The following is a 56026-nucleotide window of genomic DNA, read 5'->3' on the forward strand; positions in this document are numbered from 1 at the left end:
GCCACCACCGGCACCACCCCCGACATCAACGAACTCAACGTCCTCGCCGACCAGGACGACACCAACATGCCCCTCGCCGCCACCCACAACTTCCCGCTCACCAGCGACACCCGCGTCCTCAACCCCCACCTGGGCAACTACCGCGCCACCGTCACCGACGCCGTCACCTCCATGACGGCCGCAGGCAAGTAACCCCGACCACACCACCGGCACCCACCCACGGCCGGACCCGGGCGAGGCGACGAGGTCACGGGCCCGGTCGGTGTTCCGGTGCGACGGTGATCAGCGGGTGGAAGTGGGCGAGTTCGGCGGGCTCGTCGACGGGTTCGCCGTCGGCCTCGATCCACGCGTGGGCGCGGAACGGGGCGGTTCGCACGCCCGTGCGCCAGGTCGGCCAGGTGCCGCGCGTGCGGCACAACAGCGCTGCGGCGATCGAGCGTTGGAGACACCCCTGGCCGGCGCAGCGCATGCTGAGGGCGACCACGGCCTGCCGGGCGGCCAGCGCCTCGGCCCGGCCGGCGGGGCGGGCGCCGCGCCGCAGTGCGCTCATCAGCCGACGGATCCGGGCCGGGGGGAGCCGTTCGACCAGCCGCGCCGCGCCGATCGCCGCGAGCACGGCCGGCCGCAGGTGCCAGGGCGGCCGGCCCACGTGGTCGGCGTGCGCGTGCAGGCTCATCCGGTGACCAGCCCGGCGGTGCGCAGGCTCTCGTGCAGCCGGTCGACGTCGGAACGTGCCCGGGCCGCCGTGACCGGGAACCGGCCGCCGAGGTCGGCGGCGATCTCGTCGGCGGTCCGGTCCTCCAGCAGGGACCGCAGGATGAGCAGCCCGGTGCGGTTCAACTGGAAGTAGCGGCCGGAGCGTTCGTCCAGGACGACGGCGCCGTCGTCGGTCGGGGTGAGCGTCACGTCGGGGCGCAACCGGGTGGCCATTCAAGCTCCTTGGGCGGTGGTCGGGGAAGCGGGGTGCCGGCTCGTCCCGTGGGCGCGCAGCCAGTGCTCGCAGGCGAGCGTCGCGTCCAGGGCCGCGTAGGAGGTGCCGGGCGGGTACAGCCCGAGGCAGGCCTGCCGGAGGACGGCGGGGTCGACCAGTCCGGCGCGGGCCAGGGTGCTGTCGTCGATGAGCGCGGCGAGTTCGGCGCGGTGGCGGGCGAGCCCCTGGTAGGTGTCCGGACTGAAGTCGCCCTTGCCGGTGCGCCGGAGGAGGTCGGCCGGCACGTCGGGAGCGACGGCCGCGGTGAGCAGCGGCTTGTACGCGAAGGGCGTTCCGCGGGTGGCGGGGTCGGCGGCCAGGCAGGCGTCCAGGACCTGGTCGTCCAGGAAGGGCACGCTGTACGGCGTTCCCGCGCGGGCGGTGGCGTCGATCAGCTGCCGCATGGCCGCCGCGCTGTGCCGGACCATGCGCAGCGCCTGGTGCTGGGCGTGCTCCGGCGCCAGCGGTTCCGAGCCCTGGCCGGCCCGCAGCTGTTCGCGTACCAGTTCGGCGGTCCGGGCGGTGGCCCAGGGCGGCAGCCGGGGTGCCATCCCCCAGCCGAGCAGTTGGGTGGTGCGCGGCGGGTCGGGGTGGGTGAGGCGGTCGGCGGCGCGGGCGAGCCAGGCCGAATACGGCCGGGGGTCGCTGAGGGCGCTCAGGGCGTCCGGCAGCGTCCAGCGCAGGCGGGCCCGGTGTCCGCGCAGGTGGCGGGCGGCGGTGGCCGGGTGCCGTGGCAGGACGGTGCGCAGGTAGGCGGGCAGGGCCTGCAGCACCTCGTCGCCGCCTTCGCCGCTGATCCGCAGCCGGGCGCCGTGCGTCGCGAGCAGCCGGGCGACGGCTTCGTCGCGGGCTCTGGTCCGGGTCCAGGCGAACGGTTCGTCGCCCTGCGGTCCGGGTGTGTCGATGTCGGCGAACATCGCGGGAATGTCCTCGGCCGCCAGCACGAGTCGTCGGCCGGGCAGGTGGTGCGCGGCTCGCTGCGCCCAGGCGGCGTCCTCGTGGTGGGGGTCGACGGAGCCGATGGTGACGGTGAGCAGTTCGGCCGGGCCCGTGGCGGCCAGGAAGCACAGGGGTGTGGAGTCCAGCCCGCCGGAGAGGTCGGCGGCGATGAGCCCGCCGTCCCTGGTCCGGGTGTCGACGGCCCGGCGCAGGGCCTGGCCGAGCGCCGTCGCGGCTTCGGGCCGGGCTCGCTGCGGGGCCGGCGGGTGCCAGTGGGCGAGGGTGCGGGCGGGGCGTCCGGGGGCGAGCACGGCCGCGTGGTTCGGCGGCACGGCGGCGAGTTCCGGCCACAGGGGCAGCGCGTCGACGGGGTGCGGCAGCGGCTCGGCGAGCCTGAGGGCGAGCCGGTCGAGGGACGGGCTGAGGCCGGCGGCGGCGGCCAGGACGTCGGCCCGGTCGGACAGCACGGGGACGCCGTCGACCTCGGCCAGGTGGAGTCGGCGCAGTCCGGACAGCGAGCCGCGCGCGGCCACGGTGCCGTGCACGGTGGCGAGGAGGTGGAAGCTGCCTGCGAGGTCGCCGCCGAGGGCGAGCACGTCCCGCGGGTCGCGAACGCGTTCGGCGTGGCGGCGCAGGCGGTGCGGGTCGGCGTCGGAGGTGCCGAACACGGCCAGCGCGACCGGTCCGGCCTGGGCGGTGACCGGCTCGTCGGCCGGCCAGTGGCCGAGGATCCAGGGACGCCCGCTGGGGTGGTGCAGGGCACGGCACTCGGCCGTGCCCCACACCGCGGCCGTCGCGGCCCCGGCTTCGGTGTCCGGAAGGACCACGAACCAGGTCCGCGGGTGACCGCTCATCGGCCGGTTCCTCAGGGGGCGAGGTAGTAGCCGTGGACATCGGACTGGTTGCCGATGTCGAAGCCCCGGGTGAGGTCCGCGAAGTCACCGAGTTCGATCAGCATCGGGGGCTCGTACACGTCCAGCGTCGGGGGCTCGTACACGTCGGTCATGACGATGTCCTCTCGTTCACAAGGAGTGGGACGCGATCACCGGCCGGTCGAGTACAACTGTTCTCTGCCGACTCCCCGATGGACAAGCGGTGCCGGAGGCTTCGGCCGGAACCTGACGGTCTCCCACCTGGGCGGCCGGTGCCGCTCCCGGGGCTGCCGGGCACGTGAGTGCCGGTCCGCGCGCACGGAGGGCGGAGGGGCTGGATCCGGCCAGAGGGAAACGCGGGAGAACGCGGGCCCGCCGCTGCCGTGGCCGCCGGCGGGCGCCGCGAGCCCTCGAAGCCCCGGACGTCACCAGAGGACCGGCATGCTCCGCAGGCCGAAGACGATGTCGTTGTGCTTGAACGCGGACTGCGCCAACGGCTCGGCCAGCCGTAGCCCCGGCACGCGGCGCAGCAGTGTGGTCAGCGCGACCTGCAACTCGATCCGGGCCAGCTGCTGGCCGATGCACTGGTGCGGACCGAACCCGAACGCCAGGTGTGTGCGGGGCGGTCGGCGCAGGTCGGCGGTGTCCGGGGCCGGGAACACGTCCTCGTCCCGGTTTCCGGACGGGATCGCGGCGACCAGCCAGCTTCCCGCCGCCACCGCGGTACCGCCGACGGTGACGCCCTCCGTGGCGTACCGCAGCAGCCCGAACTGGATCACGGACAGGTAGCGCAGCAGTTCCTCCACGGCCGTGCCGATGGTGTCCGGGGCGGCCCGCAGCGCGGCCACCCGCTCCCGGTCCGCCATCAGCACCAGGGCGCTGAGCGCGATCATGTTGGCCGTCGACTCGTGCCCGGCGACCAGCAGCAGTACGCCGAGCGTGGCCAACTCCCCTATGGTCGGGGGGTGTTCGGTCGCCTCGCCGCGGACGATCAGCCGGCTCAGCAGGTCGTCCCGCGGCTCGGCCCGGCGCCGAACGATCAGCTCGCCGAGGTAGCCCTCCAGCCGCCGGGTGGCCGCGTCGCGGGTGGCCGCGTCGGCCCCGAAGCCGATCAGCACCTCGCTGTCGTGTTGGAAGGACTCGTGGTCGTCGTAGGGCACGCCGAGCAGCTCGCAGATCACCAGCGACGGGATCGGCAGCGCGAAGTCCCGTACCAGGTCGGCGCTCGACCCGGCGAGCATCGCATCGACGTGCCGGTCGGTGATCCGCTGGACGGACGGACGCAGCGCCTCCATCCGTCGCACGGTGAACTCGCCGATCAGCAGCCGTCGCAGCCGTGCGTGCTCTTCCCCGTCCAGCTGGATCATCGAGCCCGGGGCCGGGTCGCGCCGGTCGTAGGAGGGCAGCATGTGCATCGATCCCGCGCCGCGGGAGCTCAGCCGGGGATCCGTGAGCACGCTCCGGATGTCCTCGTAGCGGCTGACCAGCCATGCGTCCATCCCGGCCGGGCAGCGCACCGGTGACACCGGCGCGTGGGCGCGCAGCCGGGCGTAGGTCTCGTCGGGGTCGAGGGGGCAGGAGTCCGGCCGGGTGACCGGGAATTCGGGGAGTCCGAGGAGTCCGGGAAGTTCTGATGCCGGGTCAGGGCTGGGTTTCGTCATGGGTGACGGCTCCAGGATGACGGAGGGAGAGCTCATCGCGCCGACGCGTACGGGGCCGGCCGTCCTCACGGACCGGGGTGGGTCCGGCGCGGCGGCCGCGCGGCCGGCTGAAGCGTCGGACCGCCGGGCGTTCGACCAGTGTGTAGAGGGCCGCCGCGAGGACGAGGCTGATCGCGACGGTGAGCAGGATGTGCACCAGCCGCGTCGACGCGGCGCCGCCCGCCGTCCCGCCCGTGGCGTGCACGCCGTCGATCGGGCCGTACTGGATCACGAGGTAGTGCACGAGGTAGAGGGCGAACGAGATCTCGCCGAGCCACACCATGGTCCGGCCGCTGAAGGGGGTGCGTGCGGTGCGTACGTCGGCGGAGGCGGCGGCCGCGATCAGCAGGGCGAGTGCGGCCGCGGTCGGTCCGGCGCAGAGGCGGAACACGCCGGGCAGGTGGGACTGGACCACCACGCAGGCGATGGTCAGCAGGAACGCCGGCGTCATGCCCAGACGGATCCACTTCCCCGAGATCACGATGCGCGCCATCAGGATGCCGAAGACGAATTCGAGCATCCGGTCAGCCCGCCGAGGGCGTCGAAGTCGGGAATCCAGGGCTCGATCAGCAGCAGCGGCGGGATCGTGTTGATCACCATGATCGGAACGCCCGCAGCGGCCATCAACGCCACGGTGGCCGTGAAGGTCGTCAGGTGATTCGGAAGGATCTTCACCAGGCGTCGGCGCCAGAACAGTCCGGCGGTGTCGTTCGGGTCGGCGACCCAGGTGAGGATGAAGCCGCTGAGCACGAAGAAGAACGCCACCCCGACCGGTCCGAGGGTCGTGATCAGGTACGGCAGACCGGGGTGTATCGATCCGACGATCTGACCGGCCAGGTGGGATACCAGCACGGCGAACGCCGCGATGAACCGCATACCGGTCAGCGACGGCAGGCGGCTCGGACGAGCGGACGGTTCCGGCGTCTGCATCACCGCTTCCCTGTCGATGACGACATCCACGCCACCAGGGCTTCCCGTGTGGAATCCGAGCATGTGCGCAGACTGTTTGGGCCACTATCAAATGGCCCCGCCGGAACGGTCAAGCGGATTTCCTCGATGCACCGCATCGCACCGTGCGGCCCAGCGGATCGGCCCAGCGGATCGGGCAGGCAGGTCGGCCCGGGCCGGCGGACAGGCGACCCGGCACACGTCCCGTCAGAGGCGGAGGGCAGGGAAGGGAATTCACCCACGTCAGGCCCCGTATCGGTCGGCGAGTGCGCGGGCGGTCGCGGCCAGCCGGGCACGCAGCTCCGGTGGTTCGAGGACCTCCACGTCGGTGCCCAGTCTCAGGAACTCGTCGTGGGCGTGGCCAAGGGACTCGATGGGCACGGACGCCCTGGTCCAGCCGTCCGCCTCGGTCACCCCCGAATCCGTGACCGCCCGGTCGAACGCGCGGCCGAGCTGCTCGCGGCCCCGGGCGACACCGCGCGGCGACAGTCGCACCGTCGCCTCCGCGGTGTGCAGTCGGGCATGGAAGTCGGCGAGCCGGTCCCGCCAGTGTGCAGCCAGGTCGAAGCTCGCGGGTATCTGGAACTCCTCTTCCAGTTCTCGCAGTTCGAGGATCTGGTCGACCCGGTACGTACGCGGGGTGGCACCGCCCGCGGCAGCGACCAGATACCAGCGGCCGGCCTTGAGGACCAGTCCGTACGGCTCCAGTCGCCGTTCCACCTCGGTGGGCGCCTTCCACCGCCGGTAGCGGACCCACACCCTGCGCCGGTCCCAGAGCGCGGCCGCGACGGCCGCCAGGTGCGGCGTCTCGTCCACGTCCCCGTACCAGCCGGGCGCATCGAGGTGGAAGCGCTCCTGGATCAGCCCGGCCCGCTCGCGGAGCTCCGCCGGTAGGGCGGCCCGCAGCTTGAGCTCGGCGGCCGCCAGGACCTCGCCCAGGCCCAACTCGGCCGCCGGGCCGGGCAGCCCGGCCAGGAACAGGGCCTGCGACTCATCGGCGGTCAGGCCCGTCAGCCGGGTGCGGTACCCGTCGAGCAGCCGGTAGCCGCCGCCGTGACCGGCCTCGCCGAACAGCGGGATCCCGGCGGCGCCGAGCGCTTCGAGGTCCCGGTAGACCGTGCGGACCGACACCTCCAGCTCGTCGGCGAGCTGCCGGGCCGTCATCCTTCCCCGGTTCTGGAGGAGCAGGAGCAGCGAGATCAGTCGGCTGGCGCGCACAGCTGTCAGTATCCACTGACAGGAGGTGTCAGTGGACCGGTTCTAGCCTGCGGCCATGATCGATTCCGACTTCCTCCACGGTTCCCGGGGCATGGCCGTCCGCAGACTCACCGGGGTTCCGGCCGGCGGTGACAGCCGGGCGCAGGAGTTCTCCGTGAACGGCGGACACAGCAGGGCGCTCGACCGGGTCACGGAGCTCAGCCGTGTCCAGTTGCAGGACGCCTCGTGAGCATCGTCGAACTGCGCCAGTACACCCTGCACCAAGGTGCCCGCGACACTCTGATCGACCTCTTCGAGCGGGAGTTCGTGACCGGACAGCAGGCAGTGGGCATCACCGTCGGCGGCCGGTTCCGGGACCTGGACGACCCGGACCGCTTCGTCTGGCTGCGCAGCTTCCCGGACATGGCGTCGCGGGCACGAGCACTGCACGCCTTCTACTACGGGCCGGTCTGGAAGGAGCACCGGGACGCCGCCAACGCGACGATGGTGGACTCGGACGACGTCCTGCTGCTGCGCGGCCCGGGCTTCACCACCCCGGCCGACGCCGGACCGGTCGTCGCGACCATCTGCCACCCCCTGGACCCCGCCGCCTTCGCCGACCACTTCGAGCGGCGTCTGCGCCCGGAACTGGCCGTCCGGACCCCGCCGTTGGCGGTTCACCGCACCGAACACGCGGAGAACGACTTCCCCGCCCTGCCCGTACGGGCCGGCGAGGACGTCCTGGTGTGGTTCACCACGGGCGACACCGCCCCCCTGCCGGACCTCTCGACACACCTGCACTCCGCCCCGCAGCAACTGCACCTCTCGCCCGTGCGGCAACACTCCCGCTGAAGCCTGTCGCAGCGGGCCGTGGGTGGGCAGGCCGACGTCCGGCCTGACCTGCTGCGTCACCCGCCGAGCACGGGGTCGTGCGAGGTGGCGACGGCCTGCACCGCGCTGGTGCGGGCCGTCGCTCCCCGCTTTCGGGCCGGTGGCCGGCGGGAACGGAGCAGTCCGGCTGGAGGACTACGAAGCGGCCGGTGGTTCCACCCGGGCGTGCGTCTCCGGCGGCACCGGGAAGCGCCTCAACAACTCCTCCATCCAGGCGGCCGGATGGGTGGCCTTCGCCGCCCCGCCGGGGAGGGCACGCGCTTTGCGGATGCCCTCGATCAGTGCCTCGACGGCGGCCCGGGTGGTGTACCGGTCGGCGACCCACTGACGGCCCGCCCGCCGCACCTCGTCCTGGCCGGGCAGGTCGAGCAGCTCAAGGGCCTTGTCCGCCAACCGATCCGTTTCGAGCTCCGGGATCCGCCACGCGGACGGCGAGTCGAACAGTTCCGCTCCGCCGCCGGCGGCGTAACCCGTCACCAGGCAGCCGCTGGCCATCGCCTCGGCCGGCGGCAATCCGAAGCCCTCGCCCTCGGGCGCTCCCAACGCGATGAACACCGACGTGTCGGACAGGACGCGAGCGACCTCCTCGTGGGGGACCGCGTGGATGTCGTACAGCTCCACGCCCTCGAACCGCGGGTCGGCGTGCAGCAGACGGCGGAGCAGAGTGGTCTCGATCGGGCGCTTGCGGGACATCCACGCGATGCGCCGAACCCGCTCGGTCGACGCCGGTCGGAACAACTCGGTGTCAATGACGTTCGGCACCAGGTGCGGTTCGAACTCGGGCAGGGCGCGGCGGAACATGTCGACGCCCGCCTTCGAGATCGTCCACAGAGCCGGCCGGTCCGACCATCCCGGATACGGGCCGGGTTCCGGGCAGGTCAGGAAGTTGACGTAGTGCCCCTGCGAGTAGATCACCTTGTGGCCGCCGGGCGCCGGGTCGTGGCCCGGGACCACGCTGACCTCGTGCAGCACCAGCACGTCCTCGGGCCCGAGGTCCAAGGTCATGCCGGACAGCGTCGGCACGTCGTCGTCGAACCACGTGTAACGGAATCCCGGCGTTGGCGTCCAGCGGAACGCCTCGACGCCGACGGCCCGCAGCAGCGAGACCTGCTGGTTCAGCACCCGAATGCCGCCCAGCGGGAACTGGAACTCGAACGACGCGTAGATCACTCGGCCGGTCATCGTGCCTCCCTGAGAAACAACGATCGGTAGGACCAGACCACGGGGGTTACGGGCGTGGGCGGTTGGGCCGGGGAGGCGGCATCGCCTTCCCGGTGCCGTGGAGCAACGTCCGTGCACAGCGGCTGGGCCTGGCCCGTACTCATACGCTCAGGGTGGCAGCAATGCCCCCGCGTGTCACCGGCCCGACGCGGTCGAGGGACCGGCGCTACCCGGGGCGCTCTCCGGGCTGCCGCCCCTGCCAAGGAGTGGGACGCAATCACCGACCGGTCGAGTACAACTGTTCTCTGCCGACCCCCCGATGGACATGCGGCGCCGCGGGCTTCGGCCGGAACCTGACGATCTCCCACCTGGGGGGCCTGTGCCGCTCCCGGTACCGCCGTCGGCGGACGGAAGGCAGAGGGGCTGCACACGGGCACGGAACCCCGTCGCGGCCAGGACCGGAGAGGGGCGCCGAGCGCAGGACCACAGACGAAGCCGCCGATGCGAGAGTTGACTCTCACGCCATGGCCTCCAACAATCGCCTGGACGATATCGAGATCACTGACCCCCAAGCCATGCGGGCCTTGGCGCATCCGGTGCGGCTGGCGATCCTTGACCACCTCCACCGACACGGGCCCGCTGTGGCGGGATCGGCGGTTCCGCCGCTTCTGGGCCGGTCAGTCGGCCTCACAGTTCGGCGACAGGACCGCCGAACTGGCCCTGCCCCTGATCGCCGTCAGCACCCTGGTGTGACTGGTCAAGGTAGTTGTCACCTGGTCGCGATGTCTGTCACCACCCGCTTCCCGGAAGCCTCCCGGAGGAGGGCGCGGGCAGCTTGGTGCTGAAGGCGAGAGCCGTGCCGCCGCCCTCGTCGGTCAGGTCGAACCGGACCCGCCCGTGCGGGTCGAGGTCCAGCTCCAACAGGGTCGGCGGATCGTAGGCCGTGACGGCGCCGGAGGCGATCACGGTGCGGCCGTCGGGATCGGTGGCCAGCAGCGCAGCACCACCGCGCCGCCCTCCGCCGGATCCAACCGGTCGGTGGCAGCCAGCCAGCGCCGCAGCAGGGTCGGGCGTGGCAGGTGCCGCCGTACCGCGGCCACCGGCTGCGGGTAGTGACGGTAGAAGCACACAGCCTGGTGACCTGCGTCGATGGCGACGATCATGCCGTCGGGCCTGGGGACGCCCGGGGAGCCGGTCACGCTCCGATCATCGCCTGCCACCACCGTTGCGGTACCCCGGACTGCGTCGTCGGAGGAGGCTGGACCCACCACGCGGGAGCCCACCACGCGGCTCACGAACGGCGAGTCCGTGAGCCGCGCGCGGGTACCGCCCCGCACCGAGCCGTCGGCCTACGCCCCGGACACCGCGCGCGACAGGCGCAGCGGCGCCTCGACGGTGTCGGCGGCGCCGAGTTCGCGCACCGCCTCCCGCCGCGTCGCCGCGACCGGAGCCGCGAGCTGAGCCAGGGTCGCCGCCGGAGCGTGGACCGTCAGCTCGAAGTCCCGGCGCGCCTTGGCGTCCGGGGCGAGCGGCAGGCGGATGCGGCCGTCCGCGACCATCCGGCGGACCCGGCTGCGGCTGAGGCCGAGGCCGGACATGAGCAGGCGTTCGACCCGGACCGGGACCGGCAGCTCGAAGCTCACCAGCACCGTCAGCGGGGTCGGATCGTCGATCGCGTGGAGCGGCGTGCGTGCCTCCAGCTCCCAGGTGCCGCTCCAGTCCAGGCGGTAGCCGTTCTTGGCGGCGAGCGACGCACTCATCGTCAGTTCCCGCACCACGGCGAGGTCGTTGTTCTCGTACGCCTCCCTGCGGGCGGGTTCCAGCGATGACGTGTGGACGCGCTCGTGGACGGGCACCTTCGAGGTCCGGTCGCAGCCCGCGCAGCTGAGCAGCAGCCAGACGTCGATGAGCTTGCCGTTGGCGTTGACACGGATCTTGCCTGAGGGCCGGTGCCGTGTGCTGGAGCAGTCCGGGCAGCTGCGGACGACGGTGGGCAGCGCGGACTGGCGCACGGCCCAGCGGGCCTTGCGTTCGGTATGCATGGTGGTCTGTTTCCTGGTTCAGCAGGAACGCGCGCAGGCCGGATCGGCTGGATCGGCCGGGGCTCCTGGGATCTGACGAGTGCTCACGAGGGCGCGTGTCATCGCCTCGGGGCGGGTGGCCGCATAGCGGGCGCCCCGAAGTCGATCGCGCGACAGGTGTGTCTCTCCGTGGCAACTCGCGACAGCGCGTCTCATCGCCTCGGGACATGGCCACATGGCGGCATGGCCGAGCGCCGAGGGCGGTCGATCGCGTGAGCGCGCGTGTCATCGACTCAGCGCGCGGCCGGTGGCCCGGCGCAGAGGTCGATCGCGTAGGGGTGAGTTGCTACGTGGCAGTCGTCAGCACAGGTACATGCCGCACATCGTGATCTGGGCCGCGCTCCCCCGCAACCGGTTTTTTCGGACCAGCGCCGTCAGACCAGCGCCGCCAGTTCCCCGCGCGAGCCGACGCCGAGCTTCGGATAGGCCTTCCAGAGGCGGTAGGCGACCGTTCGCGAACTCAGGAAGAGCTGGGCGGCGATGTCCCGGTTGGACATCCCCTGGGCGACGAAGCGGACGATCTGCGTCTCCTGGAGCGTCAGGTCGGCGTAGTGCTCTGGTGATGCACACGGCGGCCGTCCCCCGCCGGGTTGGAGCGCCGGCCTTGACCGGCCGGTTCGCTGCCCCAGGCGGTGACAACCGCCGTGACCAGGCGAGGCAGGTGACCCCGTGCCGAGTGTGATCAGCGTGACCACGCGGGCACTGCTGGCGGACAGCCAGGACTCGGTCGACAGAGCAGACCAGCCGACGAGGATCGGTAAGAGGAACCGGTCGAGTGAGTCGGCCTTGGCCAGTCGGAGGTAGGCCCCCCATCCTGCGCTCCGGGCGTCGGCTACAGGCAGGGTGTTCATGGTGCGACACGAATCATCGACATAACCGAAAGTGATATATCACACGCTCTTAGCAATCAACCGAGGTGGGAGGCAATGATCGAGGCGCGGCGACGACGGCGAGCGGCGCCGGCAGGCCGACGCCGAAGCCGTGCAGGCTCTGCGCCGCGAAGTCGGTGTTCCAGCGGGTCCAGCGGCCCCTCGTCTCGCGCCGGTAGAACAGGACCGTCGCCGGCCCTTGCCAAGGTGGGTTATCACCTAATCCGCCGGTGGGAAGCCCTGTAAGTGCCTATTCCTAAAGATTCCAGCGACGTTTGCCCAGGTCGGAAATCGAACGCCGAAGTCAGGGGTTGTCGGCGAGCCGGACCGTCACCTTGATCTGTGGGGCCAGAGGTGGCCGCCGGACCCGGCCGGAGGCAGCCGGAATGGAGTCGCTCCGCCGGCCAGAGACCGTTACGGTGCGCCATTGTGGATGCTGAAGATCCGAAGGACTTGGTCCGGCGTGGGTACGATCTGCTGTCCGCGCATTACGAGCGGGTGTTCAACAGCGAGACGAAGTACGGATCGTGGATCGAGGAGTTGCTCGGGCGGCTCCCGGAGGCGGGCGTGGTTCTGGATGTGGGGTGCGGGACAGGAGTCCCCGTGGTCCGGTCGCTCGCCGCAGCGGGGCACCGTGTCACGGGCGTCGACATCAGCGACGTCCAGGTCCAACGGGCTCGGGAGCTGGCGCCGGAGGCCGAGTTCATTCGAGCGGACGCCACGACCCTGGCGTTCCCGTCGGGGACCTTCGACGCTGTGATCTGCTTGTACGCGCTGATCCACATTCCTGTCGAGGAACAGCCTGCCCTGCTGGGGCGGATCGCATCGTGGCTGCGGCCGGGAGGCTGGCTTGTGGTCACCACCGGGCATCAAACCTGGACCGGGACCGACGAGAACTGGCTCGGTGGCGGGGCTGCGATGTGGTGGAGTCAAGCGGACGCGGACACGAACCGGTCCTGGCTGCTGCAAGCCGGTTTGGAGGTATCGCACGAGGAGTTCGTCCCCGAGGGCGACAGCGGCCATATCCTGTTCTGGGCACGGCGACCCGGGAGCTGACGGGCCGTGCGGGGCCTGACAGAGTGGTCGCGGGGATGTGCGCCGCGGACGAGACCGGGCCCTGGTGGTGGACGTAACCGTGAGAACGATCAGTCCCGCTGGGCTTCGCGGGACGCCGGCTGGCCTGCCCGCCGGGGCAGAACCACGAAACCCTAGAACACGGCCCGGCCGGGATTCGAGCGGGGCAGGAGAGGGTCGGTTCATCCCGTCTGAGGCAGTGAGGCGATCCAGCGGCGAACAGGATGACATCCAGCGCCAGCAGACACGCCACCACGATCGACGTGCCGTTCGAACGATCCGACCGACCAGCCCGTCGAAGGAGTGATCGTCAATTCCTGTGGATCGCTGAGCCGTGGTGGTGGCGGGATGGTGCTCTGGACACGTGCCGGCCGGTCCGCGATCCCGTGTTGGCTCGTAGCTGTCAGTCGGCTGGCAGGACTTCCAGGCCGAGCGCTTTGAGTTGCTCGACGACCGCGTCGTGAGGGTCGGCGTCGGTGATCAGTCCGCTGACTTTCTCCCAGGGCAGGACGCGGAACCGCGAAGCGGTGCCGATCTTCTCGGAGGAGGCGAGGATGTAGGTGTCCGCGGCCCGTGCGGCCAGGGCGCGCTTCATTGCGGCCTCCTCTGCGTCTGCGGTGGTCAGTCCCGCTTCGGGGTGCACGCCGGTGACGCCGAGCAGGCAGAGGTCGGCGGAGATGTTCTGCGCGGCCTCGACCGCGGCGGCACCGCAGGCGACCGCCGAGTGCTTGAAGATCCGGCCTCCGAGCAGGAAGAGTTCCGCCTGCGGATGGTCGAGCAGGGCCGCGGCGATCGTCGGGCTGTGGGTGATCACGGTGCAGGCCAGGTGTTGCGGGAGTGCGTGGGCGACGGCGAGGGCGGTGGTGCCGCCGTCGAGGATCAGGGTGTTGCCCGGCCGCACCAGGGCGGCGGCCGCCGAGGCGACCTTCCGTTTGCCGTCTGGGGCCACGCTCTGTCGGGCGGCGTAGTCCACCACCGCCGGCGAGACAGGCAACGCGCCGCCGTAGACCCGCTGGCAGAGTCCTTCGGCGGCAAGATCGCGCAGGTCACGTCGCACACTGTCCTCGGAGATCCCCAGGTCGGCGGCGACGTCCTTGGCGACGATCTTGCCCTCGCGGGCGAGCAGACCGAGCAGGTGGTCGCGCCGTTCAGCAGCCAGCATCCGTAATCTCTCCTGTTCTTGCACGTTTCTGCATGTATCGTAGCGCGTATGCCCGACAAGCCCATGCTCATCCTCATCGCCGGCCCCTACCGCTCCGGCACCGACGGCGATCCGCAGGCCATGGCCGTCAACCTCGCCCGCCTCGAAGCCGCCGCCTGGCCCGTCTTCGCCGCCGGCCACCTGCCCGTGATCGGGGAGTGGATCGCCCTGCCCGTCCTGCGCTCAGCCGGCGCGGGCCCCACCGACCCCCTCGCCGACCAGGTCCTCTACCCGACCGCCGACCGCCTGCTCACACACTGCGACGCTGTACTGCGCCTGCCCGGCGACTCCGCCGGAGCCGACCAGGACGTCGCCACCGCCCGCCGCCTCGGCCTGCCCGTCTACCACGACGCGGCCGAGATCCCCCGCCGCACCCCGCCGGAGACCGCGTGAGCAGCCGCCCGGGCATCGACACCCCCGACCACCGCGGCCGCACCGGCCTCGACCAGGCCGGACGCGGCCTGGACCGCAACCCCGACATCCGGGTCCGCGACGTCGAGCTCACCTCCCAGGGCTGGCACGTCCTGCGGCGCACCACCTTCGACTACCGCCGCCGCGACGGACGCTGGGAGACCCAGCAGCGCGAGACCTACGACCGCGGCAACGGCGCCGTCGTCCTGCCCTACGACACCGAACGCGGCCGAGTCCTGCTCACCCGCCAGTTCCGCTACCCGGCCTACGTCAACGACCACCCCGACGGCATGCTCATCGAAGCCGCCGCAGGCCTGCTCGACGCGGACGACCCGCCCACAGCCATCCGCCGCGAGAGCGCCGAAGAACTCGGCGTCACCCTCGGACCGCTCACCCACATCCTCGACGCCTACATGAGTCCCGGCTCCGTCACCGAACGCCTCCACTTCTTCGCCGCCCCCTACACACCGGCCGACCGGACCGGAACCGGCGGCGGACTCGAGGAGGACGGCGAGGACATCGAGGTCCTCGAACTGCCCTTCGCCCAGGCCCTCGCCATGACCCGCGAGGGACGCATCACCGACGGAAAGACCATCCTGCTCCTGCAATGGGCAGCCCTGGACGGGCCCTTCGCCCCAACGAGCGAGCGCTGACAACGCCGCCACTGCCTGGCCAGCCGGGTCACGGTGGCCGGTGACAGGCCGGCCGCCGAGCCGAGGAACTGCTCCAGCGCAGGCACGAAGCCCCCCGAGGACAAGCCGTGCAGGTAGAGCAGCCGGCAGCACCTCGCTCACCTTCGGAGACGGCGGAGGCTCTGTCGCCGAGGATCTTGCACCGTGACACGACCGCGGATAATGGCCGTGGCCGCGGGCCGGCGGCGCCGGCGGCCTCGATCGATGGAGAGGCAGAGGACGGATGACCCTGAAGGAAGGCCGGCGCGTCAGGTTGGCCGAGGATCTCAGGATCGGTGAGGCGGTCGCCGGGGAGCCCGGGGCCGTCGTCGGGTTCCTCTCACTGGGATCCGGGATGGAGGGCACCGTCGAGCGGGTGGACGGGGAACTCCCGGAGAGCCATGAGGTTCGCGAGTACCAGCGGCTCAAAGCGCTGTTCGAGGACTACGGGCACACCATGCCGGTGGCGAGCCGCGAGCGCCTGGAGGCGGAGATCGCCGCGCTGGAGCCGCAGTGGACCGCGCACCGGGAACGGGGGAACCGGGTGACGGTCCGGGTCCGGCTGGACAACGGCTTCGTCCTCGACGGGGCGGACCAGGACATCCTCACTCCACTGTGAGGGAGGACGTCTCCGGGGCCTTCGCCGGGACGGGCGGCCGCCCGGGTGCTCGTACGCCACACCAACTGACAAACGATGGACGGGCGTTGCGAACGGTGCGGTGAACGGCGCGAGCCGCAGCGTCCATCGTTTGTCTGTCGGCGCGGCGCATCGTTCACCACGGCGCGGGACACCGCCCGCGCCACCCACCGAAGGCACACGGAATCGAGGGAACCATGCGTACCTCCGCACGCTTCGCGGCGCTGGCTGCGGTAAGCGCCATCGGGCTCGGCACCATCGCCACCGGCACCGCCCAGGCCGCCCCGGCCACCGCCCAGGCCACCACCCAGGCGGCCCGGAGCACCACCGTCCACCTGCACAACGGAACCGGCTGCTCGCTCTACCGGACCGGCTACGCTCTGGCCCACGGCATCTGGACGCAGGGCCAGGAGCCGCCGCAGACCCTGGGGAACACCGGCGACGCCACCTTCCAGTCGGAGAGCAACGGGTTCCTGACCGGCACCGAGGGCTGGGCGACGTTCAGCACGTACGGCTGCGAGGAAGGCTGGCGCAACAACAACACCGTCCAGCTGCACTGGGCCAACCCCTACACCGGTTCCAACAGCTACGACGAGAATGGCACCAGCAGCGTCTTCCGCACCACCCGTGAGAGCGGCTCCGGCGACAACGCCGACGTCTACTGGGGCGTGTGGAAGAACTGATCCCGGCCGTCGGGCACCGCCAGGGTCGCGCAAGCGCCGCCAGATAGTCCAGGATCTGTCCGGCCCCCGCCCCCCGGCGCCTGTATCGGGTGATCCGGCGCCTGTACCGCCGCACCGCTCGCCGCACGCCGCCGCCGCATGAAACGCATGAAAAGACGGTGCCCCGCCACTGGGTGCCGAACGGCCCGGGCCGTTCGGCACCCGCCGGCCGGCACCGCCGGGAAGCGGAGGAACCCGGGAACACCTCCACCACGCGCTCACCGCAGGTGCCGCAGCGACCGCCGAGCGCCGCACCAGCGGCCTCGCCGGCGAGGCCGCCGAGCGCTACGCGGAGCAGTGGATCGTCTCGATCGACAACGTCACCGCACTCGCGCACACGGTCCAGGCCCAGGTGAGGGACGGGGCTCTGGATGCCGCCCGGCAGCTCCTTCCCGCCGAGCGCCCCTATCCGGCGGGCGACGCGCTGCTGAACCACCTGCGCGGCTGAGCCGGTCCCGAGCGCTCGGGGCCACGGGCTGCTCGTTCCGTCGCCGTCCACCAGGGCAGCTCGCGACGGTCCGAGACGTGGTGCACCATCAGTTGACACCGGGGCCGGGGTAGCGTTGCCCGGTCCAGCCGCCGGTGGTCAGCCGTCGGCGGCGAGGCGGTTCAGCCACTCCCCCAGCAGATGCTGCTCGGCGCCGCTGAGCGTCGTCTGTTCGGGCAGTGCGGCGCGCAGGGCGCGGGCTGCGCCGGCCGGGCCCGGCTCGTTCACGGCCGGCTGCCGGTTGGTGACGGCGGCGACCATGCACTCCCGAAGGGTGGTCAACAGGGCCGGGTCGCGCCGGTCCCGGGGCAGGGACAGCCAGGTGAGCACGGCGCCGCGCGCCGTGGCGTGGATGATCTGGGCCGCGAGTTCCTCGTCGACGCGGAGCCAGCCGCCGACGGCGAGGCGTCGGATGCGGCCCATCAGGATCTCCATGCCGGCCTTGAAGGCGGCCGAGGTGGTCCCGGTGGGTTCGGTGTACATCAGCGTGTACAGCGCGGGGTTGGCCAGACCGAACTCGACCGCGACGTCCCAGCCGGCTCTCAGGTCCTCGATCGGGTCCCGGGGGTCGGGGTCGACGTGCTTGGTGGCGAGGAACGCGGCGAAGCCGTGCTCGGCCACGGCGTCGAGCAGCCCGTCCTTGTCGCCGAACAGCCGGTAGATGGCCGGCGGCTGCAGGCCCGCCGCATCGGCGACCGCGCGGGTGGTGACCGCGTCGCGGCCCCCGCGCGTCAGCAGTCCGATGGCGGCCTCGATGACCCGCTGCCTGGTCTGCTCCCGGCCCGGGGAGGCGGGGGCGGACTCAATGGTGGACGCGGTGGCGGTGGCGCCGCCCCTGTCGCGTGAAGGCGATGGCATGAATCAACGATACCGCACCACTGGTTCCATCGTTATTATCGGCGATACATTGAAAGTGTTTCCACTGGAACCATCTCGTCGCGACACGGGAGCACATCATGATCATCGTGACCGGAGCCACCGGACAGCTGGGGCGTCAGATCGTCGAGAGGCTGCTGACGCGCGTACCGGCGGCACGCATCGGCGTCAGCGTCCGCGACCCGCAGAAGGCGCAGAACTTCGCCGACCAAGGGGTACGGGTACGCCAGGGCAACTTCACCGACGCCGCCGGCCTCGCGCACGCCTTCGAGGACGCCTCGCAGGTCCTCGTCGTCTCCGTCGACAAGATGGGCGAGGAGTGCGTCAGGCAGCACCGCACCGCGATCGAAGCGGCCGTCACGGCGGGCGCCCGTCGCATCCTCTACACCAGCCAGATGGGGGCCGGCGCGACGTCGCGCTTCCAGGCCTGCCGCGACCACGCCGCCACCGAGGAGGCCCTGCGCACCTGCGGCGTGCCGTTCACCTCGCTGCGCAACGGCTTCCACGCCACCAGCGCGGCGCACTTCCTCGGCAACGCGGCACAGTCCGGCCGGCTCGCGCTCCCCGCGGACGGGCCGGTCGCCTGGACCGCGCACGCCGACCTCGCGGACGCAGCCGCCGCCATCCTGGCCGACGAAGGCCGCTTCGACGGCCCCACGCCGCCGCTCACGGGCCGACAGGCGCTCACCTTCGACGACATCGCCGCCATCACCACCGAGCTCACCGGCCGCACCGTCACGCGGACCACCGCCCCCGACGACCAGTTCCGCACGCAGCTGACGGGCCAAGGCGTCCCCGCGGAAACCGCCGACCGGTTGCTCGGCATCTTCGCCGCCAGCCGCGCCGGTGAGTTCGCCGCCACCGACCCCACCCTGGCCGACCTGCTCGGCCGCGATCCCGTCACCCTGCGCACGGTGCTGCGCGAGCAGCTGTCCGAAAGCTGATCCACCGAGGGCGCCGGGTGCCGGATGCCGGTGCCCGGTCCTGGCCGCTCGGCGGCGGTCGGGCTTCGGGCCGCCGTCCGCGCCCCGCCTACGCCGCCGTCCGGGACCGCCTCCCGGACGGCGGCCCGGACGGCCGGGCACCCCGCTCCTGAGGGAGCGCCCCGGGTGTGCCGGCCCAGCGGAGTCGCCCGGTCAGGAGACGCGCTTCAGCTGCCAGGCGTTGTTGTTGAGGCTCGGGTTCGACCAGGCGACGCAGCTGCTGGTGTAGTACGAGCCGGTCTGGACCCAGCCCGCCGGCGGGTAGGTGGTGGAGCAGGCCTGGACCACGGTGCCGACGGGCAGTCCGGTGAGCTGCTTCATCTGCTTGATGTTCGGGCTGAAGCTCTGCGTGCCGCAACTGCTGCTGTAACCCCAGCTCACGTCGACGTAGCCGGCCGGGGTGAGAACGCTTCCGCACGAGGTCGTGACGTCGCCCGGGGCGGCCTGGGCGGGCGCGGCGGTCAGGGCGAACGTCGCCGCGGCGCCGGCGATGGCCATACAGGTGCGAAGACGGATCATGGGCGAAAGCTCCTTCTGATCACGGGTGGGTGGCCGATCAGGCCGTGGAGCCATTCCTACGGTTTGATCACCGGCTTCGGATAGCGGCTTTCAGGCCTAAAGGCCCCCCGGGCAGGACGGCGTCCGGGCACCGGAACGGCGGCGTGGCAGGGGGGCGTTGTGGTAAAGGGCGTTGTGGTAGACGCCGTCGGGCGGGACTGCGGGGAGTTGCGGATCCGCTCCGCCGCGGGGGTCCGGGCGCTCCGGGCGTCGGGATTTCTCCTGCGGTATGCGAACTTGTGCGGTCGCATCCGAACTTGATGCGATTTCCGGCCCTTCACCTGTCACACACACCAGTGAATGCGCCCCGAAACCAGGACGTGGACGACCGGTTGTCGCTCTCCTGGGGGTCCTGTCCGGATCGGGCAGATGTCCGCCGACCATGAGAGTGGGGATCAGGTGGGGACGAGAAGGAGAAGGAAGGGCGTCGCGCGGGCCGCGGTGCTCGCCGCCGCGCTGTGCGGCGGCGGGGCGCTGACGGCGCCGGCGGCGTTCTCGCAGACGGAGGACGGGACGGTGACGGTCCGGGTGATCCGGGCCGTGGACTCCTCCGGGGTGTGGACGCCCGCGCTGGAGCCGGGGCTGGCGGGCGTGAAGGTGACGCTCACCGGCGAGGCGCGGGCCCACGTCGAGGGCACCACCGGGGCCGACGGGACGGTGACGCTGGCGCCGCCGCGGAGCCGGGAGCACGGCGGCACGTACCGGGTGCAGGTGGTGAATCCGAAGCCGGGCGTGCTGTTCCCGGCGTTCGCCTCGCGGCAGGGGCTGGACGGCGCGCCGAACCAGCTGAGCTCCAACGAGGAGTTCGTCGACCTCTCCGACGGCAAGAACGTCTCGTACACCACCGGGCTGTGGTACCCGGGGGACTACTGCCAGCAGAACGCGCCGCTGGTGACGACCTGCCAGAACACCACCTGGGGAGGCGGCGCGCAGCGCACGCTGGTGTCGTTCCCGTACCGCGCGCGTGGCCAGGACGGCGTGGACGTCAACGTCACGAACCTCGCCACCGACGCGCAGACGGGCACGCTCTACGGCATCGCGTGGAACAAGGCCGACCGGCGGATCTTCTCCTCGGCGGCGGCCAAGCGCACCACGGACTACGGCCCCGGCGGCGCCGGCGGCATCTACGTGACCGACCCGGCGCAGGGGCGGACCACGCTGTTCACCACCGTCCCGGACGCCGGCAGCACGGCGCACGGACCGGGGACGGACGACGCGTTCCTCGTCGCGCCGGGCAAGGAGAGCCTCGGCGGGCTCAAGGTGACGAACGACGGCAGGGACCTGTTCGTCGTCAACCTCAACACCCGCACGCTGTACCGCTACGACGCGACCGCGCCGACGGCCGCGCAGCCGAGGGGCGTCTACCCGGTCCCGGACCCGGGCTGCGCCTCGGCCGGGGACTGGCGGCCGTTCGGCCTGGGCCTCCAGGACGGCGTCGGCTACCTCGGCGGGGTCTGCTCGGGCGAGTCGACGGGCAAGGCCTCGGACCTGCGGGCGGTCGTGCTGCCCTTCGACCTGGCCACCGGCCGGTTCCGCGCGGCCGTGCTGGACCAGCCGCTGGACTACCCGCGCCAGTCGACCGTCGGATCGGGCCCGTGCGACGGCGCGGGCTGGTTCCCGTGGACGAACACCTACCCGACCACGCAGAACGGCCAGACCTGCGCCGGTTTCCGCGCGCAGCCGGAGCCGGAGCTGGGCGAGGTCGGATTCGAGACGGACGGCTCGATGCTGCTGGCCTTCCGCGACCGCATGGCCGACCGGGCGACGGGCCAGTCGGGGTCGGGCGCGGCGGTGGGCGAGGTGCTGTCGGGCGGTGACCTGAACAAGGCCTGCCTGAGCGGCGGCACCTACGTGCTGGACGCCAACACCGGCTGCGGGCTCTCGCCCCGGGGCGCCCGCTTCTTCGACACCAGCCGGATGGGCGTCCACCACAACGCGGCCTACGCCGGGATGGCGCTGTCCAAGGTCGAGAACACCATCGGGACCTCCGGGTTCGACCCCAACAGCACGGCCTTCGGCTACGGCACGTCGTTCGTCCAGCGCGACGGCAGGCAGGACCCGGCGTTCGGCCTGCGGCTCAACCCGGCGAACGTGCCCGCGCCGTTCGGCAAGGGCGCCTCGATGGGGGACCTGGAGGTGCTCTGCGACCAGGCGCCGCTGCAGATCGGTAACCGGGTCTGGTACGACGCCGAGCACAAGGGCATCCAGAAGCCGGGCCAGCGCCCGGTGGAGGGCGCCACCGTCCACCTGTACGACGGGCCGGGGAAGCTCGTCGGCACGGCGCGGACGACGGCGCGCGGCGAGTACTACTTCGACGACTCGAACGTGGACGGCGGGCTCAAGCCGCACACCAAGTACACGATCCGGCTGGACAACCCCGCCGACTTCGCCGAGGGTGGCCCGCTGTACCAGTGGGTGCCCACCCGGCACGACGTCGGCGACAACCCGTTCATCAACTCCAAGGGCGTCGTCCCGCCGGGCGGAACGTACGCCGAGCGGGAACTGACCACCGGCGGGCCGGGCCAGGACGACCACACCTTCGACTTCGGCTTCCGGCCGCAGGAGGGCACGCTGACCCTGGTCAAGCACGACCAGGACGGCAGGCCGCTGGCCGGGGCGACGTTCCAGCTGTGGCGCTGGAACGGCGGGCCCAGCTGGCCGCAGACCGCCGGCGGGCACCAGGACTCGCCGGTCGGCGATCCCTGCACCACCGGGGCGGACGGCATCTGCCGGATCGTCGTCGGACCGGGGACGTACTACTGGGTGGAGGTGAGCCCGCCCGACGGCTACGCGGCGCCGGCCGTCGCGGTCTTCGGGCCGCTGGTGCTCACCTGCGAGACCCTGGACGACGGGATCACGGTGACGGTCGTCAACCGGCTGCTCCCGTCGGCCGGTTCGGGCGCGGCCCCGTCGTCGCCGGATGCGGTCTCGACCCCGACCCCGGCACCGACCCCGGCACCGAGCCCGTCGTCCTCGGTGGCGGCGGTGGCGTCCTTGTCGCCGCCGTCGCCGCCGTCGCCGAGCGCCTGGCCGTCCCGGCCCGATGAGCGGCCCGGCGGCGCGCTGCCGACCACCGGGGCCGGCAGCGTGCTGCCGCTCGGCGTGACCGGTGCGGCGGCGCTGCTGGGTGCGGGCGGCGTGCTGGTCGTGGTCGCGCGCCGGCGCGGGGCGCGGCACGCGTAGTGGAACCAGGCCGGGCCCGTGGCGAGTTCGACGGCCACGGGCCCGGCCGGGCGGCCCGTACGGCTTCACCCAGGGCAGAACGCCACTCCCTTCCCCTGGTGCCCCGGATCCCTAGGCTGGAGGGGTGAGCACTCATGCGCCGAACGAAGCCCGCGTCATCCCCCTGCGCCCGCACACCTCGTCGCCCGGTTCCGGCGGGGCGACCCGCGCCCCGCAGCGGCCGGCGGGAGCGTCACCGGCGCCCGCGCCCGCGCCGAGGGAACCCCTGTGGCGCGACCTCGTCGGCGACGCGTTGCGCCGCGAACGGCTCGCCCAGGAAAGGACGTTGAAGGACGTGGCGGAGGCGGCCCGGATCTCGATCCCGTACCTGTCGGAGCTGGAGCGCGGGCGCAAGGAGGCCTCCTCCGAGGTCCTCGCGGCCGCCGCCCGGGCCCTCGGGTTCGGCCTCGCCGACCTGCTCTCGCTCGCGCAGGACGAACTGACCCGGCACACCCGGAGCCAGATGGGCCGGGGCGCGGTGGGCCGAAGCCGGTTGGACCGGAGCCGCACGTCGCCCACGGCGCAGTACGACGGGCTCTGCCTCGCCGCCTGATCGGACCTGCCCCGACCGACGGCCGGTACGACGGTGGCGCGCCCCGCCGTACCGGCCACGCCCGCGCGGAGTCAGCCGAACGCGAGCCGTCGGCTCAGCACCTCGTCGGCGAGCCCGTAGGCGACGGCCTCCTCGGCGGTGAACACCTTGTCCCGGTCCATGTCCGCGCGCAACGTCGCCACGTCGTGGTGCGTGTGCCGGGACAACACCTCCTCCACCTGCGAGCGGGTGCGGACCATCTCCTTCGCCGCGAGGCTGAGGTCGGACACCGTCCCCTGCCGGCCGCCGCTGGCCGGCTGGCCGAGCAGCACCCGCGCGTGCTGGAGCACGAACCGCCGCCCGGGGTCTCCGCCGGCCAGCAGCACCGCCGCCGTCGACGCCGCCTGACCGACGCAGAACGTGGAGATCGGCGCCTGCACGAACGTCATCGTGTCGTAGATCGCCATCAGCGAAGTGAACGATCCACCGGGCGAGTTGAGGTAGATCGAGATCTCGCGTTCCGGGCTCTCCGACTCCAGGTGCAGGAGCTGCGCGATGACCACGTTGGCGACCCCGTCGTCGATCTCGGTGCCGAGGAAGATGATCCGCTCGTTCAGCAGCCGGCTGAAGACGTCGTAGGAGCGCTCGCCCTGCGCGGTCCGCTCGATGACGTAGGGAACCGTGTACGACCCCATGTCACAGCCCCATCCGTCGGCGCGACACGGCCGGGCGGATGTCGGCGACCGACTCCACCACCCGGTCCACGATCCCGTACTCCCTGGCCTGCTCGGCCGTGAACCAGCGGTCCCGGTCGCCGTCCCGCGCGATCGTCTCCTCGCTCTGCCCGGTGTGCTCGGCGGTGATCCGCTCGATGGCCTTCTTGGTGAACTGGAGGTTCTCCGCCTGGATCTCGATGTCGGCGGCGGTGCCGCCGATGCCCGCCGATGGCTGGTGCATCATGATCCGCGCGTTCGGCAGCGCGAACCGCTTGCCGGGCGCCCCCACGGTGACCAGGAACTGGCCCATGCTGGCGGCGAACCCCATCACCAGCGTCGAGACGTCGTTCGGGATGAGCCGCATGGTGTCGTAGATGGCGAGCCCCGCGGTGACCGACCCGCCGGGGCTGTTGACGTACAGGCTGATGTCGGTGCGCGGGTCCTCCGCCGACAGCAGGAGCAGCTGCGCGCACACCCGGTTGGCCGACACGTCGTCGACCTGGGTGCCGAGGAGGACGATCCGCTGGGCGAGCAACTGCGCCGCGAGGTGGTCGTCGAAGCGGCTGGGCGGCGTGCCGCCCTCCTCCGCGCGGGGCGCGAGCGTGGTGAGGGGAGTCATCCGGTCTCCTTGTCGAGATGCCGAGGTGTCGAAGTGTCGAAGTGTCGAGTCGAGGTGTTGAGGCGGGCTTGCCCTCGACTCCACTCTTGACCCCGGGAGACCTCCGGATGCGTTTTCTCTGCCCGCCGCAGATTCGCCACGGGCAGAGGCGACGGCCCGGGCCCGGCGGCGCATGGCCCGGCGGCCGGCCGGGAGAGCCCCCGACCGGCCGCCGGGCGGGACGGTCAGAGCGGCAGGCCCTGCCAGCCGCCGAAGGTGGTGGGCGTCGTGCCCGCGCGGTAGTAGACGCGGCCGTCCGAACCGATCGCGAACACGTGGAGGACGCCGCCGCCGTCGACGAGTGCGGCCGGGTAGTCGAGGACGGTGCCGCCGAGGTCCTGCCAGGTGCCGTAGCCGGAGTTCGGGGCGGTCTGGGCGGTGGTGCTCACGCCGCCGCCGCGGTTGCGCTCGAACAGGACGACCCGTCCGCCGACGGTGGCCGCCGCCGGCTCGCCCACTCCCCCGTCTCCGCCGAGGGGGGCCGGGGACTGGCTCCACTCGCCGCCGGGCCGGGTCTGGTAGCTGACCAGCATCGCGCCGGTGCCGGCCTCGCGGTAGGCGAGTTCGATGCGGCCGTCCTGGTCGAGCGCGGCCTTGGGCGGGCTGGCCGGCCGGGCGCCCGGAATCGGGCCCGGGCCGCCGAAGGCTCCGTTCGGGGCGCCCTGCCACCAGCCGAGGATTCCGGTGCGGGTGCTGGCGAACACCTCGATCGCCCCGACGCCGTTGCGGATCGCGGTGACCGGGTCCTGGAGGTCGGTGCCGCCCAGGTCCGTCCACGTGCCCGTCCACACCCCGCCCGAGGTGGTCTGCCAGATGCTGCTGAGACCGCCCCCGCCGTTCTTGACGAACAGTTCCAGCCGCCCGTCCTGGTTACCGGCCACCACGGGCACGCCGACCTGGTCCTCGTTGCCGAGTCCGGTGTTGGGGTTGCCGTGGTCGGCCCAGCTGTTCCACCACCAGCCGTTGGGCGCACCCTGGGGCAGGGAGATGATGTGGTGATCGGTCAGGCGGCGGGCGAAGACCTCCAGCCGGCCGTCGGCGTTGGTCCCGACCGCGATGCCCGGCGCCAGTCGCCCGCCCGGGTCGGCCATCCGCACCGGACCGCCCCAACTGCCGTCCGCCTGGCGCCAGTAGGTGTAGAGGACGCCGGCCCGGACGACGAAGACCTGAGGCCGGCCGTCCTGGTTCAGCCCGGCCCAGGAGGTGCCCCGCGACCAGCGGTAGTACATCCGGGAGAACCAGGCGTCGGAGTAGTTCCCCGAGTGGTCGTGGCTGGCGTACTCGGAGACGAACACGCCCTTGGCGCCGGTCGTCGCCGGGTCGAGGTTCACCGGGGAGTCGCTGATGTTGTAGTCCCGGTAGTTCACCTGGATCAGCGGGCCGCCGTACAGCAGGGCCGCCTGGCCGGCGAACTTCGCGGCGGAGACGTGGTCCGAGTGGTCGCCCGAGTAGCGGCTGTCCGGGAGTTCGTCCTGGGCCCGGAGCACGGTCGGCTGGTACGTCACCATCAGCTGCCGCAGCACCTCGACGACGTCCGCCGCCGTGTAGGTCGACGGCCCGGACAGCGGGCTGCCCACCGGGACGACCGTGGTGTCGGTGCCGCCGGCCAGGACGGCGCCGAGCCCGGCGTCGTGCAGGTTGAGGAAGATCAGGTGCATTGGGCGGCCCTTGAGGACGTACCGTTCGACCTGCTTGCCCGCGACCGTCCACGCCTCGGCCGTCCAGTGCCCGACCTCGTCGGTCGCCGGGTCGGTGTCGCCGACCCCGGTCATCCGGGAGTAGGCGTTGATGGCGCCCATCTGCCGGTTCCAGGTGCGCAGCGGCTCGCCGGCCGTGTCCCAGCAGGACGTGGCGCACGGGTCGCCGGTCGCGTTGCCCGCGGTGACGAACACCGTGACGGACGGGGTGCCGATGGCGAGCGCGTTGGACAGGTCCGGGTTCATGAACAGGATGTCGTCGTCCTCGTGCGCGACGACCTGCATGAACAGCGGCCCGGAGGGGGCGGCCGGGGCCGCCCCCACGGCCGCGGCCGCGCGGGTCGCGGTCCCCTTGGCCAGGACGGGCGCGGCGAGGGCGGTGAGCGCGACGGAGGTGAGGAGTTGCCGTCGTCCGATTGCCATGTGATTCCCCCCAATTCGAGATCGGCATGTGATCACGCCAGGACGAGGCTAGCGCATATCGGGAGGGCAATACCCTGGACCGCATCGCGCAAATTGCCAGCGGGGGAAGTCAATTGACGCATCATCAAATTACTTCAACCGCTCCCCGCCCCATCGGACCCCTTTCCGGACGAGCCCGTTCCTTTCGGAGATGGAATCGGCCCAGCGAGCGATAAGACGACAAGCCGAGTCCAACCCGTGCGGCCGGGTGGGGTAGGAGACCGGTCCGTGCGGCCGGGTGGGGCAGGAGGCCGGTCGCGCGAGGTGACGGCGTGTCGGCAGATCCCGCCGGTCGGTCCTCCCGAGCACCCGGCGGCGCCCCGCGGCGGTCAGCCGAGCGAGTCCACCAGTTCGGCGATCGCCGTCAGCGGCTGGTGGGCCGCGAGTTCGGCGGCCAGGTCGGCGGCGTTGGCGCGGTAGGCCGGGTCGGCCAGGACCAGGTCGACGGCCTCGCGCAGCTCCGGCTCGCCCGGGCGCCCGGTGCGCAGGTCGATGCCCACACCGCGCCAGGCCACCCGGGCGGCCACCTCGGGCTTGTCCTCGCTGCCGCCCGCGACCACCAGCGGCACCCCGAAGGCCAGCGCGGTGTGGACACCGCCGTAGCCGCCGTTGCTGATCAACACGTCGGCGTGCGGCAGGAGCCGGTCGAACGGCAGGTAGCCGGCGGCCCGCACGTTGTCCGGCAGGCCGCCGAGCGCCTGCGCCAGCAGCTCGGGCCCGTCCGGGCGGACCGTGGCCGCAACCACCAGCAGGTCGGGGCGGTCGGCCAGCGCCCGCACCGCGGGGACCAGCAGCTCGGTCAGGTCGTCATTGGCCAGGGTGCCCTGGGTGACCACCACGACCGGGCGGTCGGAGGCCAACTCCGGCCACCACTGCGGCAGTTCCACCTCGTTCCGGTTCTGCGGCGCCAGCGCGCCGATGTAGCGCAGCGAGGCCGGCGCGTCGCTGCGCGGGTACTCGAACCCCGGGACGGTCAGCTGCAGGTAGTGGTCGGGCCCGGTGACGGCGGCGTTCGCCCGTGGCCCCGGCGGCAGTTCGGCCCCGACCCCGGCGAAGACCTCGGCCGCGTACTGCCGCAGCGGCTCACCGCGCAGCGCCGCCTCGGCGTTCAACTCCCGGTTGCGGGCCAGCCCCTCCGGTCCCGCCTGGGGCGCCAGCGCAAGCCCGAAGGGCGCGGTGTCGACACTCTGCAGCATCGGCGGGGACACCCCGATGCCCACCACGGCCGGCCGCTCGCCGCGCGGATGGGCCAGCGCCAGAGCCACCGCGCCGTGGAAGAAGCAGTCACCGAGCACGACCGTGGCCGGGAACTCCGCCAGCAACGCGCGCAGCGCCCGGTACTGCGCGGGCACCGGGTCGATGAAGATGTTCCGGGCGTCGAAGGCCAACCGCTGTGGCCCGGGCGGCAGTTCGGCCCGCCCCGGGAAGGAGTCGTTGATCCGGCGGTCGTCGAAATCCGCCTCCGGCGGCAGGGCGACGAAGCGCGCCCCGGTCTCCTCGGCGGCCCCGGCGAACCGCGCCCCGCCGAGGAAGACCACCTCGTGCCCGCGCGCCACCAGGTCGGCGGTGATCGCCAGCATCGGCGCGGTGTGCCCGTGCGCGGGCATGGCGGCAGTGATGATCCTGGACATGTGAAACCCCCCATAGTCGTTCGTCGGCCGGTCCGTACGCACCCCGTGGTCGCCCCCGCGCACCCGGCCCACAGCGCAGGCTAACCCACCACGCCGCGTCCGCCCGGCACCGACACCGGCGGCGGGACGGCGGGGCGGCGGGGCCAGGCGGGGCGGCGGGGCGGCGGGGCCAGGCGGGACGGGCGGGACGGGCGGGGGTGCCCGTCCCGCCGGCTCGTCAGGCAGTCAGGCAGTCAGGTCCTCAGGTCGTCAGCTGGCCGGCTCGTCAGCCCCGGTCGTCAGGAGACCACGTCAGCCGGGCAGAGCCGCTGGGTGCCAGGGCGTCCGCGCACGGTGGCGTCCACGCAGCCGCCCGGCAGGCCGTCGTGGACGGTGGTGCCGAAGTTGGCGGTGACGGTCAGCGTGCCGTCGCCGAAGACGGTCCGCTGCACCAGGTGGTCGCCGGTCAGCCAACGGAAGGAGGTCAGCTGCTGGGCGCCGGCCGCCTGGTGCAGCGGCGCGAAGTACTGCTGCAGGGCGGCCAGTTCCCGAAGGTTCTGCCCGTCGTGCGGGTCCTTGTCGCTGAGCACGAAGTTGAGCGGGGTGTTGTCGAGCATCGCCAGCAGCGCACGCGTGGTCTTCTGCTCCGGCAGCTTGCTGAAGGGCAGTTCCCAGCGTTCGACGTTGACCAGCGAACCGTGCAGCGCCGTCTCGTACAGCGGCACCCGGTACCGCGGGTCGTACATCGCCTTCAGGGCGGCGGCCACCCGGGCCTGGTGCTCGGGCTTGAAGTCCGTGGTGCGCACCGGCTTGAAGAAGGTGGCGGCGGCCTGTTCCGGGGCGTAGCCGCCCCAGGCGCCGTCGTCCTTGGGGTCCTGCGGCCCGTTGTCGAAGTGCCCGGACTCCATCGCCCACAGCCGCCCGTCCACCGGGGTGCCCGAGCCGTGGTCGAAGGCCAGCACCTGGTTGGCCCAGGAGCCGGCGGACTCCGAGCCCAGGACCAGCGGGGCGGGCCGGCCCGTGGACGCGTCGTACGAGCCGTCCGTCAGGCGCCGCATCCGGGCGAGCCGGTTGGCGCGGTCCTCGTCCATGGTCATCGCGTGGCCGGGGTCGAAGTCCTGGAAGAGCTCGCCCGCCGCGTCCACGTCGAGGAAGTAGCTGTCGGCCCCGTTGGCGACCAGCGAGCGGGTGCGGTCCGCGAGGTAGTGCTGCTGCGGCTCGGCCTGCTCGAACGCCTGCGAGCTGAGGTAGCAGCCCTTCTTGTGGAAGCCGGGTTGCGGCGTTCCGTCGGCCCTGAGGACGCAGAACCGGGGGTAGACGTCGTCCGGCCAGACGGAGTTGGGGGACGAGTCGTCCGTCTTCTGCTGGCCGTTGGCGAAGGAGTCGTACGGCCCGACCAGGTAGCCGGCGGCCTCGGCGGCCTTGACGTCCTCGCCCGTCATCGGGGAGTCGTCGGAGTCGTAGCCGAGCCAGAGCCGGGAGACGCCCAGTTCCTTGAGCCGGTCGAGGTAGGCGGGCCGGCGGGCGCCGCCCCAGGCGTAGGCGTGGAAGGCGCCGAGCAGCTTCGCGGTCTGCGGGTTCTGCTTGATCTTCTCGCTCAGGCTGCCCAACTGCCCGTGCTCCGAAAGCCAGTTGCGGTAGTCCACGGCCGGGGCCACCGGGGAGCCGTCGGTGAGGGAGAAGGCCACGGTGTACGCGCCGGTGCCGTTCCCGGCGGAGAATCCGTGCTCGGCCGTGGCCCGCAGCCGCCCGTCCTGGGAGGCGAACGTCAGCGACGTGCCGATGTCGGTGGGGACGATGTAGCTGACGCCGGCCCGGCCGGAGCGGAGCGTGTAGCCCCACATCGGCATGGACAGCTGCGAGCTCAGCTCCTGCTCCTCGCCGACCAGCGCCCCGTCGGAGGAGTTCCAGAACGGGTCGTCGACGGGAACGGACAGCCCCTCGCCGCGCGGGAGCTGGACCTCGGCGGCGGCCGGATCGGTGGCGGTCACCGGCCACCGCACCGAGGTGTCGCCACCGCTCCCGGTGAGGGCGGTCCCGGTGAGGGTGACCAGCAACCGGCCGTGATCGGCGCGGACTTCGGCCCGCAGGCCCTTCTCCGGATACGACCAGGCGGCGCCGCTCGCCGTCCTGACCGGGGCGCTCGCCCTGCCCAGTCCCTGGGCTGCCGGAGCGGACAGCAGGACCACCCGCCCGTCCTCGGTCCGGGCCTCGGCCCGCAGCGTGGCCGCGTCGATGGTGGCGGTGCCGCCGCGTACCGGCACGTCGACGCGCCCGTCATGGACCCGCACCCGCATCGGCGAGGCGGAGCTGCCGGTGGCGCTCGCCACGGTTGCGGACACCAGCGCGGTGGCCATGGCGAGGACGAGAACGGCGCGCGGAACGTGCCGGCGGGCGGGGCCCGCAAGGGATGACGTATGAGTACCGGTGTGCATGACACAGTGATACGGAGGACTCCTAAGAAGTCCTTAAGAAACGACCATTGACCACCGGTCATGCTGACGCGGCACCCGAGCTTGGACCTGCTGGTCCGGCGGTCCGGCGGTCCGGCAGAGCGCTCGGTGGGGCGAGGGACGGCCGTCAACGCCTCCGCAGATCGAGCGAGACGACGGTCAGCCGACGCAGTTCCTCCGGGGCGTCCGGGTGCCTCCCGTCGGTGACCTCCGAAAGGGTTCCGAACGAACCGGGGTAGACCATGACAGAAAGGCCTTCCTGGACAAGACACGCGAATATTGCGGACTCCTCCAGAAAGTACTGTGCGGACATTTCGACCCGCCTCTCCAGGTCGGCCTCGGCAAGTTGGCCGGAATGCCTGGTGTGGAAGCTCCGCCCGAACGCGTCCACGGACTCCCGGAAGTTCCGGTCGGCCCGGTGGTAGTCGGTGAGGCTTCGATGGTGCTTTGCGTAGGAATCCCACCGCTGTACTTCGGAGCAGCGCAGGAACGTGAATTCGGTCTGCTCGCGTTCGGCCGCGAACAGGGCCCGGGTGTCGGCGATGAAGCGGTCGCCCAGGGCCAGCGCCCGGGAGAGCGCCTCGTCCTCCGGCAGGCCCCGGGTGGACGCCAGGGTGATCCGGTGGATGCTGTCCCCGACCAGCACCGTGCAGCGGGGGAACCGCCTGGCTATCCAGCGGAGCATCGCGGCGATCTTGCCCGGAGCGAAATTGCCGTTCTCCAGACTGACGCCGAGGAAGCACTGCCCCTGATCCGCCAGTCCGGTCCGCCGGGCCGGAGGGGAGACTGAGTCAACACTCGCCTTGTAGGAGGTTTTCGGTTGATTCTCGGAAATTCCTGATATGCCGACAGGAGTCTGTTCGTAAGGAGGCATGCGAAAACCCCTCCGGGCCATCGAACGAGTGAGCGACGATCGGTACGGGGTCGACGTTAGATTTTGTCTGACTGATCGTCAAATTGCTTCAACTCACCTACGAAACAAGGGCGGTGGGGCATGGGCGTGACAGAGGCCCTGACCTTGACAGACAGCCGATGACAACGGGGACGACCGTCGCGGGGAAGCCGGCGGCCCGTCAGCGCGCGGCGTGTCCGAGGCCGTCGAGGATTCGGCAGACTGGCACTCACCCTGCCCGACGAATGATGTCCACGGCCGCCGCCGACAGCGCACCACCCACCGGCAGCCCCTGGGAGCTCCGATCCTTCGGCTCTGCGCGGCACGACACGGGTGATCCAACTTCGGGGTCCCGGCTGGCAGTTCTCGATTTCGGCGAAATGCTCAGACGGTCCTCAAATCCGACCGGAAGGTCTTGCCCCGCCGCGTCGGATGAGTGACGGTATGTACCGGCTTCGTTTACAGAACGCAACCTGAGTCGCCCGGATGGCGGCGTGTCGTGGGGGAGATCAGCGTGGCCGAAGACGCCGACTACATCATTTCGCCGCCGACGGGCCCGGGCGGTGGTGGCCCGGCAGGCGCTGGGGCCCGTCCTGCTGGGCCGCCTTCGGCATCCGGCGCGGCGCCGTCGCCGTCGCCGCAGTCGCAGTCGCAGTCGCAGCCGCAGCCGCCGGTTCCGCAGCACGCGCCGACGGCAGGCCCGGGCAGACCCCGGCTCGCTCGGGTACCGCGCCACTGGCAGCTGATCGTGGCCGCGGTCGTGCCCTGCCTCGTCCTGGCCGGCGTCGGGTGGTGGCTCTGGCCGCAGCAGCCGACGAGCCTGCCGCCGCACGTGGCCGCGGGTACGGTCCAAGCGGACCTCGTGAGCCCTGACAGCGTCAGTCGGCTGGCCGGGACGACGCTGGTCGCCGGCCCGCAGTCGAACCGTCCGCACGCCCCGCTCGCCGTGTCGCCGTCGGAATGCGCCGTCGCGGCGGGACCGACGACCCAGTCGGTCTACGGCCAGGCGTGGACCGCGTTCCTGTCGGCGACCTACCAGGACGCGGGGGCCACGGGCGCCTACACCGTGAACCAGGTCATCGGCGTGTTCCCGGACAGCGAGAAGACCGGCGCGGCCTTCCAGGCGCTCACCGACGGTCTCACCAAGTGCCCGTCCTCGACGGTCACCGACCAGGCAGGTCGTACCGCGAAGTGGGCCTACACGGCCCACCCTCCCACCGAGGTCGCCGTGGCGTGGACGGCGGCGCAGGACGGCGCACAGGACGGCGGCGCGCAGTGGGCCTGCCACCACCAGGCGCGGGTGAAGGGCACGAGTCTGGTCCAGGTCGCCGTCTGCCAGGCGGGCGACGGCCAGCCGACCACCGCGAAGCTCGCCGACGAGCTCACCGAGAAGGTGAGCGGATGACCGCGTCCCCGTACGGCCCGGCCGCTCGCGGCCGGCGAACCGTACGGACGACTGTGCGGATGACCGTACGGACGACCGTACGGCGATTCGTTCTCCTGGCGCTGGCGGCCGTGCTGGTGCCGGTCGTCGGCGCGGGAGCGCCCGCGTTCGCGGCCACCGGCGCTGCGGCCGTCCTGGCCCAGTCGGGCGGCGTCGCCCTCCTGGTCCCGTCCGGGGACGTCGCGGCCGCCTCGGCGCAGCTCATCCGGGAGGTCGAGGACTTCAACCGGCAGGAGGCGGAGATCGCGCAGCAGGAGAAGGCCGTGGTCGCCGAGGCGGAACAGATCACCAAGGATGCCGCCGCCCTGCGCAACGACACCGCGGCGTTCGAGAGCAAGGCCGCCGCCGCGAAGCAGAAGGCCGGCAGCTTCGGGACGCGCGCGGCGGCCCTGGCCTCCAGGATCGATGCCCACAACAACAAGCCGCACACCTTCGAACTGCCCGCGCAGGCCGCCGCGTCCAGCGCGTACGACGCCGAGGCGAGCGAACTGAGGACCGAACAGGCGCAGCTCCAGGCCGAGAAGGGCAGCCTGGAGAACGAGCAGTCCCAGCTCGGGCAGGAGGAGTCCAAGCTCAGTTCCAGGCAGTCCCAGCTCAGCGCCGCCGCCAAGGCCCAGGAGGCGAAGGCCAAGGAGCTCCAGGCCAAGGAGCAGCAGCTCCAGCCCCGGGCCCAGCAGTTGCTCCAGCAGATGGCCCAGGCCACCCAGAGCCTCGCCGACAATCCACCGGACCCGGCGGCGGCGATGGACCAGGGCGGTGACGCGGCCGCCCCTCCGCAGCACCGCGCTCACGCCCCGTCCCAGAGCCAGAACCAGCGCCAGAACCAGGGTCAGAGTCAGAGCCAGTCCCAGAGCCGGAGGCGGGGGGTCGACACCGTCGACACGGCCGACGCCGCCGGCACCGCCGACAGCCCGTACCAGCAGCCGCGAACCTCCGCCCTGAAGGCCTACGCGAAACAGGCCGGCACCACCGTCGACATGCGCCCGGGCACGGCGTACCTGCTGCCCGAGGCCGTCGGGCAGCTTCCCGCCGCCCAGGCGGCGCAGCTCGGCAGCCCGTCCATCGCCTACGACGGGCTGGTCCGCAAGCCCGACGGGAACTACACGGCCCTCCAGGTGCAGATGCCGGGGGCTGCCGCGGCCCCCGCCCTGGAGGTCTTCAGAACCGCCATGGACCGCCGGGGCCGGCTCGTCGCGTACAAGGCCGGCGTGAAACTCGTCATCGACGAGATCAAGACCGTCCAGCCGGCGCCGGAGCCCCCGGAGACCGGCCCCGGGAGCCCGTCGCCCTCTCCTTCCGGCAAGGCCGCCTGCCTGACGCAACCCCGGGGCAGGCCGAGCGGCAGCGGATGGATCCTCAACACCGAGCAGCCCGTGCCCAGTCGCAACCGGACCGCGGGCCCGAGCCCCTCCGGCTCCCGGGCCCCCGCGCCGGCCACCAGGGCCGGCAAGGCGGAGGCCTGCCTGACGAACCCCCTGGTCAAGGGTGACGAGGCCGGCGGCGACATCACGGGCTGGGAGGACGCGAACGCGCAGTCCCCCGGCGGCGGCCTCGCCCGCTGCCACCTGATCGCCAACGTCCTCGGGGGAAGGGGCAGCCACAAGGAGGACTGGATCAACCTCGTCCCGTGCTACCAGCTCGGGATGAACATCAAGGGGATCAGCATGAGGATGTTCGAGGCCAGGGTCCAGAAGGAGGTGAACGCGCTGTCCGCGGACGGGGACGCCGCCGTGTACTACGTGGTGACGCCCCTCTACCGGGACGACGGCAGCACCATCCCGTGGGGCGCGAGCATGAGCGCCACGGTTCAGCTGCCCGACGGCGCGTCATGGCCCGTCTTCAACGAGCAGACCCTCCTGAACGTCCCCGGGGACGGCGGGCCCAGTCTGGGGAACTGAGACCGGGAGACCGGGACAGGGGAACCGAGACCGGTACGGCTGGGAGGCCGGAATGACCCGCACCACCCCGCCGAGGCCGGATGACATCGTGGCGGCCTTCCCACGGCTGGCCCCGCTGGCCCGGACGGCGACCCGGCTGCACCCGCGGCCCGGATCGCCGTCCCCGCGGGAGAGCTCGGTCGGAGGTCCGCTGCTGTGGCCCGCCGCCGAGCCGTGGCCGCACTGTGAGAGCACGCACCGGGTGCCGGCCGTGCTGCCGGCGACCTCCCCGGCGGATGTCCGGCTGTTGCGCGAGATCCGGGCGGCCGCCCGGGCCCGGCCACCGGGCGCCCGCTCCTACACCCCGCAGGAGCGCGCCGTGCTGGCTCGGGCCGGCGCCGGCCGCCCGTGCCCGCCGGGGCCGGTCGCGATGCTGGCCGTGGCCCAGCTGTACGTCCGCGAGGTGCCCGACCTGCGTCCGCCCGAAGGCGCGGACCTGCTCCAGGTGCTGTGGTGCCCCTTCGACCACCCCTTCGACCACCCCTGGGGGAACATGCCGAGGACCGAGCTGTTCTGGCGGTCCGCCACCGCGGTCGGCGAGGTCCTCACCGCGCCTCCGCAGCCGCCCGCGATCCAGTACGAGGACTACCTGCCGCAGCCGTGCCTGGTCTCCCCCGAGCAGGTCACCGAGTACCCGCTGGCGGTGGAGCTCGACCCGGACCTGCGCGCGCAGGTCCGGGCGTGGAGCGCGCGGCGGAAGACCGGCGCGGAGCCGGGCAGCGCCTACGACGGGGCGGAGGACGGCTACTACGACCGGGAGTTGTCCGTCGCCCCCGGTTGGAAGGCCGGCGGCTGGGCTCCCTGGAGCTTCACCGATCCCGCTCCGCAGTACTGCCGCGCCTGCGGCTGCCGGATGGACCCGATGCTGACCATCGCCACGAAGGAGCACCGCGCGGACGTCCACAGCTGGATCCCGTACGAAAACCGGGCCGCCGCGAACCGGGACGCCGTCCACCCCGACCCGGCGGCACCGACCATGATCACCGTCGGCGACGGGTACAACCAGCAGATCTACGCGTGCCCGGCGGCCCCGGACCACCCGCACGCCGCACTGCTGCAGTAGCCGGCCGGAGCCGCCGCGCTGCGCCCGGGCCGACGCCCCGCGACCCGAACGGAGTATGCCGCGCCCGGAAACTCGGCAGCGCCCGCCGCAGGCGACGGGCAGCGGGAACGGCCGCGCCGGTGCGTGGACGTCGAGCGGCTGGTGGGGCGGTCGCGGACGCGGATCGGCAGAATCGAGGCGTGGGGGCGGCCCCGGCTGCGCCGCAGGCGGCTACGTGAGAGGACCATGCCATGCCCGACTTCCACCCGAAGCACGATCATCTGATCGTCAAGCCGATCGGGGTTCCGACCCCGCAGGACCCGGAGACGTGGACGGGCGAGGTGGTGGCGGTGGGGCCCGGCCGACAGCTGGGGAGCGGCAAGCCGCACCCGGTGGACGTCAAGGTCGGCGAGAAGATCCTCTTCAACAGGCTCTCCGGTTCGGAGATCCGGGTGGAGGGCGAGGAGTACGTCGAGCTTCCCGAGGACGAGATCCTCGCGCTCTCCGCCGAGTAGTCCCGACAGCCCTGACAGTCCCGAGTCGCTGTACCACCGTGCCCCCGAGACCCCCTTGGAGATTCCCGCCATGACCGAGCAGGCACCGGCCCGGATCGGCGTCACCGGATTGGCCGTGATGGGCCGCAACCTGGCCAGGAACTTCGCCCGCCACGGCTATCGGGTGGCCGTGCACAACCGCACGCTGGCGCGGACCACGGCGCTGCTGGAGGAGTTCGGGCACGAGGGCGAGTTCGTGGCCGCCGAGACCACGGAGAAGTTCGTCGCGGCCCTGGAACGCCCCCGCCTGATCGTGATCATGGTCAAGGCCGGGGCGCCGACCGACGCGGTCATCGACGAGCTGGTGCCGCTGCTCGACGAGGGCGACGTGGTGGTGGACGGCGGGAACGCGCACTTCCTCGACACCAGGAGGCGGGAGGCGGCCCTGCGCCAACGCGGCCTGCACTTCGTGGGCAGCGGCATCTCCGGCGGCGAGCAGGGCGCCCTGGAGGGGCCGAGCATCATGCCCGGCGGCACCCCGGAGGCCTACCGGGTCCTGGGACCGCTGCTGGAGGACATCGCGGCCAAGGTCGACGGCAAGCCCTGCTGCACCCACGTCGGACCGGACGGCGCCGGCCACTTCGTCAAGATGGTCCACAACGGCATCGAGTACGCCGACATGCAGCTCATCGCCGAGGCGTACGACCTGCTGCGGCACGGCGCCGGACTGCAACCCGACGCGATCGCCGAGGTCTTCCGGACCTGGAACGGCGGGCGCCTGGAGTCCTACCTGATCGAGATCACCGCCGAGATCCTCGCCCACACCGATGCGGCGACCGGGAAGCCCTTCGTCGACATCGTGCTGGACCAGGCCGAGCAGAAGGGCACCGGCCGCTGGACGGTGCAGAGCGCGCTGGAGCTCGGCGTGCCCGTCAGCGGGATCGCCGAGGCGGTCTTCGCCCGGGCGCTGTCCGGCAGCGTGCCGCTCCGGCAGGCCGGCCGGGGACTGCCCGGCCCCACCGAGACCTGGCTCGACAGCGCGGCGGCGGACCGGTTCGCGGACGACGTCGAGCAGGCGCTGTACGCCTCCAAGATGGTGGCCTACGCCCAGGGCTTCAACCAGATCCAGGCCGGCAGCGCGGAGTACTCCTGGCAGATCGACCCCGGTGAGATGGCCGCGATCTGGCGCGGCGGCTGCATCATCAGGGCCCGGTTCCTGGACCGGATCAGGGCCGCGTACGAGGCCGACCGGGAGCGTCCCACGCTGCTGACCGACGCGCACTTCCGGGAGGCGCTCGGCTCCGCGCAGTCGGCCTGGCGGCGGGTCGTCTCGACGGCGGCCCAACTGGGGGTGCCCGCCCCCGGCTTCGCGACCGCGCTCGCCTACTACGACGGCCTGCGGGCGGAGCGCCTCCCGGCCGCACTCGTGCAGGGACAGCGGGACTTCTTCGGCGCGCACACCTACCACCGTGTCGACCGGGAGGGGACCTTCCACACCCGTTGGGAGCTGGAGAGGCGCCCGGAGGAACAGCGCTGAGACACCTGAGACACCCGCAACCACCGTGCGGGAGCGACATACGGACAGACCGGCGCCACAGAAGGTGATTCCGCGGTCACCATGGGTAGGAGCGTGGCGCAAACCCCTACCTCCAGGAGACCCGCATGGCCCAGCAGGCCGACCTCATCCTCCACGGCGGCGAGATCGTCACCGTCGCCGAGAGCACCGGAAGCACCGCGAGCAGCGAAAGTGACGCCCGGCGCCCCGAGGCCGAGGCCGTGGCCGTCAAGGACGGCACGATCGTCTTCGTCGGCCCCCGGCAGGAGGCGCTGGACCAGTGGCGCGGCCCGCACACCGTCGTACGGGACCTCGAGGGCCGCGCCCTGCTGCCCGGCTTCGTCGACGCGCACGGGCACCTCGGCGGCATCGGCCTCCAGGCCACCATCGCCAACCTGCTGGCCGCGCCGGACGGCGACGTCACCGACCTCGACTCGCTGAAGGACAAGCTGCGCGACTGGGCCGGGAGCACGGTGGGCGCGGACTCCGAGTGGATCGTCGGGTTCGGGTACGACGACGCGATGCTCGCCGAGGGCCGCCACCCCACCCGCGACGACCTCGACGAGGTCTCCACGGACCGCCCGGTGCTCGCCATCCACCAGTCCTTCCACCTCGGCGCGGTGAACAGCCTCGGCCTGGAACGGCTCGGCTACTCGGCCGCCACGCCCGACCCCGAGGGCGGGGTGATCCGGCGGCGCGAACTCGCCGTCCCGCCCGCGCACGGCGAGCCCGACGGGGTCCTGGAGGAGAAGGCGTTCACCCCGGCCTCGGACCTGGCGCTCGCGGGGCTGCCGGAACGGGCACAGCTGATGCTGTTCATCACCGGCGCGGCCACGGCGGCGAGCTTCGGCTTCACCACCGTCCAGGAGGGCGGCACCACCCTCGCCAACCTCAAGGCGCTGCGGGACACGGCCGCCGCCGTGCCGTTCGCGGTCGACGTGGTCGCGTACGTGAAGGCCGGCGAGGCGACCTCCTCCGCACTGGACGACCCGATCGGGGTGAGCGACGAGTACGTGGACGGCGTCCGCGCGGCCGGGGTGAAGCTGGTGCTGGACGGCTCGCCGCAGGGCCGCACGGCGTGGCTCACCTCGCCGTACCTGACGCCGCCGGCCGGTCAGCCCGAGGACTACTGCGGGTACCCGGCGGAGCGGGACGACGCGGTGGTGGCCAAGCAGGTCAGCACGGCGGTCGAGCGGGGCTGGCAGGTCCTGGCGCACGTCAACGGCGACGCGGCGATCGACCAGTTCCTCCGGGCGGTCGAGGCGGCCGGGCCGGGCCGGCGCCCGACCGTGGCCATCCACGCGCAGACCGCCCGCGAGGACCAGGTCGAGGCGTTCGCCCGGCTGGGGATCGTGCCGTCCTTCTTCTCCATGCACACCTACTACTGGGGCGACTGGTACCGCGGGACCGTCCTCGGCGAGGAGCGGGCGGCCGCCATCTCCCCCGCCCGCTGGGCGCTCGACCGCGGCCTGCGCTACACCTCGCACCACGACGCGCCGGTGGCGCTGCCCGACTCGATCGCCGTGCTGTCCAGCCAGGTGACCCGGCGCACCCGAACCGACGGGGTCGTCCTCGGACCGGAGCAGCGGGTGTCGGCCCTGGAGGCGGTCCGCGCGATCACCCTCGACGCCGCCCACCAGTACGGCGAGCAGGACCGCAAGGGCAGCATCGAGGTCGGCAAGCTCGCGGACCTGGTGATCCTCAGTGCCAATCCGCTGACGGTCGACCCGGAGGCGATCCGCGACATCGAGGTCGTCGAGACGATCAAGGCCGGAACGACCGTCCACCCGCCGGCACCCGCCGCCCGGGCCTCCGCGACCCCGGCCACCGCGCCCACCCCGCAGTGGGGCTGCTGCTGAGCGTCCGGAGCCGGGCCGGGGAGCTTCCGACACACGCATTCCGACACTAGACGAGGGCGTAGAGCAATGGTGTCAACCACGCAGCAGGGACGGTTCGCAGGCAAGGCGGCCGTCGTGACCGGTGGGAGCCGCGGGATCGGCGCGGCCGTCGCCCGGCGGTTGGCGGGCGAGGGCGCGGCCGTGGCGATCGGCTACCGGGGCAACCAGGAGGCCGCGGACGCACTGGTGGCCGAACTCGCCGCCGCGGGCGGCCGGGCGATCGCCGTCCGGGCCGACGTCGCGGAGCCGGAGCAGATCGCGGCGCTGATCGAGCGGACGGTGGCCGAGTTCGGGCAGTTGGACGTGGTCGCCTCCTGCGCGGGCATCGAGTACTTCGGCGCACTGGAGACCATCACGCCGGCCGACTTCGACCGGGTCTTCGCGGTGAACACGCGCGGGCAGCTGTTCACCGTGCAGCACGCCGCGCCGCATCTGCGCGAGGGCGGCCGGATCGTGCTGACCTCCTCGGTGAGCGCCGGCAAGGCCGTCTTCCACCACACCTTGTACGCGGCCAGCAAGGCCGCCGTGGAGTCGATGGTCCTGAACCTCTCCGCCGAGCTGGGCACGAGGGGTATCACCGTCAACGCCATCGCCCCGGGCGGGACCGACACGGACATGGCCGCCGAGAGCGCGCCGCACTACGTGCACCCCGACCTGGCCGGCACGCAGGACCTGGCGCGGCTGCTCGGCACGCTGACCGCACTGCGGCGGCTGGCCCGGCCCGAGGAGGTGGCGGCGGGCTACGCCTTCCTCGCCTCCGACGACGCCGCCTACATGACCGGCCGCACCCTCCAACTGGACGGCGGGACGTTCTGAGCACCCCGCGCGGACCTTCTCCAGGGAACCGGGGCCAGCCGGCGCGGGCCAGCCGGCGCGGGCGGGCAGGCGCGGGCGGGCAGGCGGGGGCGGGCAGGCGGGAAGCTGCCGGTGGATCTGCCGATCGGCGGCGCGGCGCGGACCTAACGTTCGGTGCGGCGCCGGACGCAGCGGGGCGGGCGCCGCAGGAATCCCCCGCTGGCTCGTCAACTCCGCTGTCCCCGGAAGGACTTCAAGCCCACCCATGTCCAGACTCCGCTCCCGGGTCGCCGCCCTGGCCGCCCTCGCCACGATCGGGTTCGGCGCCCTCACCACGGGTACCGCCGACGCCGCCCAGGCCGCCGCCCCCGCCGCGGCTCCGACCGCCGTGACCGCCGCGCCGTCCGAGCCCACCCACATCCCGATGAACAGCCTGCTGAACCGCGACCAGGCCTGGTACTCGCCGAACGGCCACATCATGCTGGCCATGCAGGGCGACGGCAACGTCGTCCTGTACCGCGACACCACCCCGATCTGGGTCGCCAAGGGCGCCGTCCCCAACGGCAACGTCCTGGTCATGCAGGGCGACGGCAACCTCGTCGTGTACTCCGCCGCCAACGCCCCGCTGTGGGCCAGCAACACCGGCGGCAACCCCGGCGCCGAACTGGCCGTCTACAACGAGGGCGCGATCGCCGTCCAGCTGAACGGCAAGATCCTGTGGACCAGCGCCCCGTCGACGCCGACCCTGCCCAAGTGCCCGCCGTGGGGCCCGCCCTACCCGGGCCAGGTCACCTGGCCGTGGTGCCCGACCTGGCCCTTCCCGAGCTGACCCCCACCCCGGACGGTCACGCGACCGGCCCGTGCCCCCGCCGCCCGAACGGCGGCAGGGGCGCGGGCCGGTGCCGTGACGGTCGACCGGCGCACCGGCCGGCGGCCGTCCGCGCCTACGCGTCGGGCCCGTGGATGTCCTGGAGCGCGAGCCACAGCAGCACGTGGTCGGCGACGGAGCGCCAGCCGCTGTCGACGGTCAGCGAGTGCGCACGGTCGGGGAAGTGTTGAGGTCGCTCGTCGCCGTCGAGTCGTCGTACAGCTTGTACACCGAGCGGGTGACACTGTCGGGCACCATGCGGTCCTCCTGGCCGGAGATGAGCAGCAGGGCGCCCGCCGTGCGTTCCCGGTGTCCACCCTCCGGCGCGGGTGTGCCGCGCCGTCCGCACAACGCGTGCAGTCAGGCACCGTGGATGAGGACGACGGGGGTTCGGGTCACGGAACAGTCCCTCCGCGGGGCGTCGGTGGGTACCCGGCACAGGTGTGTGCGGGAGCGGAAGGGACCAGGGTCGTCCATCGGTGCCCACGGCGGAAACAGTCGAATGACGTAACGTCACCGAACAATGTCCCCGACCATGTCGCCGACCGTGCGATGCCCTGTCGGCGCCGCCCCGCCGTGTCGGCGCTCCCTGCCCGCCCGTCGGGGATGGTCGGGAATGGTACTGCACGGCCCCGGGGGAATGCCGCACACTGCCGGCACCCTCCTCCACGGAAGCTCCGGCGTGGGTACCATGCGCAACGTCATCCATTACTAGGGAGTGAACGGTTGTGACCAGCCAACCAGCCAGCACGCTCCGTACGCGGCTCGTCGATCAGGCCGCATCGGATCTGGAAGAGAACCGTCGGCGTCAGCAGGAACTGGCCGAGGAGGCCAGGATGCTGAAGCAGGAGGAAGCCCTCCTGGTCGACATCCTCCGCCTCGCCGAACGGTACGAGGGCCTGTCGGAGCCCGCGCCCCTGCCCGAGCAGGCACAGGACGAGCCCGTGCTCACCGGGGCGAAGCGACGCCGGGCGTCCGCTTCGACCCCCGCCCGCACACCCGCGCCGCGCTCGCCGCGCTCGGCACGGACGGGAAAGACCGCGAAGACCGGGAAGACGGGGAAGAGCGGGGCCACGGCGCGGACGGCGCGGACGGTGCGGACGGGGAAGCCGGCACAGGCCGCCGCGGCCGGGACGTCGCGGCAACCCCTGCTCGGAGAGCTCTTGTTGTCCCTGCTCAGCGGTCACGACGAACCGCGCCTGGCGAAGGAGCTGCGGGAGGAACTGCTGGCGAAGCACCCGGACCGCGCCCCCACCCCGCAGGTCGTGCGCAACACCCTGGAGTCGCTCGTGGCCAAGGGGAACATCCAGCGCCACAAGCAGCAGCGGTCCGTGCTGTACACCCTCGCCGAGTCCGGCCGGCACGCGCTCGCGGCGCAAGAGGACGCTCAACGGCCTTGACCTCAACTGCCGTTGAGTACGGGAGGCCCCCGATCCCGGGCTTCTCCTCGCTCGGCGCCCAGGGACGCGTATGTGTGTCCAACGGCCTCGCGTATGACAGTCATGTGTCTCGCCGATGCGGTCACGTGACTGTCATACGTGTGAGAGAGCCGGCCGGACGTCGCTCCATCCGTGCCTCCGGGGCGGGCGCTCTCCGCCGCCCCGTCCTCATCGCGGACCGGCCGTCGCCACCCCCTCGCGCCGGAGCGGACGCTGCCAGCCCGTCGCCCGTGCCGTCTCGGACGCGGCAGGGGCATGCTCCTCCAGCCTGTTCAGGGCGTCCCTGAGGGCGACCCACGTCGTGATGCCCGGCTTGGGGAAGATGCGGTACAGGTGGGCGCTGACGGTACGCGGGGATGCCGCCCGCCGGGGAAAGGGCGTTGGTCGCCTCAGGTCGCGAGGGGCAGGTCCAGGACCCGGCGCGCGGCGCGCTCGCCGGTGGCGAGCGCGGCGTTGGTGGTGCTGTAGGCGAAGTGGTCCCCGGCCAGTTGGACGGGGGAGGCCGGATCCAGGCTCGCGGTGAAGGCGGCGAGGTCCCGGTACCCGCCGGCCGGGCGGGCGAGGACCGCGTTCTCCCAGCGCTGGACGACGGCCATCTCCCGGTGGTCGTCGATGTGGGCGGCCAGACCCGGCATCACCTCGCCCACGGCCGCGCGGGCGTCGGCGATCACCGTGTCGTCGTCGAGGGCCATCCGGGCGGCGTTCCAGTGGTGCCGGAAGACCAGGGTGACCAGGCCCCGGCCGGCGGGGGCCCGGCCGGGGCCGAGGTTGTGCTCGTACAGCGCGACGCACAGGTCCGGGTGCTCCCGGCGCGGCACGGCGACGCCCAGGGCCGTCTCGGCGGGAGGCCGGCGCAGCCCGAAGGTGACGTGGACGTCGCTGGTGTACCGGACCCCGTCGAGGTAGCGGCGCTGGTCGTCGTCGAGGGTGGTGACGATCCGGGCCGCGACCGGGGCGGGCACGGCCACGACGCAGGCGCGGGCCCGCTCCGTCCGGACCTCGCCGTCCCGCTCCCACACCACCACGGCCCCGCCCCCGTTCCCGTCCCGGCGGACCTCGGTCACGGGGGCGCCCAGTTCGACACGGGTGCCCGGGGCGCGCATCACGGGGGTGTCGAGGAGGTGTCCGGGGAGGCTCCCGACGCCGCCGTCGAAGGTGAAGCTCGCGGCCCCGAACGTGCCCCACATGATGCAGAAGGCGCCGACGGCGGCGACCTCCTCGGCGGGTACGAGGAACTGGGTGCTGCACAGGGGCTCGATCAGGTAGTCCAGGAGCTCCCGGTCGAGCCTGCGCAGGGCGTGCTCCCGAGCGCTCTCCCCGTCGATCCCGGCGGCGCCGGACATGTCCTCCCAGCGCAGCCGGCGGCGGGCGGCCGCCAGGTCGCGCAGCAGGTTCAGCGCCTTGAACTTGGCGCGCCACCCGAGCAGTCCGGTCCGCAGGAGTCCCGAGGCCTGGACGAGTGAGAGCCGGTGCACCCGGCCCTCGCGCAGCACGCCCAGCTCGTCCGAACACGGGAGCATGCGCGTGGCGAGCCCCGCGTCCTCCAACAGTCGGATCATGGGCGCGTAATTCCGGGAAAGCCAGCTCGCGCCGCGGTCGACGCGATATCGGACGTCTCCGACCGGCACTTCGCGGGTGGACATCCGGCCTCCGACGTGGTCCTCCTTTTCGAACAGAGTGACATCGCAACCGGCCTGGCGCAGCCGAAAAGCGGCGGCCGCTCCCGCGATTCCGGATCCGACCACGATCACGCGGTCCTCACGGTCCTTTTCGGCCATGTGGCGCCTCCTCGGACATCCCGGTTCCCCGGGTTTCTTTTCGCGTGGGCAGAAACACTCTGGGACGACGCGGAGTTGTCCGTCAACCCCACCGGACCTCCTGCGGCACGACCACCATGGCGCTCGTGCCAGCACCTTGACGCCCCGTTGACACCCGTGGACACCGGTGTTGAGATCGATGCGAATCGAGGGCGGCGGCGGTGCGCCGCCGTCACCGTCGCCGTGTTCACGGCCTCCCACGCCAGAAACCGCGAGAAACCGCGAGAAGCCACAAGAAGCCGCGAGAAGCGAAGCACGAAATCCGGTGCGCCGCACCGAACGGACTGGCGTGTCGCCAGGGGGCGGTACAACGGCACTGATCCAATCGGCGAGGAAAAGGAGGTACCGCATGCGGAAGGAACCGCCGACGGAACGCGAACTCCCGGCGTACGGGGACGAAGTCCTCGCCTTCGCCCACCCCGCGCAAATGGAACGTCTGAACGCCCTGGCCGATTTGTGCGATCCCGCGACGACCGGCGATCTGGCGCGTTGGGAATTACCGGCCGGGGCCCGTTGTCTGGAAATCGGGGCGGGGGCCGGGACCTTGGCCCTGTGGCTCGCCCGCCGTCACCCCGAGGGCGAGGTGACGGCCACCGACACGGACCTCCGCTTCCTCGCGGGCCCGCGCCACCCGGCCCTGCGGGTGCTGCGACACGACGTGCGCACCGAAGGGTTCCCGCCCGACACCTTCGACCTCATCGTCGCCCGCAGTGTCCTGTGCCACCTGCCCGATCGCGCCTCGTTGCCGGGGCGCATGGCGTCCTGGCTGAAGCCGGGCGGCCGCCTGTACATCGAGGACCCCTCGTTCTTCCCCTCCGCCTCCTCCCCCGATCCGGTCGTGCGGCGTCTCGGGGCCGCCGTCACCACCACCCTGGCCACGACGCTCGGCAGCGACGTGGCGGCCTGGGCCCGGTCGTTCCCCGCCCCGCTGCGGGGGCTGGGGCTCGGCGAGGTGGGGATGCGGGTCCACTGCCCGACGCTGACGGCGACCAACGCGGCGGGGCGGGCCTGGGCGCTCTCGATCGCCGATCTCCTGCCCGCGATGGCACGCTCCGGCGCCCTCGGGGAGGCGGAAGGCGCCGAGGCGCTGGCCCACCTGCGCCGCCCCGGGTTCGTCGACACGGCGCACGCGATGATCGCCATGTGGGGCGTGCGCCCGGCGCGACGCCAGCCGGAACGACAAATGGCGCGACAACCGAAGGCGGGGGCCGCATGACGATCGACGTGCTCAAGGGCTCCGCGATCCGGGACATCCCGGCCCGCCACGGCGACCACGCCGGGACCGCCGACGCGCAGACCCTGCGGTGGGTGGAGGCCGCCGGCCTCTGCGAGACGTCGGCGGAGCTGCGCAACCTCGCGCGGATCCGTCCCGGGCTGTTGGCGGCGTGGTGCCATCCGCGGGCCGACCGGTCGGACAGCGCCCTGGTGGCGATGTGGATGGCCTGGCTGTTCCTCCTCGACGACCGGATCGACGAGGGCGACCTGGGGCGTGACGCCGATCGCCTGGAGGAACACCTGCACGAGCCGCTCGGCATCGTCTCGTACGGGTCGGCGCCCACCTCGCCCATGGGGCGGGCCCTCGCGGAGATCGTCGAGCGGGCCTCGGACGCCATGCCCGACGCCTGGGTCCTGAGGTTCCGTCGTCACGTGGCCGACTACCTGTCCGGCTGCGTCTGGCAGGCCGCCCACCGGCAGGCCGGCCACGTCCCGTACCCGGACGGGTTTCCCGCCTGGCGCCGGGCCTTCGGAGCGATCATGCCCTCGTTCGACCTCGTCGAGCGAACGGACGGCTGCTTCCTGCCCCCGTCCCTGTACTACTCCCGCCCCTTCCAGGAACTCCTCGTCGCGGCGGCGGACCTGGTGTGCTGGACCAACGACCTGATGACCGTGGAGAAGGAGGCCGCCCAGGGCGACCCCCACAACCTGGTGCTCGTCACCGCCCACCACGGCGGCATGGACCGGCACGCCGCCGCCCTCCTCGTGACGGACGCCTTCGAGGACCGCCTGCGCGCCCACGCCCGGGCCCGCCGCGAACTCACCGGCCTCGCCCGCGCGCTCGCCACGCCACCCGCCCTCCGGCGGCAGGCCGACCACTGCGCCGAGGCGCTCCTCGACTGGGCCCGGGGCCACCTGGAATGGGGCCTGAGCACGCCCCGGTACCGCACCGGAACGACAACAACCGCGCCTGCGCCCACGGGAGAGGACCACCATGCCGACACCCCCTGACCCCACCGGCCACCGCCCGGCCCGGGTGCCGGGCGGCGTCCCGCTCCTCGGGCACGCGATCCGGCTGGCCAGAGCGCCCCTGGCCTTCCTCGACGCCCAACGCCGCTACGGGGACGTGGTCGAGTTCCGCATCGGCCCCCGGCCCGCCTACCTCCTCAACCACCCCGACCTCGTCATGGCCCTGCTGACCGGACCCGGGGGACGCTTCGACCGCGGCGAGATCTTCACCAAGTCCCGCCCCCTGTTCGGAACCGGCATCGCCGTGGCCGACGGCACCCACCACCGGGACCGCCGCCGCGTCGTCCAACCCCTGCTGAGCGCCGCCCGCCTGCCCGGATACCTCGACACCATGGCCGAACTCGCCACCGCCCGGGCCGACTCGTGGCACCACGGCCAACGGATCGACCTCAACGCCGAGATGGCCGAACTGACCCTGAACGTGGTCGCCGCGACCCTCTTCGGCCGTCCGCTCCCCGCCGGCGCCGCCTCCGTCGTCCACCACGCCCTGCCGGTCGTCGTGGCCGGACTGGGCCGCAGGGCCTACGGGCCCGCCGCCGCGTTCCTCGACCGGCTGCCCGGCCCGGAGCGGCGCAGCTACCACACCGCCCTGAACGACCTCCACGGCGTCGTCGACGCCCTCATCGACGCGGACCCGCACAACGCCGCCCTGACGCACCTGTCGGTCGGCGCCGACCGGCGGCAGGTCCACGACGACGTGACCTCCCTGCTGGTCGGCGGCTCCCACACCAGCGGCGCGGCCGCCGCCTGGCTGTTCATCCTCCTCGCCCGCCACCCCGAGCTCCGCCGCCGGGTCCGCGAGGAGGTCCGCCGGGTCGTCGGCGACCGCCCCGTCGAGCCGGCGGACCTCCCCGCGCTCGTCCTCACCCACCGCGTCGTCCAGGAGACCCTCCGGCTCTACCCGCCGATCTGGCTGTTCCCCCGCCGTACGGGCAGTGCGGTGGAACTGGGTGGCCACCGACTCCCGCCCGGGGCCCAGATCTTCTACAGCCCCTACGCCCTGCACCGGGACCCGCGCTGGTACCGCAACCCCGGCGCGTTCGACCCCGACCGCTGGGACCCGCAACGGCACCCCGCTCCCCCGCGCGGCGCCTACCTGCCCTTCGCCGCCGGTGTGCACGGCTGCCCCGGCGGCGACTTCGCCCTGGCGGAGCTCACCCTCCTGACGGCGGCGGTCACGGCCGCCTGGCACGTGGACCCGGTCCCGGGCAGCCGCCCCCGCCCGATGGCGGCGGCCACCCTCGGCCCCGCGCCCCTCACCGCGACCGTGACCGCTCACTCCTGAGCCCGCCCCTGAGCGGCCGGTCACCCGGGCGTCGGCCTCCCCGCGCGGGCCCTCACGTCACCTCCGCCAGAACAGGTGGTGCGTCACCCTGCTCGGGCTGGGCACCACCTCCAGGTGGAACCGGTCCAGCAGCTCGTCGGGGGACTCCCAGAGCCGTAGCCCGGGGCCGAGTTCCACCGGCGACACCGCCACGTGCAGGGTGTCGACGAGGTCGGCGGCGAGGAACTGCCGGATGGTGCCGACCCCGCCACCGAGCCGGACGTCCTTGCCCTCCGCGGCCTCCCGCGCCCGGGCCAGGACCGTGGCCGGCTCGCCGTCGACGAAGTGGAACGTGGTGTCGGAGAGCGTGAACGACGGACGCTCGTGGTGGGTCATGACGAACACCGGGGTGTGGAACGGGGGTTCGTCACCCCACCAGCCGCGCCACTCGTCGTCCTGCCAGGGCCCGCGCTGGGGCCCGAACTTGTTGCGGCCCATGATCTCGGCACCGATGTTGCGCGCGAAGTCCCGCGTGAAGTAGTCGTCGAGGCCCCGGCTCCCCCCGGGAGCCGTCCGCATGGGCCAGCTCGCCGTGGCCCCGGCCCAGGCGAACAGCTTCTCGGGATGGTCATGGCCGAACGGCCGCTCGAAGCTCTGGTGCTCACCGGCACCGGCACCGACGCCGTCACTGGAGACGTTGAAGTTCATGACTCTGAGCAGTTGGTCCACGTGTTCCCTCGTCAGGTCTCGTCGTCGCGTCACCGTGCGGCGAGGCGCCGCACATCATGACGTCGCAGCGGACGCGGCCGAATCGACATCGGCCCGAAACTTCTTCTCGGGGTCCTGCTCATCACTCGGGGTTGGTGGGGGCGGTGGTGACGGCGACCGCGTTCGCTCCGACGATCACCAGCATGGCGAGCCAGGCCGCCGCGCCGAGGTGCTGGCCGAGCACGACGAGGCCGATCAGCGCGGCGAAGACCGGGTTGACGCTCATGAACACGCCGAAGAACTGCGTGGGCACCCGCCGCAGCGCCAGCAGATCGGCCAGGAAGGGCACGGCCGAGGACAGCACGCCGGCGGCCAGCGCGCAGGCCAGGGCGGCGGCGGTCGGGGGACGGAGCCACAGCACCACGATCCCGACGGGAAGGTAGAGCACCCCCGAGAGCGCGGCGGCGGCGGCCGAGCCCTCCAGCCCGGGCAGGCGGCGGCCGACGACACGGTTGAGCAGGATGTAGCCGGCCCAGCACACCGCCGCGAGCAGGGCCAGGGCGATGCCCGGGTAGTCGGTGGACGGCGAGGGCCGGGCCAGGACGACCACCGCGGCCGCGGCGGCCACCGCGCACAGGGCGTCGAGGCGCCGGCGCGAGCCGATCAGGGCCACCGCGAGCGGACCGAGGAACTCCAGGGTGACGGCCAGCCCGAGCCCGATGCGGTCGATGGCCGTGTAGAGGGACAGGTTCATCACGGCGAACACCACCGCGAGCCCGAGGACCGGACGCCACTGCGCCGCCGTGAACGACCGCGGCCGCGGCCTGCCGACCGCCCACAGCACCCCGGCGGCCACCCACTGACGGACGGCCACCACACCCGCGGGGCCGATCACCGGGAAGGCGAGCGCCGCCATCGACGCTCCGGCCTGGTTGGACAGGCCGGAGCCCAGCATCAGCGCCACCCCGGCCAGGCGCCCGTCACCCCGGGCGGTAGCGGCGTCGTGAGAACTCTTCAGCACCATGCCCTCCACAGTGGAGCCGACGTAGTCATACGCAAAATGCATTCACCGGCCCATTGATACGCTGGGCGTATGGATGAGCGACGACGAAGTCCCGCCGATCTGGAACTGAAGCACCTGCGCTGCCTGGTCGCCATCATCGACACCGGCAGCTTCACCGACGCCGGCCCCGAGCTGGGCATCTCCCAGGCCGCCGTCTCCCGCAACCTGCACGCCCTGGAACAGTTCCTCGGGGTGCGGCTGCTGCACCGCACCAGCCGCACGATCGCGCCCACGCCGGCCGGCGTGCGGGTCCTCGCCCGCGCCCGCGTCCTGCTCGCCGGCGCCGACGACCTGGTCGAGGAAGCGACCGCCGGCCACGCCCGGCTCCACCTCGGCCACGCCTGGTCCGCCTTCGGCCGCCACACCACCGACTTCCAGCGCCGCTGGCACGAGCGCCACCCCGAGGTCGAGCTGCGCCTCGTCCGCCACAACTCCCCCACCGGCGGGCTGGCCGAAGGCATGTGCGACCTCGCCGTCGTCCGCGCCCCGCTCGACCTGAAGCCCTGGTCACACGCCCTGGTCGGCCACGAACACCGCATCGTCGCACTCGCCTCCGACGACCCGTGGGCCCGCCGGCGCAGCATCCGCCTCGACGAGATCCCCGCCCGCACCCTCGCCATCGACCGCCGAACCGGCACCACCGCCCTGAACCTGTGGCCCGAGGAGCAGCGGCCCGCCGTCATCTACACCCACGACATCGACGACTGGCTCGCCGCCATCGCCACCAGCCGCTGCATCGGCGTCACCCCCCAGGCCACCGCCGCCCAGTACCGCCGCGACGGCATCGTCTACCGCCCCCTGCGCAACGCCGCCCCCGTCCCCGTCCACCTCATCTGGCGCCGCCAGGACCCCCACCCCGCGACCCACGCCGCAGTCGCCCTCGCCATCGACCTCTACCGCGAGAAGCCCGACTCCCCGCCGCCCCCGCGAAAGTGACAGCGGCACCCCAGCAGGGCCGCCTCGCTCTCCCGGGCACACGAGATCCGTGACAGGGCTACGGCAGCGGGCCGAGGTCGCCTTCGATGACGGTCTCCGTGATCAGGGGGCGCTCCCAGAGGGTCAGGAGTTCGTTCGCGAGGGCCATGATCGGGCGCAGGTCGTGATCGCTCGGGGCCTCGATGGCGGCGGCCGACAGGCCGCGCGGGACGGCGCCGGCGTCGAGGAGGCAGCGCCAGTCCTCCGGGGTCAGCTCCAGGAACTCCAGTCCGGTCAGCCGGGCGACCTCCCGGGGGTCGGTGAGCGCCCCGGGGCCGGCGTAGAGGGTGCGGAGCCGGGGCAGCCCGACGAGAGGGTTCAGACTGACCGGTTCGCCGCGCCACCCTCCGAGGGTCAGGACCTCCAGGTCCACGGACGGGGCCGGCCTCGCCCCGGGCACCGGCTCGGGCAGGCGCCGCCACGGCTCGGGCACCGCGCCCTCGACCAGAGTGAGCGCGCCCGGGTGGGCGTTGCCGATGCCCGGGTCGACGGCCGGGCCGTGGTCGAACAGATGGAGCACCGCCTTCCCGCTCGGCGGGATCTCCGCGGCGAAGGCGACATCGCCGATCCCGGCCTCGGTGAGCGCGGCCCGGACGCGGTCGATCGCGTCGTGCGCCTCCTGGTTGTCGGACACCAGCATGGCGCGCCCGGCCTCCGGGAACCGCATCCTCACCGGCACGCTCCACCCCTGCCGGCCGATCAGCCCCGCCACCTCGCCGCCCGGCGCGGCGAGCGCCTGCGCGTGGTCAGCCCGCAGGAGCCGCAGCAGGGGCTCCCAGGTCGCGAAGTCGTACAGCGAGGACGACGAGGGCCGCAAGGACGGCAAGGACGACGACGAGGACAACGGGGGCCTCCAGCAGGTCCGGTGATCACGGCAGTGGCGATTATGACGCCCGCCCCCGACAGTTCGGAGTGCTCCGGGAGGCCGATGCACCCAGGCCCTACCCGTGCTGCCCCAGTCCGTCGCGCAGCAGGGCGAAGGCCCGCTCGGCGGCGCGGACGGCCTCCGGGTAGTGGTCGTCGGCGGACGTGCCGTCGGCCAGGCGTTCCTGGTTCATGACCGCCAGTTCCCGCTGCACCACGATCACCTGGGTGGCCACGAGACGGGCGTCGAGCGGGTCGACGTCGGCCTCCAGCAGTGCCTCGGCCAGCTCGTCGCTGCCGCGTGCCGCGTAGCGGATGATCCGTGCCGCCAGGCTCTCGGTCTCGACGATCATGCGGAGGAAGGCCATCACCTCGGGGTCGTCGCACAGGCCGGTGTTCGGGTCGCGACGGGCCAGGGCGTCGAGCATGGCCGCGCGCAGCGCTTCCAGCGGCGGCTGGCCGGCCGGGCGGGCGCGCACCGTCCGGGCCGCTTCGCTCTCGTGGTCGGCGAACCGCTGGAGTACGAGGTCTTCTTTCGTCGGGAAGTACGCGAAGAGGGTCCGCCGGGAGACCTCCGCCGCCTCCGCGATCTCGGTGATCGAGACCTGGTCGAAGCCCCGGTCGAGGAAGAGGCGGATCGCCGTCGCCGCGATCGTCTCCCGGGTGCGTTCCTTCTTGCGTTCCCGCAGGCCCATCTGCTGATTCATGCACTCAGTCTACCTTGTGGTAGACTGAGTGCAGAATTGCACCCAGTTTCTTCTTTCGGGAGGTCATCGTGCGAACCGAGGTCATCGTGGTGGGGGCGGGCCCGACCGGGCTGATGCTGGCGTACGAGCTGACGCTGGCCGGAGTGCCGGCCGTCGTCGTCGAGAAGCAGCGCACCCACAGCACCCAGTCCCGGGCGGGCGGACTCCAGCCGCGCACCGCCGAGGTGCTCGACCTGCGCGGGCTGCTGGAGCCGCTGCTCGCGCAGGAGCCGTCCGACAGCACCACCGGCGGGCACTTCGCCACCCTGCCGGTCGAGCTGGACTGCCGGCCCTGGCGCACCCGGTACCCCCACCCGGTCAACGTTCCGCAGATCCGGCTGGAGGCCCACCTCGAGCGGCTCCTCGGCGAGCAGGGCGTGCCCGTGCTCCGCGGCCACGAGGTGACGGCGGTCGCGCAGGACGCGGAGGGGATCACGGTCACGTGGCACGCCGACGGCACCCCGGGCGGCGGTGACGCCCCCGACGGCGGTGAGGTCCGGGGCGACGGTGAGGTCCGGGGCGGCGACGGTGAGATCCGGGGCGACGGTGAGGTCCGGGGCGGCGACGGTGAGATCCGCGGCCGCTACCTCGTCGCGTGCGACGGCGGGCACAGCACGGTCCGCCGGCTGCTGGGCGTCCCGTTCCCCGGCCGGGAGCGCCGGATGTCCGCCGTGGCGGCCGACATCACCCTCGCCTCCCGGTCCGAGACGGTCCCCACCGAGCGCAAGCACTTCAGCCAGTACACCCGCGTGGCCGGCGGCTTCCACTCGATCCTGCACCCCATCGGCCCGGACCTGTACCGGATACTGTTCGGCAGGCTCTCCGGACAGGGCCCGGACCGCGAGACGCCGGTCTCGGCCGACGAGGTCCGCGAGGCGCTGCACGCCGTGTACGGCCCCGACACCGAACTGGGTGAACTGCGCGCCGCCTCCCGGTTCGGCGACGCCGTCCGCCAGGTCGAGCGCTACCGCGAGGGCCGGGTGTTCTTCGCCGGGGACGCGGCGCACATCCACATGCCGATCGGCGGCCAGGGCGTGAACCTGGGCCTCCAGGACGCGGTCAACCTGGGCTGGAAGCTCGCCGGCACGATCCGCGGCTGGGCGCCCGCCGGCCTGCTCGACAGCTACCACGAGGAGCGGCACCCCGTCGCCGCGCGCGTGCTGCGCCACACCCGGGCCCAGGCCGTGATCATGAATCCCGGCCGGGACGAGGAACTCGGCACGGTCCGCGAGCTCGTGACCGAGCTGCTGGGCCTGCCCGACACCAACCGGTACGTCTCGGGCATGATGTCCGGCCTGGACCTCCGGTACCCCGGCGTCGGCCCCCGGCTGATCGACCTGGACCTGACCACCGAGGACGGCCCGACCCGGGCGAGCCGGCTGATGCGCTCCGGCCGGGGCCTGCTGCTCTCCCTCGACGGCAGGCGGCGGTCGGTCGGCGACCGGTCCGACCGGGTCGAGCACGTCATGGCGAAGACCGACGAGGACGTGGACGGCGCCGGCGCCCTCCTGGTCCGCCCCGACGGCTACCTCGCCTGGACCGACACCGACGGCACCCCGCTCGACACGGCCCTCGCCCGCTGGTTCGGCTGAGGCCCCGGGCGGTTCGTCGGTGCGCCACGATCCTCGGCGCGCCGACGGACCGCCCGTCGCGCTGTCGTCACCTGCCGCACGGGTCATCCGGCGGTTCTGCGGAGGCCTCGCCCGGGAGGAGCGCGGCTCGCTCTATCTGGAGCATCCGATCCAGATAGGCTACGGTGAAACCATGGCAAGGACCCGGGAGTTCGACACCGAGGCGGCGGTGAGCCGCGCCATGGAGCTGTTCTGGACGCGCGGCTACGAGGCGACCTCGGTGCGCGACCTGACCCAGCACCTGGGGATCGGGCAGGGCTCCCTGTACGCGGCGTTCGGCGACAAGGCCGGCCTGTACCGGGCCGCGCTGGACCACTACCGCGCCACCCTCGCGGCGGATGCCCTGCGCAGCCTGGAGGAGGGGGCGGACGCCCGCTCGGCGATCCGCACGATGCTGATGGAGCGGGTCCGCATCGCCGCCGAGCACGGCGGCCGGGGCTGTCTGGCGGTCAATGCCGCCTGCGAGCGCCTACCGGGGGACGCGTCGATCCGGCGCACCGTACGGGACATGCAGGATGTCAGCCGGGACGCGCTCGCCGAGGTGCTGCGGGTCGCGGCGGAACGGGGTGAGATCGCGGCGCGGCACGACCCGCAGAGCCTCGCCGCCTTCTTCGTCACCTTCCTCAACGGGCTGCTGGTCTCCTCGAAGATCACACCGGACCCCGAAGCCCTCGCACCCGTCGTGGAGGTCGCGCTGACCGCCCTCGACTGATTTTTTCATGTCCGCAATCTGTATCGCACGATCCAGATAAGGGCCGGGCCCCGCACCCGCGGAATCCGCCGCTCCATCCCTGCTCCATCGAAACGCTCCACTCCTGCTCCATCGAAACGCTCCACCTCTGCTCGATCGCAACGCTCCATCGACACTTCGGAGGACCCGTGCCCATCGCACCCACCCCGAGTACGCCCGCCCTCGGCGGCAGCCGCTGGAACACCTTCCCCGCGGCCGGCACCGCCCTGACCGCCCGTGAGTTCTTCACGGCCACGGAGCCGCTGCTCCAGGGCGTCATCGATGACAACGCCCTCACCGCCGCCGACGGCGAGGTGCTGGAGGCCCAGATCCGCGCGACCCTCGCCCTCGGGAGCCGGGAGACCTCCCTGCCGCTGGCCGTCGGACCGGGCAGCGCCCCGGCCGCTCGCGAACTGGGCGCGCAGGCCGAGGAGATCGGCCATGAGCTCGCCTCCTGGGCCGCCGCGGCCCTGGAGCGCCTGCTCGCCGACCGGATCGCGCTGCCCGCCGGCCCGCTGGTCGTCCGCAGCCACTGCTACGGCCACCTGCTCACCCCTCCCGCGACCGACCTGCTCCTCGGCCGCCGTGGCGGACCCGTCACGATGCAGCTCTACAACGAGTGGCTGCACCAGGTCGTCCTGCTGCGCGACGCCCTGCTGCCCTTCACCAACTGGCAGGACGTCCCGCTGCTGATCACTCCGACCGGGCTGCGGCACATCGAACCGGCCCGGGACGCGTTCCTCACCGAACTCCTGGTCCGCCGGATCCGGCACGCCAGCATCGTGGCCTTCGCCCGCCACGCCGTCACCGGCACCTCCGGCAGCTCCGGCTCGTCCGGCACCCTCGGCGCCCCCAACCCCTCCGGCCCGGCCGGCTACGGCTTCGAGGCGAGCGGCGGCACCGTCCTGCCGGCCGTCCTCGACCAGCCGCCCCTGACCGCCCCCCGGTACCTGCTGACCTGGCGTCCCGACCCGGCCGCCGACGAAACCGTCACGCACGTCGCCGAGTTGCGGGACTACTAC

At 72.6% G+C, this 56026-nt stretch carries 54 protein-coding genes and 3 pseudogenes (1 of these 57 cut by a window edge); 30 read left to right on the top strand and 27 right to left on the bottom strand.

Annotation, left to right across the window (positions count from 1 at the left end):
• Positions 1-192, top strand: a pseudogene (locus AB0O82_RS29070) (hypothetical protein); the annotation flags it as partial.
• 55 nt (positions 193-247) lie between these two features.
• On the opposite strand, the gene AB0O82_RS29075 reads toward AB0O82_RS29070, so the two are convergent.
• The 8 genes from AB0O82_RS29075 to AB0O82_RS29110 all read right to left on the bottom strand — a co-directional run bounded on the left by AB0O82_RS29075 (position 248) and on the right by AB0O82_RS29110 (position 6647).
• Positions 248-676 (bottom strand): lasso peptide biosynthesis B2 protein, encoded by a 429-nt coding sequence (locus AB0O82_RS29075; RefSeq protein WP_331745183.1) that lies wholly within the window; start codon positions 674-676, stop codon positions 248-250.
• Positions 673-930 carry a lasso peptide biosynthesis PqqD family chaperone gene (locus tag AB0O82_RS29080; protein WP_363586890.1) on the bottom strand — a complete coding sequence of 86 codons (258 nt, stop codon included), beginning with the start codon at positions 928-930 and terminating at the stop codon, positions 673-675. The genes AB0O82_RS29075 and AB0O82_RS29080 overlap by 4 nt, the downstream gene beginning before the upstream one ends.
• On the bottom strand, positions 931-2763 hold the full coding sequence (locus tag AB0O82_RS29085; protein WP_363586891.1) for an asparagine synthase-related protein: 1833 nt from the start codon (positions 2761-2763) through the stop codon (positions 931-933). It abuts the gene before it with no gap.
• Between the two features lie 11 nt (positions 2764-2774).
• Positions 2775-2915, bottom strand: coding sequence for a lasso RiPP family leader peptide-containing protein (locus AB0O82_RS29090; RefSeq protein ID WP_350878647.1), 141 nt, complete (start codon positions 2913-2915; stop codon positions 2775-2777).
• A 291-nt stretch (positions 2916-3206) separates the two neighbouring features.
• Entirely contained in the window at positions 3207-4442 is a 1236-nt protein-coding gene (locus AB0O82_RS29095; protein ID WP_363586892.1) for a cytochrome P450, read from the bottom strand.
• Positions 4423-5001, bottom strand: a complete 579-nt coding sequence (locus tag AB0O82_RS29100; protein WP_363586893.1) for a hypothetical protein — start codon at positions 4999-5001, stop codon at positions 4423-4425. The genes AB0O82_RS29095 and AB0O82_RS29100 overlap by 20 nt, the downstream gene beginning before the upstream one ends.
• The gene (locus AB0O82_RS29105; protein WP_363586894.1) at positions 4974-5441 is read right to left on the bottom strand and encodes an acyltransferase; all 468 of its coding nucleotides are present in this window, start codon (positions 5439-5441) and stop codon (positions 4974-4976) included. The genes AB0O82_RS29100 and AB0O82_RS29105 overlap by 28 nt, the downstream gene beginning before the upstream one ends.
• Positions 5442-5672: 231 nt before the next feature.
• Positions 5673-6647 (bottom strand): WYL domain-containing protein, encoded by a 975-nt coding sequence (locus tag AB0O82_RS29110; protein WP_363586895.1) that lies wholly within the window; start codon positions 6645-6647, stop codon positions 5673-5675.
• A gap of 55 nt (positions 6648-6702) precedes the next feature.
• On the opposite strand from AB0O82_RS29110, the gene AB0O82_RS29115 reads away from it, so the two are divergent.
• Entirely contained in the window at positions 6703-6876 is a 174-nt protein-coding gene (locus AB0O82_RS29115; protein ID WP_363586896.1) for a hypothetical protein, read from the top strand.
• On the top strand, positions 6873-7478 hold the full coding sequence (locus tag AB0O82_RS29120) for an NIPSNAP family protein (protein ID WP_363586897.1): 606 nt from the start codon (positions 6873-6875) through the stop codon (positions 7476-7478). Before AB0O82_RS29115 ends, AB0O82_RS29120 begins: the two co-directional genes overlap by 4 nt.
• A 174-nt stretch (positions 7479-7652) precedes the next feature.
• On the opposite strand, the gene AB0O82_RS29125 is transcribed toward AB0O82_RS29120, so the two are convergent.
• Positions 7653-8699 carry a glycosyltransferase gene (locus tag AB0O82_RS29125; protein WP_363586898.1) on the bottom strand — a complete coding sequence of 349 codons (1047 nt, stop codon included), beginning with the start codon at positions 8697-8699 and terminating at the stop codon, positions 7653-7655.
• A gap of 591 nt (positions 8700-9290) precedes the next feature.
• Here AB0O82_RS29125 and AB0O82_RS29130 point away from each other — a divergent pair.
• Entirely contained in the window at positions 9291-9431 is a 141-nt protein-coding gene (locus tag AB0O82_RS29130; protein ID WP_363586948.1) for a hypothetical protein, read from the top strand.
• 36 nt (positions 9432-9467) lie between these two features.
• Here AB0O82_RS29130 and AB0O82_RS29135 read toward each other — a convergent pair whose 3' ends face one another.
• From AB0O82_RS29135 to AB0O82_RS29150, 4 genes and pseudogenes are all read right to left on the bottom strand, one after another.
• Positions 9468-9644 carry a hypothetical protein gene (locus tag AB0O82_RS29135; RefSeq protein ID WP_363586899.1) on the bottom strand — a complete coding sequence of 59 codons (177 nt, stop codon included), beginning with the start codon at positions 9642-9644 and terminating at the stop codon, positions 9468-9470.
• Complete coding sequence (locus AB0O82_RS29140) at positions 9641-9877, bottom strand: hypothetical protein (protein WP_363586900.1); 237 nt, start codon at positions 9875-9877, stop codon at positions 9641-9643. Before AB0O82_RS29140 ends, AB0O82_RS29135 begins: the two co-directional genes overlap by 4 nt.
• Positions 9878-10027: 150 nt before the next feature.
• Positions 10028-10720, bottom strand: coding sequence for a DUF1062 domain-containing protein (locus AB0O82_RS29145; protein WP_363586901.1), 693 nt, complete (start codon positions 10718-10720; stop codon positions 10028-10030).
• 413 nt (positions 10721-11133) lie between these two features.
• Positions 11134-11301: pseudogene (locus tag AB0O82_RS29150) on the bottom strand (helix-turn-helix transcriptional regulator); the annotation flags it as partial.
• 756 nt (positions 11302-12057) lie between these two features.
• Here AB0O82_RS29150 and AB0O82_RS29155 point away from each other — a divergent pair.
• Complete coding sequence (locus tag AB0O82_RS29155; RefSeq protein ID WP_363586902.1) at positions 12058-12684, top strand: methyltransferase domain-containing protein; 627 nt, start codon at positions 12058-12060, stop codon at positions 12682-12684.
• Between the two features lie 421 nt (positions 12685-13105).
• Here the strand turns inward: AB0O82_RS29155 and AB0O82_RS29160 are convergent, their stop codons facing one another.
• A complete protein-coding gene (locus tag AB0O82_RS29160) occupies positions 13106-13864 on the bottom strand; it encodes a DeoR/GlpR family DNA-binding transcription regulator (protein ID WP_363586944.1) in 759 nt (252 codons plus the stop codon).
• Positions 13865-13912: 48 nt separating this feature from the next.
• On the opposite strand from AB0O82_RS29160, the gene AB0O82_RS29165 reads away from it, so the two are divergent.
• The 5 genes and pseudogenes from AB0O82_RS29165 to AB0O82_RS29185 form a co-directional block, all read left to right on the top strand.
• Positions 13913-14296, top strand: a complete 384-nt coding sequence (locus tag AB0O82_RS29165; RefSeq protein ID WP_363586903.1) for a DUF4406 domain-containing protein — start codon at positions 13913-13915, stop codon at positions 14294-14296.
• On the top strand, positions 14293-14967 hold the full coding sequence (locus AB0O82_RS29170) for an NUDIX domain-containing protein (protein WP_363586904.1): 675 nt from the start codon (positions 14293-14295) through the stop codon (positions 14965-14967). Before AB0O82_RS29165 ends, AB0O82_RS29170 begins: the two co-directional genes overlap by 4 nt.
• A 262-nt stretch (positions 14968-15229) precedes the next feature.
• Positions 15230-15604, top strand: coding sequence for a hypothetical protein (locus AB0O82_RS29175; RefSeq protein ID WP_363586905.1), 375 nt, complete (start codon positions 15230-15232; stop codon positions 15602-15604).
• 215 nt (positions 15605-15819) lie between these two features.
• Complete coding sequence (locus AB0O82_RS29180) at positions 15820-16305, top strand: hypothetical protein (protein WP_363586906.1); 486 nt, start codon at positions 15820-15822, stop codon at positions 16303-16305.
• Between the two features lie 298 nt (positions 16306-16603).
• Positions 16604-16792: pseudogene (locus tag AB0O82_RS29185) on the top strand (DUF4291 family protein); the annotation flags it as partial.
• A gap of 138 nt (positions 16793-16930) precedes the next feature.
• On the opposite strand, the gene AB0O82_RS29190 reads toward AB0O82_RS29185, so the two are convergent.
• Complete coding sequence (locus AB0O82_RS29190) at positions 16931-17689, bottom strand: TetR/AcrR family transcriptional regulator (RefSeq protein ID WP_363586907.1); 759 nt, start codon at positions 17687-17689, stop codon at positions 16931-16933.
• 98 nt (positions 17690-17787) lie between these two features.
• Between AB0O82_RS29190 and AB0O82_RS29195 the strand changes: the two genes are divergently transcribed.
• Positions 17788-18651 carry an NAD(P)H-binding protein gene (locus AB0O82_RS29195; RefSeq protein ID WP_363586908.1) on the top strand — a complete coding sequence of 288 codons (864 nt, stop codon included), beginning with the start codon at positions 17788-17790 and terminating at the stop codon, positions 18649-18651.
• Positions 18652-18843: 192 nt separating this feature from the next.
• Here the strand turns inward: AB0O82_RS29195 and AB0O82_RS29200 are convergent, their stop codons facing one another.
• Positions 18844-19209 carry a hypothetical protein gene (locus AB0O82_RS29200; protein WP_363586909.1) on the bottom strand — a complete coding sequence of 122 codons (366 nt, stop codon included), beginning with the start codon at positions 19207-19209 and terminating at the stop codon, positions 18844-18846.
• Positions 19210-19617: 408 nt separating this feature from the next.
• Here AB0O82_RS29200 and AB0O82_RS29205 point away from each other — a divergent pair, with 408 nt between their 5' ends.
• Together AB0O82_RS29205 and AB0O82_RS29210 are read left to right on the top strand one after the other, a co-directional pair.
• The gene (locus tag AB0O82_RS29205; RefSeq protein ID WP_363586910.1) at positions 19618-22431 is read left to right on the top strand and encodes an SdrD B-like domain-containing protein; all 2814 of its coding nucleotides are present in this window, start codon (positions 19618-19620) and stop codon (positions 22429-22431) included.
• Positions 22432-22555: 124 nt separating this feature from the next.
• Positions 22556-23023 carry a helix-turn-helix transcriptional regulator gene (locus AB0O82_RS29210; protein WP_363586911.1) on the top strand — a complete coding sequence of 156 codons (468 nt, stop codon included), beginning with the start codon at positions 22556-22558 and terminating at the stop codon, positions 23021-23023.
• Positions 23024-23094: 71 nt separating this feature from the next.
• On the opposite strand, the gene AB0O82_RS29215 is transcribed toward AB0O82_RS29210, so the two are convergent.
• From AB0O82_RS29215 to AB0O82_RS29240, 6 genes are all read right to left on the bottom strand, one after another.
• Entirely contained in the window at positions 23095-23697 is a 603-nt protein-coding gene (locus tag AB0O82_RS29215) for an ATP-dependent Clp protease proteolytic subunit (RefSeq protein WP_331745151.1), read from the bottom strand.
• A gap of 1 nt (position 23698) precedes the next feature.
• Complete coding sequence (locus AB0O82_RS29220; protein WP_363586912.1) at positions 23699-24337, bottom strand: ATP-dependent Clp protease proteolytic subunit; 639 nt, start codon at positions 24335-24337, stop codon at positions 23699-23701.
• A 224-nt stretch (positions 24338-24561) separates the two neighbouring features.
• Positions 24562-26496: a PIG-L family deacetylase gene (locus tag AB0O82_RS29225; protein WP_363586913.1), complete on the bottom strand. Its 1935-nt coding sequence runs from the start codon at positions 26494-26496 to the stop codon at positions 24562-24564.
• Between the two features lie 368 nt (positions 26497-26864).
• Complete coding sequence (locus AB0O82_RS29230) at positions 26865-28166, bottom strand: nucleotide disphospho-sugar-binding domain-containing protein (RefSeq protein ID WP_363586914.1); 1302 nt, start codon at positions 28164-28166, stop codon at positions 26865-26867.
• 278 nt (positions 28167-28444) lie between these two features.
• Positions 28445-30502: a glycoside hydrolase gene (locus AB0O82_RS29235; protein WP_363586915.1), complete on the bottom strand. Its 2058-nt coding sequence runs from the start codon at positions 30500-30502 to the stop codon at positions 28445-28447.
• Between the two features lie 223 nt (positions 30503-30725).
• Positions 30726-31472 (bottom strand): tRNA-dependent cyclodipeptide synthase, encoded by a 747-nt coding sequence (locus AB0O82_RS29240; RefSeq protein ID WP_363586916.1) that lies wholly within the window; start codon positions 31470-31472, stop codon positions 30726-30728.
• An 850-nt stretch (positions 31473-32322) separates the two neighbouring features.
• Between AB0O82_RS29240 and AB0O82_RS29245 the strand changes: the two genes are divergently transcribed.
• The 9 genes from AB0O82_RS29245 (at position 32323) to AB0O82_RS29285 (ending at position 42923) form a co-directional block, all read left to right on the top strand.
• Positions 32323-32895: a sensor domain-containing protein gene (locus tag AB0O82_RS29245; RefSeq protein WP_363586945.1), complete on the top strand. Its 573-nt coding sequence runs from the start codon at positions 32323-32325 to the stop codon at positions 32893-32895.
• A gap of 59 nt (positions 32896-32954) precedes the next feature.
• Positions 32955-34832 carry a DNA/RNA non-specific endonuclease gene (locus AB0O82_RS29250; RefSeq protein ID WP_363586917.1) on the top strand — a complete coding sequence of 626 codons (1878 nt, stop codon included), beginning with the start codon at positions 32955-32957 and terminating at the stop codon, positions 34830-34832.
• A 52-nt stretch (positions 34833-34884) separates the two neighbouring features.
• Positions 34885-35934 (top strand): hypothetical protein, encoded by a 1050-nt coding sequence (locus AB0O82_RS29255; protein WP_363586918.1) that lies wholly within the window; start codon positions 34885-34887, stop codon positions 35932-35934.
• A gap of 230 nt (positions 35935-36164) precedes the next feature.
• Complete coding sequence (locus AB0O82_RS29260; protein WP_363586919.1) at positions 36165-36428, top strand: hypothetical protein; 264 nt, start codon at positions 36165-36167, stop codon at positions 36426-36428.
• Positions 36429-36498: 70 nt separating this feature from the next.
• Positions 36499-37944 (top strand): NADP-dependent phosphogluconate dehydrogenase, encoded by a 1446-nt coding sequence (gene gndA / locus AB0O82_RS29265; protein WP_363586920.1) that lies wholly within the window; start codon positions 36499-36501, stop codon positions 37942-37944.
• A 125-nt stretch (positions 37945-38069) separates the two neighbouring features.
• Entirely contained in the window at positions 38070-39821 is a 1752-nt protein-coding gene (locus tag AB0O82_RS29270) for an amidohydrolase (RefSeq protein ID WP_363586921.1), read from the top strand.
• Positions 39822-39935: 114 nt separating this feature from the next.
• Entirely contained in the window at positions 39936-40676 is a 741-nt protein-coding gene (locus AB0O82_RS29275; protein ID WP_363586922.1) for an SDR family oxidoreductase, read from the top strand.
• 244 nt (positions 40677-40920) lie between these two features.
• Positions 40921-41484, top strand: coding sequence for a hypothetical protein (locus AB0O82_RS29280; protein WP_363586923.1), 564 nt, complete (start codon positions 40921-40923; stop codon positions 41482-41484).
• Positions 41485-42251: 767 nt separating this feature from the next.
• Positions 42252-42923 carry a hypothetical protein gene (locus AB0O82_RS29285; protein ID WP_363586924.1) on the top strand — a complete coding sequence of 224 codons (672 nt, stop codon included), beginning with the start codon at positions 42252-42254 and terminating at the stop codon, positions 42921-42923.
• Between the two features lie 428 nt (positions 42924-43351).
• Here the strand turns inward: AB0O82_RS29285 and AB0O82_RS29290 are convergent, their stop codons facing one another.
• On the bottom strand, positions 43352-44740 hold the full coding sequence (locus AB0O82_RS29290; protein WP_363586925.1) for an NAD(P)/FAD-dependent oxidoreductase: 1389 nt from the start codon (positions 44738-44740) through the stop codon (positions 43352-43354).
• A gap of 388 nt (positions 44741-45128) precedes the next feature.
• On the opposite strand from AB0O82_RS29290, the gene AB0O82_RS29295 reads away from it, so the two are divergent.
• Genes AB0O82_RS29295 through AB0O82_RS29305 form a run of 3 tightly spaced genes read left to right on the top strand, consistent with a single transcriptional unit; the run spans position 45129 to position 48308 of the window.
• The gene (locus AB0O82_RS29295; protein ID WP_363586926.1) at positions 45129-45995 is read left to right on the top strand and encodes a methyltransferase domain-containing protein; all 867 of its coding nucleotides are present in this window, start codon (positions 45129-45131) and stop codon (positions 45993-45995) included.
• Positions 45992-47005 carry a terpene synthase family protein gene (locus tag AB0O82_RS29300; RefSeq protein ID WP_363586927.1) on the top strand — a complete coding sequence of 338 codons (1014 nt, stop codon included), beginning with the start codon at positions 45992-45994 and terminating at the stop codon, positions 47003-47005. Before AB0O82_RS29295 ends, AB0O82_RS29300 begins: the two co-directional genes overlap by 4 nt.
• A complete protein-coding gene (locus AB0O82_RS29305; RefSeq protein ID WP_363586928.1) occupies positions 46989-48308 on the top strand; it encodes a cytochrome P450 in 1320 nt (439 codons plus the stop codon). Before AB0O82_RS29300 ends, AB0O82_RS29305 begins: the two co-directional genes overlap by 17 nt.
• A gap of 57 nt (positions 48309-48365) precedes the next feature.
• Here AB0O82_RS29305 and AB0O82_RS29310 read toward each other — a convergent pair whose 3' ends face one another.
• Both AB0O82_RS29310 and AB0O82_RS29315 read right to left on the bottom strand, forming a co-directional pair.
• Entirely contained in the window at positions 48366-49016 is a 651-nt protein-coding gene (locus tag AB0O82_RS29310; RefSeq protein WP_363586929.1) for a dihydrofolate reductase family protein, read from the bottom strand.
• A 121-nt stretch (positions 49017-49137) separates the two neighbouring features.
• Positions 49138-49950: an EamA family transporter gene (locus AB0O82_RS29315; RefSeq protein WP_363586946.1), complete on the bottom strand. Its 813-nt coding sequence runs from the start codon at positions 49948-49950 to the stop codon at positions 49138-49140.
• A 138-nt stretch (positions 49951-50088) separates the two neighbouring features.
• Between AB0O82_RS29315 and AB0O82_RS29320 the strand changes: the two genes are divergently transcribed.
• Positions 50089-50994, top strand: coding sequence for a LysR family transcriptional regulator (locus AB0O82_RS29320; RefSeq protein WP_363586930.1), 906 nt, complete (start codon positions 50089-50091; stop codon positions 50992-50994).
• 58 nt (positions 50995-51052) lie between these two features.
• Here the strand turns inward: AB0O82_RS29320 and AB0O82_RS29325 are convergent, their stop codons facing one another.
• Positions 51053-51700: a hypothetical protein gene (locus AB0O82_RS29325; protein ID WP_363586947.1), complete on the bottom strand. Its 648-nt coding sequence runs from the start codon at positions 51698-51700 to the stop codon at positions 51053-51055.
• Between AB0O82_RS29325 and AB0O82_RS29330 the strand changes: the two genes are divergently transcribed.
• On the top strand, positions 51672-51902 hold the full coding sequence (locus AB0O82_RS29330; protein WP_363586949.1) for a hypothetical protein: 231 nt from the start codon (positions 51672-51674) through the stop codon (positions 51900-51902). The genes AB0O82_RS29325 and AB0O82_RS29330 overlap by 29 nt on opposite strands.
• A gap of 72 nt (positions 51903-51974) precedes the next feature.
• Here the strand turns inward: AB0O82_RS29330 and AB0O82_RS29335 are convergent, their stop codons facing one another.
• A complete protein-coding gene (locus AB0O82_RS29335; protein ID WP_363586931.1) occupies positions 51975-52604 on the bottom strand; it encodes a TetR family transcriptional regulator in 630 nt (209 codons plus the stop codon).
• 68 nt (positions 52605-52672) lie between these two features.
• Here AB0O82_RS29335 and AB0O82_RS29340 point away from each other — a divergent pair, with 68 nt between their 5' ends.
• The 3 genes from AB0O82_RS29340 to AB0O82_RS29350 all read left to right on the top strand — a co-directional run.
• A complete protein-coding gene (locus AB0O82_RS29340; protein ID WP_363586932.1) occupies positions 52673-54235 on the top strand; it encodes an FAD-dependent monooxygenase in 1563 nt (520 codons plus the stop codon).
• 172 nt (positions 54236-54407) lie between these two features.
• Complete coding sequence (locus tag AB0O82_RS29345; RefSeq protein WP_363586933.1) at positions 54408-54986, top strand: TetR family transcriptional regulator; 579 nt, start codon at positions 54408-54410, stop codon at positions 54984-54986.
• 167 nt (positions 54987-55153) lie between these two features.
• Positions 55154-56026, top strand: partial view of a hypothetical protein gene (locus AB0O82_RS29350; RefSeq protein WP_363586934.1) — the 5' portion only. It continues 504 nt past the right edge of the window; the window shows 873 of its 1377 coding nt (coding positions 1-873); the start codon lies at positions 55154-55156; its stop codon lies beyond the right edge, outside the window.

Origin of the sequence: Kitasatospora sp. NPDC088264 (assembly GCF_040685715.1) — a bacterium.
In the GTDB taxonomy this organism is placed as follows: Bacteria; Actinomycetota; Actinomycetes; order Streptomycetales; family Streptomycetaceae; genus Kitasatospora.

Bases quoted from the DNA above. Each gene is read 5' to 3' on its own strand.
- AB0O82_RS29095 (WP_363586892.1), bottom strand. From the start codon at position 4,442: ATGACGAAACCCAGCCCTGACCCGGCATCAGAACTTCCCGGACTCCTC.
- AB0O82_RS29195 (WP_363586908.1), top strand. From the start codon at position 17,788: ATGATCATCGTGACCGGAGCCACCGGACAGCTGGGGCGTCAGATCGTC.
- AB0O82_RS29200 (WP_363586909.1), bottom strand. From the start codon at position 19,209: ATGATCCGTCTTCGCACCTGTATGGCCATCGCCGGCGCCGCGGCGACG.
- AB0O82_RS29325 (WP_363586947.1), bottom strand. From the start codon at position 51,700: ATGCGGTTCCCGGAGGCCGGGCGCGCCATGCTGGTGTCCGACAACCAG.
- AB0O82_RS29075 (WP_331745183.1), bottom strand. From the start codon at position 676: ATGAGCCTGCACGCGCACGCCGACCACGTGGGCCGGCCGCCCTGGCAC.
- gndA (WP_363586920.1), top strand. From the start codon at position 36,499: ATGACCGAGCAGGCACCGGCCCGGATCGGCGTCACCGGATTGGCCGTG.
- AB0O82_RS29335 (WP_363586931.1), bottom strand. From the start codon at position 52,604: ATGAATCAGCAGATGGGCCTGCGGGAACGCAAGAAGGAACGCACCCGG.
- AB0O82_RS29090 (WP_350878647.1), bottom strand. From the start codon at position 2,915: ATGACCGACGTGTACGAGCCCCCGACGCTGGACGTGTACGAGCCCCCG.
- AB0O82_RS29145 (WP_363586901.1), bottom strand. From the start codon at position 10,720: ATGCATACCGAACGCAAGGCCCGCTGGGCCGTGCGCCAGTCCGCGCTG.
- AB0O82_RS29220 (WP_363586912.1), bottom strand. From the start codon at position 24,337: ATGACTCCCCTCACCACGCTCGCGCCCCGCGCGGAGGAGGGCGGCACG.
- AB0O82_RS29100 (WP_363586893.1), bottom strand. From the start codon at position 5,001: ATGCTCGAATTCGTCTTCGGCATCCTGATGGCGCGCATCGTGATCTCG.
- AB0O82_RS29175 (WP_363586905.1), top strand. From the start codon at position 15,230: ATGACCCTGAAGGAAGGCCGGCGCGTCAGGTTGGCCGAGGATCTCAGG.
- AB0O82_RS29190 (WP_363586907.1), bottom strand. From the start codon at position 17,689: ATGCCATCGCCTTCACGCGACAGGGGCGGCGCCACCGCCACCGCGTCC.
- AB0O82_RS29115 (WP_363586896.1), top strand. From the start codon at position 6,703: ATGATCGATTCCGACTTCCTCCACGGTTCCCGGGGCATGGCCGTCCGC.
- AB0O82_RS29160 (WP_363586944.1), bottom strand. From the start codon at position 13,864: ATGCTGGCTGCTGAACGGCGCGACCACCTGCTCGGTCTGCTCGCCCGC.
- AB0O82_RS29315 (WP_363586946.1), bottom strand. From the start codon at position 49,950: ATGCTGGGCTCCGGCCTGTCCAACCAGGCCGGAGCGTCGATGGCGGCG.
- AB0O82_RS29080 (WP_363586890.1), bottom strand. From the start codon at position 930: ATGGCCACCCGGTTGCGCCCCGACGTGACGCTCACCCCGACCGACGAC.
- AB0O82_RS29300 (WP_363586927.1), top strand. From the start codon at position 45,992: ATGACGATCGACGTGCTCAAGGGCTCCGCGATCCGGGACATCCCGGCC.
- AB0O82_RS29230 (WP_363586914.1), bottom strand. From the start codon at position 28,166: ATGTCCAGGATCATCACTGCCGCCATGCCCGCGCACGGGCACACCGCG.
- AB0O82_RS29125 (WP_363586898.1), bottom strand. From the start codon at position 8,699: ATGACCGGCCGAGTGATCTACGCGTCGTTCGAGTTCCAGTTCCCGCTG.
- AB0O82_RS29225 (WP_363586913.1), bottom strand. From the start codon at position 26,496: ATGGCAATCGGACGACGGCAACTCCTCACCTCCGTCGCGCTCACCGCC.
- AB0O82_RS29345 (WP_363586933.1), top strand. From the start codon at position 54,408: ATGGCAAGGACCCGGGAGTTCGACACCGAGGCGGCGGTGAGCCGCGCC.
- AB0O82_RS29290 (WP_363586925.1), bottom strand. From the start codon at position 44,740: ATGGCCGAAAAGGACCGTGAGGACCGCGTGATCGTGGTCGGATCCGGA.
- AB0O82_RS29320 (WP_363586930.1), top strand. From the start codon at position 50,089: ATGGATGAGCGACGACGAAGTCCCGCCGATCTGGAACTGAAGCACCTG.
- AB0O82_RS29240 (WP_363586916.1), bottom strand. From the start codon at position 31,472: ATGCCTCCTTACGAACAGACTCCTGTCGGCATATCAGGAATTTCCGAG.
- AB0O82_RS29330 (WP_363586949.1), top strand. From the start codon at position 51,672: ATGGCGCGCCCGGCCTCCGGGAACCGCATCCTCACCGGCACGCTCCAC.
- AB0O82_RS29165 (WP_363586903.1), top strand. From the start codon at position 13,913: ATGCCCGACAAGCCCATGCTCATCCTCATCGCCGGCCCCTACCGCTCC.
- AB0O82_RS29270 (WP_363586921.1), top strand. From the start codon at position 38,070: ATGGCCCAGCAGGCCGACCTCATCCTCCACGGCGGCGAGATCGTCACC.
- AB0O82_RS29205 (WP_363586910.1), top strand. From the start codon at position 19,618: ATGTCCGCCGACCATGAGAGTGGGGATCAGGTGGGGACGAGAAGGAGA.
- AB0O82_RS29260 (WP_363586919.1), top strand. From the start codon at position 36,165: ATGCCCGACTTCCACCCGAAGCACGATCATCTGATCGTCAAGCCGATC.
- AB0O82_RS29305 (WP_363586928.1), top strand. From the start codon at position 46,989: ATGCCGACACCCCCTGACCCCACCGGCCACCGCCCGGCCCGGGTGCCG.
- AB0O82_RS29250 (WP_363586917.1), top strand. From the start codon at position 32,955: ATGACCGTACGGACGACCGTACGGCGATTCGTTCTCCTGGCGCTGGCG.
- AB0O82_RS29085 (WP_363586891.1), bottom strand. From the start codon at position 2,763: ATGAGCGGTCACCCGCGGACCTGGTTCGTGGTCCTTCCGGACACCGAA.
- AB0O82_RS29255 (WP_363586918.1), top strand. From the start codon at position 34,885: ATGACCCGCACCACCCCGCCGAGGCCGGATGACATCGTGGCGGCCTTC.
- AB0O82_RS29280 (WP_363586923.1), top strand. From the start codon at position 40,921: ATGTCCAGACTCCGCTCCCGGGTCGCCGCCCTGGCCGCCCTCGCCACG.
- AB0O82_RS29235 (WP_363586915.1), bottom strand. From the start codon at position 30,502: ATGGCCACCGCGCTGGTGTCCGCAACCGTGGCGAGCGCCACCGGCAGC.
- AB0O82_RS29215 (WP_331745151.1), bottom strand. From the start codon at position 23,697: ATGGGGTCGTACACGGTTCCCTACGTCATCGAGCGGACCGCGCAGGGC.
- AB0O82_RS29295 (WP_363586926.1), top strand. From the start codon at position 45,129: ATGCGGAAGGAACCGCCGACGGAACGCGAACTCCCGGCGTACGGGGAC.
- AB0O82_RS29180 (WP_363586906.1), top strand. From the start codon at position 15,820: ATGCGTACCTCCGCACGCTTCGCGGCGCTGGCTGCGGTAAGCGCCATC.